We start from the raw sequence: 57,671 nt of genomic DNA on the forward strand, positions 1-57,671 counted from the left end.
CCGCGCACGACACCTTCTGGGACTTCGTTTCGCTGGTGCCCGAGTCCGCGCATATGGTGCTGTGGACCATGTCGGACCGCGCGATTCCGCGCAGCCTGCGCACCATGGAAGGCTTCGGCATTCACACCTTCCGTTTCGTGAATGCGCAAGGCAAGGGACGCTTCGTCAAATTCCACTGGCGCCCGGTGCTGGGCTCGTATTCGCTGCTGTGGGACGAAGCGCAGAAACTGGCCGGCAAGGATCCGGACTTTCATCGGCGCGACCTGTGGGAGTCGATCGAAGCGGGCAACTTCCCTGAGTTCGAACTGGGCGTGCAGATCATTGAAGAAGCCGACGAGCACAAATTCGATTTCGACTTGCTCGATCCGACCAAGCTGATTCCGGAAGAACTCGTGCCGGTCAAGATCATCGGCAAGATGACGCTCAATCGCAATCCGGATAACTTCTTCGCCGAGACCGAACAGGTGGCGTTCCATCCGGGTCATATCGTGCCGGGCATCGACTTCTCGAACGATCCCCTGTTGCAAGGTCGTTTGTTCTCGTACACGGATACGCAGATCAGCCGGCTGGGCGGCCCGAACTTTCATGAGATTCCGATCAACCGGCCGGTGTGCCCGTTCAATAACAACCAGCGCGACGCGATGCACCGCCAGGCGATCAATGTCGGCCAGGCTTCGTATGAGCCGAATTCGCTAAGCGGCGGCTGGCCGAAGGAAACCGATCCGGCGCCGTCCGACGGTGGCTTCGAAAGCTATCAGGAGCGCGTGGAAGGCACCAAGATCCGTGTGCGCAGCGAATCGTTCGCCGATCATTTCTCGCAGGCCGCGCTGTTCTATAACAGCATGTCGCAGCCTGAGAAAGACCACATCGCCGCGGCCTATCAATTCGAACTCGGCAAAGTGACGAAGCCGGAAATTCGTGCGCGCGTGGTGAATGAGATTCTCGCCAACTTCGACGCGGGACTCGCGGCGCAGGTGGCCGAAGGTCTCGGTTTGCCGGCACCGAAGAAAGGCACGGCGAAGCTGAGCGGGCCCAAGGAATCGCCGGCGCTGAGCCTGCTCAACCGGGTGCGGCCGGGCATCAAGACCCGCAAGATCGCGCTGCTGGCCGCGCCGGGTTCCGACGGCGCCGCCATCAAGGAGTTGCAGAAGGCGCTGCAGGGCGAAGGCGCGGTGCCCATGCTGATCGCGCCAACGCTTGCCGTGATCGACGGCATGGCGCCGGACGCCACCATTGCCGGCTTGCCGTCGATCATGTTCGACGCGGTGATCGTGGTGGGCGGCGACAAGGGTGCGAAGACGCTGGCCGGATCGGGCGATGCGCGGCATTTCGTGCTCGAGGCGTTCAAGCATCTGAAGGCGATCGCGGCGATCGGCGCGGGCCGTGACGTGCTCGCTGCCGCGCACTTGCCCGACCATGCCGACGGCGTCGCAACCGGCGACGACAAGCAGGCCGCCGACGTGCTGAAGGCCTTCATCAAGGCGGCCGAGCAGCATCGCGTGTGGTCGCGGGCGAAGCAGGCCGAGACCGTGCCGGCTTGAGCGTTCGGTGAGCCGTCAAAAGACCTGGCTGGTTCGCACTGGCCAGGTCTTTTTTTTGCAGCGTAAAGAGCGCGCTAAGGATTCGCCCGCGCGCCATGCAGCCGATGCGTATTCTTCGGCGCGGCGGCAGCGGAAGCCGCGGCCGCCGACACGCCCGCCGGACCTTCGGGGATATCGTTTGGACGCGACGCCTGCACCGTTTGCGGATAGAGCACGAGCAACGCGCGCAGCACGCCGTTGGTCCAGCCGAAACCATCCTGCAGCGGATACTCGCCACCGCCGGCCGAGACGCCTGGCGTGGCTGCGCCGATATCGTATTTTTCGACGAGCTTGCCCGTGTGCTGGTAGTACGACACATTGGTCCTGATCCAGCGACTCGCGATGGTTTGCGCGAGCGCCATTTCGCTATAGCGCCGCAGGCCGATCACCGCCAGATACTGCAACGGCGCCCAGCCGTTCGGCGCGTCCCACTGCTGGCCCGTCGCCGTTTGCGTGGTGGCGAGCCCGCCCGGGCGCAGCAATTCGCGCTGCAATGTCGCGGCGACAGTCTTCGCCTGCTGACGGGTCGCGATCCCCGTATACAGCGGATAGACCGTCGCGGCCGTGAGCCGGTGCGTGAGCGTGTGATGCACGAAGTCGTAGTCGCCGAATGCCTGCAATTGCGGGTCCCACAGCACGCGGCGAATTGCTTCGGCGCGCGCGGCGGCGCGCTGTTCCATATTCTCCGCATGCGTGACGTCGCCGCGCAGACGATAAGCCCTGGCGAGCGTGCGTTCCAGATCCGCCAGCAGGCAATTCAGATCGACGGGCACGAGCGAGGTCACATCCACGGTGCCGAGCGTCTTGCCGTCCGCAAACCAGCGCGAACTGAAATCCCAGCCGGTTTCGCCGCCCGCTCGCAGATTGCGCCACAGATCCGCGGAATCGCGTTGCGGCGTTTGCTGCGCGGTGAGGACGTCTTCGCGATACGACTCGTCGCGCGGCGTGGCGCGTTCGTCCCAATGGCGGTTGAGCAGCGTGCCGTCCGGCAGGCGCACTACGTGCCGGTTGGCGTGGCCGGCGGGCAGGCCGTCGGCGCCGTCCATCCAGTAGGCGTACTCTCGCTGCAGCTCGGGCAGATACTGCGCGTAGACAGCGTCGCCATCTTTTTCGGCGACGAGCTGCACCATCTGCGCGAAGAACGGCGGTTGCGAGCGGCTCAAGTAATAGGTGCGGTTGCCGTTTGGAATATGGCCGTACCGGTCGATCAGGGTTGCGAAGTTTTTTAGTTCATCGACTACCAGCGCATGTTGTCCGCTCTGTTCGAGTCCGAGCATGATGAAGTACGAGTCCCAGTAGTAGATCTCGTCGAAGCGGTCGCCCGGCACGATATACGCGTATGGCAGCGGCAGCAGCGAGGACCATGGGCTCGCGGTCGCATCCGGCTCGCGGCGCAGCACGTTCCAGAGCGTATCGATATGGCTCACCACATCCTGATTCGGATCGGACACGTAGGCCTTGGCGGTGCGCGTGGGCAGCGTGAAGTTCCGCTTCACGAAGTCGGCGAGATTGAAGTTGGGCTGTTGCTTCGCGGCGTTGTACGCCGCCACGATCCGCGCGGGCGCTGAAAGCGGCACCATGTCCGCAAAGGTTTTGCTGTCGGGATAGAGATGCGCGAGCTGCACGTCGCGATAGAGCGCCGCGTATTGCTCGGACGGCGGCACGGGTACGACCGGCGAAGCCTGCGTGGGCGCCTCGACGTGCACGGTGGCGGCGACAATGCCGCCGTGCGCCGCGGGCGCCTCGGCAAGCTGCGCCGCGCCGCCCAACGAGGCATGCCACATGAAGGCGGCGGCGAGGGCGATACGCCAGGGCGCTCGGGAGAAATCGGTGAAGGCGTGAGAAGGCATCGGCTACCGGAAGAAAGTGGACGGCGATCGGATGATCGAAGAGCGGATTTGCATTCCTCGCACGATTGACCCACGCCGGTCGCGCAAAGTTGCGTGAGTCCGTATCCGCCCCGTCCAGTAAGCCTAAACCCCCGCGCGCACCTCTCAAAAACAAGCCCATCCTGTATGATTACGCGCGTCGCTTCGCGAGAGAAGGAATCACGCGAAATACCCGAAAAATATTCCGAATCGACTCGATTCGCCCCGCCGAAGACAGAAAAAATGACCGCATCCCAGGCCGTCGACCAGAATCGTTTTCGCAGCATTATTCGTCGCAATATCGCCTTGCCTCTGGGTGTCGGCCTGGTCACGATAGCCGTCTTCGTCGGACTGATCGCTTATCTGGTCTCGACCATGAACTGGGCCGAGCATTCCGAGCGCGTGATCGGCCGGGCCAATGAAATGCTGCGTCTCGCGGTCGATCGTGAGTCGTCGATGCGAGGCTTTCTGATCACGGGCGACGAAGCTTTCCTCACGCCGTACGAAACCGGTGGCCCGCGCTTCAAGACGCAGATCGAGGCCTTGCAGGCGATGGTCGCCGACAACCCGCCGCAAGTCGAAAAGCTCAAGCAGATCCAGGCGATCCAGCAACGCTGGAGTCGTTTTGCCGAAGAGATGATCGACGCGCGCCGTCGCAATCAGAACGTCGAGGGCGCTGTGGCGAGCGGGCGCGGCAAAATCGAATTCGACGAAACGCGCCGTGAATTCGGCGATTTTCTCGACGTCGAGTTGCGCCTGCGTCAGGAGCGCAGCGACGCCACGCGCCGCGTCACCACCACGCTGGTGGGCGTGTTCCTGCTCTTCAGCCTGGGCGTGAGCGGCCTGCTCGCATGGATGGGCCGCCGCGAATTGATGAGCCTGTCTACCACCTATGACGGCGTGCTGCGCCAGCAGGCCGAACAGACCGACATGCTGCAGGAGCAGGTGTGGTTGCGCTCCGGGCAACGCCTCCTCGCTGAAAAGGTGGTCGGGCAGACTACCTCGCCGCTGGTCGGCCGCGCGATGCTCGACTTTCTCGCGCAATATCTCGACGCTGTCGTGGCCGCGCTCTATGTACGCGATAAACAACACGGCACGCTGCGGCGGATCGCGACCTACGGTTTTAGCCGCGACAACGAGCAGGCCGCCGCGCGCAATTTCGCCGAAGGCGAGACGCTGATCGGTCAGGCAGCTTTGGCGCGCCGCACGCTGGTCTTGCGCGACGTGCCGGCGGATTACGTGCAGGTGATGTCCGCGACCGGCAAGAGCGCGCCGAAGAACCTGCTCATCATGCCGATCGAAAACGACGGCCAGGTCAACGGCGTCGTCGAACTGGGCTTCATTCGCGAGCTGGGCGTGCGCGATCAGGAGTTCATGGAACTGATCGCGAAGAGCATGGGCGATTTCGTCGAAGCCGCGTTGTATCGCGAGCGTCTGCAGGACGCGTTGGCCGAAACGCAGCAGTTGAACGAAGAACTGCAGGTGCAACAGGAAGAATTGCGCGTCTCCAATGAAGGACTCGAAGAGCGCGGCCGCGCGCTGATGGAATCGCAGACGCGTCTGGAAGCGCAGCAGGCCGAGCTCGAACAGACCAATGTGCAGCTCGAAGAATACGCGCAGCGTCTCGAGCGGCAGAAGTCCGATCTTTTGCGCGCGCAGGACGATCTCGCGGCCAATGCGGCGCGCCTCGAACAGTCGAGCCGCTACAAGTCGGAGTTTCTCGCCAACATGTCGCACGAACTGCGCACGCCGCTCAACAGTTCGCTGATTCTCGCCAAGCTGTTGCAACAGAACCGTACCGGCAATCTGACGGAAGAGCAGGTGCGCTACGCGGACACGATCCATGCGTCGAACAGCGACCTGCTGGTGCTGATCAACGACATTCTCGATCTGTCGAAGGTCGAAGCCGGGCAGGTGACGGTCGAACTCGAAACCGTATCGATCGACGCGACCCTGCAGGCGCTCGAGGAAACGTTCAAGCCATTGGCCGGCGCCAGGCATTTGAGCCTGGCATTCGAGCGCTTGCCGGGCACGCCCGATACCTTCATCACCGACGGCCAGCGTCTCACGCAGATTCTGCGCAACCTGCTTTCGAACGCGGTGAAATTCACGGAACGCGGCGAGGTGGCGCTGTCCGTCGCGCCGGCCGAAGGCGGCATGCTGCGCATCGACGTGCGCGACTCCGGCATCGGCATCGCCGCCGACAAGCTGGACATGATCTTCGAGGCGTTCCAGCAGGCCGACGGCTCCACCAGCCGTCAATACGGCGGCAGCGGTCTCGGTCTGTCGATTTCGCGCGAGTTTTCGCGCTTGCTGGGCGGCCGGATCACCGTCGCCAGCGAAGTCGGCAAGGGCAGTGTGTTCACGCTGTGGTTGCCGCTCGATGCGGAGGCGGCGCTGAACGCGAGCCAGGACGCGCACCACGCAACGGCGCCGGCGTTTGCATCGGCACAGACATCGGCACATACGTCGGCACAGACAGCGGCCGGCGCGCCGGCTGTGGCCGAGCCGCTGCTGGCACGCCCATCTGCGGGCGGCAGCCAGCCCAGCGTGATCACGCCGGCCAACGGCCTGATCAACGGCTCAACCAATGCATCAACCAACGGCTTAACCAACGGCTTAACCAGCAGCAACTCGTCCGAAACCACACACAACCCGATCGCCGACGACCGCGACAACCGCATGCGTGCCGGCCGTCTGATCGTCGCCGTGGAAGACGATCTCGCCTTCGCCGAAATCCTGCGCGATCTGACCCACGAACTCGACTTCGACTTCGTCCATGCGAGCAGTGCGGCCAGCGGTCTCGCCCTCGTGCGCGACATGCGCCCGGCCGCTGTGCTACTCGACGTCGGCTTGCCGGACCGTTCCGGCCTGACCGTGCTGGAGTGGCTGAAGAACGATCCGCTCACGCGTCACATTCCAATCCATATCGTCTCGGCCACCGATCACGCCGACAAGGCGCTGCACCTCGGCGCGATCGGCTACACGCTCAAGCCGACCGCGCGCAGCACGATGGAAGCCGCGATCCGCCGCCTCGAAGCGCGTCTGCAACAGCGCCTCAAACGCGTGCTCGTGATCGAGGATGACACGCCGATGCGCGAAAGCATCCGCGCATTGCTGCAAAGCGAAAACACCGAGATCGTTGCAGTCGCAACCTTGGCCGAGGCATTGGAATATCTGGCGAAGTTCAGCTTCGACTGCGTGGTGACCGATCTCGCGCTGCCCGACGGCACCGGCTACGATCTGCTCGAACGGCTCGCCGCGAACACCGCGCATGCCGCGCTGCCGGTGATCGTCTACACGGGCCGCATGCTGTCCGACGAGGAAGAGCATCGTCTGCGCCGCTATTCGAAATCGATCATCATCAAGGGCGCGAAGTCGCCCGAGCGCCTGCTCGACGAAGTGACGCTGTTCCTGCACAGCGTGGAGTCGTCGCTCGCGCCCGAGCAGCAGCGCATGCTGCGCACGGTGCGTCAGCGCGACAATGCCTTCGAGGGCCGCACGATCCTGCTGGCCGAAGACGACGTCCGTAATATTTTCGCGCTCTCGCACGTGCTGGAGCCGCTGGGTGCGAAACTGCAGATTGCGCGCAACGGCCGTGAAGCGCTCGAAGCGCTGGACAACGGCCCCGAAGTGCATCTGATCCTGATGGACATCATGATGCCGGAGATGGACGGGCTGACCGCGATGGGCGAGATTCGGCGCAATCCGCGCTTTGCGCATCTGCCGATCATCGCGCTGACGGCGAAGGCCATGGCGAACGACCGCACGCGCTGCCTCGAAGCCGGCGCGGACGACTACGTGTCGAAGCCGATCGACGTGGACAAGCTGGTCGCGTTGTGCCGTGTCTGGTTGCGCCAACGGTAGAAGGAACACAGGAACACGATGAGTCAGTCCGAATTCGACGCACCGCAACGCATGAGCGACTTCGACATCGAGTTGAAGCTGCTGCTGGAGGCGGTCTACCTCAAGTATCAGCACGACTTCCGCCACTACGCGATGTCGTCGCTGCGCCGCCGGCTGTCGCAGGCGCTCGAGGAATTCGGACTGAAGACGCTGTCGCAGCTGCAGGACCGCATCATGCGCAACGGCGACGAGTTCTCGCGGCTGTTCCAGTACCTCACGGTGCAGGTCAGCGAGATGTTTCGCGACCCGGCGTATTTTCTCGCGCTGCGCGAACACGTGCTGCCGCGTCTGCGCACCTATCCGTCGATCAAGGTGTGGGTGGCGGGGTGCAGCACGGGCGAGGAACTCTGGTCGCTGAAAATTCTCTTCGACGAGGAAGGGCTGACTGAACGCACGCTGTTCTACGCGACCGACATCAACCCGGACGCGCTCGCGCGCGCCGAGTCCGGCATCTACGCGCTGGACCGGATTCAGGGCTTCACGCAAAACTATCTGGCGGCCGGCGGCAAGCGTTCGCTGTCCGACTACTATCATGCGGCGTATGGCGGCGCGCGCTTTGCGGGCTCGCTGAAAGAGCGCGTGGTGTTCGCCGACCACAGCCTGTCCACCGACGAAGTCTTTCTCGAAGCGCACCTGGTGTCGTGCCGCAACGTGCTGATCTATTTCGACCGCGGCTTGCAGGATCGCGCGCTCGGTCTGTTCGAAAACGCGCTGGTGCGGCGCGGATTTCTCGGTTTGGGCAGCAAGGAAAGTTTGCGGTTTTCCAGCCACTACGAAGCGTTCGACGAATTCCGTCCGAGCGAACGCATTTACCAGAAGCGCTAGCACGCTCACCATGCCACGCTCAACTGTCCAGCCAGATGTCGATGCCGAAGCGGCGCGCGGCTATGAGCTCGTCGTGATCGGCGGCTCGGCGGGCGGCATCGAAGTGCTGAACGTGCTGCTCAGCGCACTGCCCGCGGGCTTTGCGCCGGCCGTGATGATCGTCACGCACCTGCCGCCCGATCCGCGCAGCTATCTGGTGGATGCGTTCGCGCATCGCTGCGCGTTGCCGGTGCTCGAGCCCGATGCGGGCGAGCGCATCATGCCGGGGCGCGTGCACATCGCGCCGCCGGGCTATCACATGCTGGTGGAGGTGGACCGCACCGTCGCGCTATCGACCGACGCCGCCGTGCGCTTTTCGCGTCCCTCGATCGACGTGCTGTTCGAATCGGCGGCCGCCGTATATGGCGAACGCCTGCTGGCGCTCCTGCTGTCCGGCGCCAACGACGACGGCGCGCAAGGCCTGAAGCGCGTGCGCGCGTTGGGCGGCACGAGCTGGGTGCAGGCACCCGACACCGCTGTTTCCCCCGAAATGCCACGCGCCGCGATTGAACGCGGCGCGGCGGATTTTATCTACACTCCCGAAACCATGGCCCGGCGGCTTGCTGCATTGCCGGCCTCTTTCTGACGCGATGCCATGACGAACTCACCCGTGAACATTCTGATCGTCGACGACATCGTTCACAACATCACGGCGCTCGAAGCTTTGCTGGCCCGGCCGGATCTCGCCGTGCTGGTGGCCGACTCGGGCACGGCGGCGCTCGACCTGCTGCTCAAGCACGAAGTCGCGCTGGCGATTCTCGACGTCAACATGCCCGGCATGAACGGCTTCGAACTGGCTGCGCTGATGCGTGGCAGCCCGCGCACCTCGCACGTGCCGATCATCTTTCTGACGGCAACCGCGCAGGACGCGTCGCGCACGTTCCGCGGCTATGAGGCGGGGGCGGTCGACTTTCTCTACAAGCCATTCGATCCGCGGATTCTGCAATCCAAGGTCGACGTGTTCGTGCAGCTCGAACAGCAGAAGCGTCAACTCGCGGCGCAACTCGTCGCCACGCGGCAAATGCTCGAAGCCAACGAAATGCTGATGGCCGTGCTCAGTCACGATCTGCGCACGCCGCTAGGCGCGGTGCTGGCGTCGGCGGAGTATCTGATGCGCACGGCGGCCGACGAACAGTCGGCGACGGTGGCCGCGCGCGTGAAGAACAGTTCGCTGCGGATGGCGCGCATGGTCGACCAGTTGCTCAATCTCGCGCGTTTGCAAGGCGGGCGCCTGCCGCTGCAGCCGCGTTCGATCGAACTCGCGACGCTGTGCCGCTCGGTGATCGATGAATTCGCTTCGCGCGAGAACGGCAAGCAGATCGTGTTCGCGAGCCGCGGCAATACGTCGGGCGCGTGGGACACCGATCTCGTCTGGCAAGCCGTGTCGAATCTGGTGAGCAATGCGCTGCATCATGGCGCGCCGGGCGGCGATATCGGCGTCGAGGTGGATGGCGAGGCGGTCGAGTGCGTGCGTCTGAAAGTCGCCAATCGCGGCACGATTCCGGCCGAGGTGTTTCCGCATCTGTTCAAGGCGTTCGGCCCGAACAACAGCGGAGCGCGCTCGCGCGAAGGGTTGGGCTTGGGCCTGCATATCGTGCAGGAAATCGCGCGCATGCACGGCGGCAACGTCAGCGTGAATTCCGACGAAGCCGTGGGCACCGTCTTTACGATCGAGTTGCCGAGAATGGTGACGTTCCAGCGCGGATCGTTTACGGGGAAGTAACGGCGCGGCGTTGCGCCGTTAGTGAAGAACGTGCCGCATGTGCCGCTGTGCTACGCTTGCCGAACCGAACTACAGCACGGCGACCGGACTTCCATCATGCGTTCATGGCGCATTTCTCCACCGCATCGCAGCGAACAGATCAGCACTTCGCGCGCGACCGAGCTGGTCATGTCGATTTCGCATGCGGATGCCGACGCGCTCGCAGCCAGCATTTTAAAGACCGTCGGCGATACGCTGCCGGTTTCGCAGTGCACCATCTTCGCCTATGAATTCGACGCGAGGCCGCGCACGGTTTCCGCCGCCGATCATCGCGGCGGCCGCTTTCTGCGCGACGTCGCCGATCGCTACGCCACGCATTTCTATGCGCTCGACGGCAATCGCGCGATCATCGGGCAGCCGCACGACAAACCGGCGCGCGACGCGCTGGTGCTGCATCAGCAGCAAAGCGAAGAGATCGAAAACGAAGCGTATCGCGCGGCCTGTTATGCGCAGCCGAACGTGTCCGACCGGCTGTCGCTGCTCGTGCAGCCCATGGAAAGCGTCTGGCTGTCGATCAATCTGTATCGCGACCGCGCCTATGGCGTGTTTCAGCCGGGCGAACTGGAACGCGTGGAAAGTCTCGCGCCCTTGTTCGCGCACGCGGCGAAGGGCCATTACGCGTTGAATGGACAACATCAGCAGGGCTCGGCGGCGGCGATGCTGGCGCGGGTCAGGCGCGCTTGCCCTGCGCTCACGTCGCGCGAACTCGACGTGCTGCGTGGCACGCTAGAAGGCGCCAGCGCTGTTGAAATCGCGGTGCAGATGGGCGTCAAGCCAGCGAGCGTGATTACCTATCAGAAGCGCGCTTACGCGCGGCTCGGCATCTCGAGCCAGAGACAGTTGTTCACGTTGTGCATGACGCCCGAACTGGCTTGATCCTGAAACGGAGCGTGGCCGGCTTGCGCGTTTTACGTTAAGCCGGTGGGGCGGACACTGTCTCTTGAGCGCAACCACCTCGCAGCGCAGCTACCAATTACGCACGCTTGCCGCGTGCCTCCGCCTGCGTCTCGCGCTCCCAGCGCTTTAACCACGGCATGATGAAGTCCGCGAAACCGTCGGCGGGCGGCGACAGCGCGCGTTCCGTCGAGCGATACACGCATACCTCGCGGATCGTTTCGGGATCGACGATACGCTTCATCACCAGCCCGAAGGTGCGCGCCAACGGCGCGACGTAGGCGGGCGCGAGCGTGATGGCCAGTCCTTGCGAGGCGAGCCCGAACGCCGTGGTGACGTTATCCACCACGTCCACGGGAATGATGCGGGCTTCCGCCGGCAGATTGGCCAGCATTTGCCCGACCGCGCGTTCGTGATCGCGGCCGGTGGCGACGATCGGCACGCCGCGCAAATGCGGCCACTGCACACGGCGGCGCGCGTTCAACGGATGAGTCGGCGCGCACCACATGACCCACGGACTCGCGAACGCCGGATCGCAACGCACGCGCGTGCCGCTCTGCCGGTCGGGTCCGATCGCGAGATCCACGTCGCCGCTTTCCACGCGCTCGACCAGCTGCTCGACCACGGTATCGCAAATGCGCACGACCACCTTCGGCTTGTCGCGCGCATATTCGGCGATGGCCGCGGGCAACGCCGTCGCCGCCAGCACCAGCGGCGCGCCGATCCGCACGATGCCGGCGGCGCGGTTGCGGATATCGTCGGCGGATTGCGCGGCGGCGCGCACGTGGCGCAGCACCGATTCCGCCGACGACAGAAAATCCTGCCCGGCGCTCGACAGATTCACGCGCCGCGTGGTGCGGTCGAACAGGCGGAAGCCGAGTTCCGTTTCGAGGTCGCCGAGCAACTGGCTGACCGCGGACGAAGTCAGGCCGAGCCGGTCCGCCGCCGCGCCGATGCTATGCAGATCGACGATGGCGAGAAACGCTTCAAACTGACGGAGGGTGACGCGCGTGAGTGGCATATGACGATTCTAAAGAAAAACTAACGAATCGTGAAAAATCGATTGATTGTGCCGCGTGCCGCATGCGCGGAAACTTGTGTCAATCGACGAACCCGGCCAAACCCGCTTAGACTCCCGTCTCGCCAGTTTGAGTCAGGCCGGTTCACGCGGGCTGTCGTTTTGCCACACGCGCGCCACGCGCCCGCCATACCAAGCGCCACACCGGGACCGCGCTGCGGCCACATTCAAGGAATTGCCATGTTCGACCACATTCCCGCTTATCCAGGCGACCCGATTCTGAGCCTGAACGAAGACTTCCAACTCGACCCGCGCGCCAACAAAGTCAATCTGAGCATCGGCATCTATTTCGACGACGCCGGCAAGCTGCCGGTCATGAGCGCCGTGCGCCGCGCCGAAACCGCGCTGCTCGATTCGATCGGCCCACGCTCCTATCTGCCGATGGCCGGCCTGCCGCTCTATCGCGATACGGCTCAGGCACTTGTATTCGGCGCGGACAGCGAGGCGCGCAAGGCGGGGCGGATCGCGACGCTGCAAACCATCGGCGGCTCGGGCGCGCTCAAGGTGGGCGCCGATTTCCTGAAACGTTATTTCCCCGGCTCACAGATCTGGATCAGCGACCCGAGTTGGGAAAACCATCGCGTCGTGTTCGAAGGCGCGGGGCTCACGGTCAACACTTATCCGTATTACGACGAACACACCGGCGGCTTGCGTTTCGCCGACATGATCGAAACGATCGGCCGCTTGCCGGAACAGAGCGTCGTGCTGCTGCACGCGTGCTGCCACAACCCGACCGGCGTGGATCTGAGCCCGGCGCAATGGGCCGAGCTGGTGCCGGTCTTGCAGCGCCGCAAGCTGATCGCGTTTGTCGATATGGCTTATCAGGGTTTCGGCGCCGGTCTCGAAGAAGACGCCGCTTGCGTGCGTTTGCTGGCCGACGCGGGCATACCGTTGATCGCCGCCAATTCGTTCTCGAAGAATTTCTCGCTGTATGGCGAGCGGGTCGGTGCGCTGAGCGTGGTCTGCAAGAGCGCGGAAGAGGCCGGCCGCGTGCTCGGTCAATTGATGTCGACGGTGCGCGCGAACTACAGCAATCCGCCGACGCACGGCGCGCGGCTCGTCGCCAACGTACTCGCGGATGCCTCGTTGCGCGCTTCGTGGGAAGCGGAACTCGCCACCATGCGCGAGCGGATTCTCGCCATGCGCGGCACGATACACGCCGGACTCGCGGGCCGTGTGGATGAAGTGATGCGCGCGCGCTACGTCGCGCAGCGCGGCATGTTCACCTACACGGGCTTGAGCGAAAGCCAGGTGGAGCGTCTGCGCAGCGAATACGCGGTGTATGTGCTGCGCTCGGGGCGCATGTGCGTGGCCGGTCTGAACGAACGCAACGCGGAGTATGTGGCGGCGTCGATCGCGGCCGTGGTGTCGGGCGCGTAAGCACGGCTTTTCGAGCAACAGAACGATAACAGCGGTCGACAAGGGAGACCCATATGACCACCCTCGATATACCAGCGCCGACGGCGCCGAAGGCCCACGCGATGCATCCGGACGAATGGCATGCGCGCGTGCAGCTTGCAGCGTGTTACCGGATCTTCGACATGCTCGGCTGGACCGAGATGATCTACAACCACATCACGCTGCGCATTCCCGCCAGCGTGAGCGGCGGCGAGCGGCAGTTCCTGATCAATCCGTTCGGGCTGCACTATAGCGAAGTGACCGCGAGCAATCTCGTGAAGATCGATGCGCAGGGTCGCGTGCTCGATCACTCGCCGTATCCGGTGAATCCGGCCGGCTTCGTCGTGCATGCGGCGATTCATGAAGGCTTGCCCGACGCCCACTGCGTGATGCATACGCACACCACCGCGGGCGTCGCCGTGGCCTGTCTGGAAGACGGTCTGCAGCAGACCAACTTCTACAGCGCGCAATTGCACGACCGCATTGCGTATCACGACTTCGAGGGCATCACCGTGCACGCGGAAGAAGGTCCGCGTCTTCTGGAACATATCGGCAACCGGCAGGCGGTGATCTTGCGCAACCATGGGCTGCTTGCGTGGGGCCACACCTTGCCGCAAACTTTCGCGGTTCTGTGGACGCTCAACCGCGCCTGCGAAATCCAGATGGCGACCTTTGCGATGGGTCGCGCGCGGCCGGTGCCGGAAGAGGTCGCGATTCGCTGCTCGCGCGACGCGCTGCAGTTCGATCCGCGTCACGGCGCGGGCCAGGATGTGTTCGACGCGTTGGTGCGGCGAGTGGACCGCATCGACGCCAGTTATAAGGATTGAAACGATGAAAGTAGCAATCTACGGCGCTGGGGCGATCGGCGGCTGGATGGGCGTGAAGCTCGCGCGGGCCGGCCACGACGTGAGCGTGGTGGCGCGCGGCGAGACGCTGAACGCGCTGCGCGAGCATGGCTTGCGTTTGATCGAAGGCGGCGCGACGCATGCCGTGAAAGTGAACGCGAGCGAGAAGCCCGCGGACCTCGGCGTGCAGGATCTCGTCGTGGTCGCCGTCAAGGGCCCGGCGATGGCATCGGTGGCCGCGCGGATCGCGCCGTTGCTTGGCGCGCAAACCATCGTCTTGACCGCGATGAACGGCGTGCCCTGGTGGTTCTGCGACGGACTCGGCGCGGACTTCGCCGGCAAGCGCCTGAAGTCGATCGATCCGGACGGCGCGATTGCCGCCGCGATTCCGTCTGCGCAGACGGTGGGCTGCGTGGTGCACGCCAGTTGCCTCGTCGAAGCGCCGGGCGTCATCCGGCATCATCAGGGTAACGGGCTGATTATCGGCGAGGCGTCGGGACAGGCGAGCGAGCGTGTCGCGGCGCTCACGGCCAAGCTCGCGGCGGCCGGCTTCAATGCGTCGGCGTCTGCGCAGATTCAACGCGACGTCTGGTACAAGCTGTGGGGCAATATGACGATGAATCCGATCAGCGCGATCACCGGCGCGACCACGGACCGGATTCTCAGCGACGAGCTGGCGCGCAACTTCGTCACGAGCATCATGCTGGAGGCCAAGGAAATCGGCGTGCGCTTCGGCATTCCGATCGATCAGGAGCCGGCGGATCGCCACGAGGTCACACTGAAACTCGGCGCGATGAAAACCTCGATGCTGCAGGACGTGCAGGCCGGTAAAGCAGTCGAACTCGACGCGCTGGTGGCCGCGGTGCGCGAACTGGGACAGCTGACAGGCGTCGCTACGCCGTATACGGATGCGTTGCTCGGTCTCGCGCGCCTGCATGCGAGCACACTGGGTTTGTATCCGAAGCAGTAACACTTTCGTCGAGGAAAAGCCGCCGCGCCCTGTCAGGCGCGGCGGCTTTTTTACGCTTTATGCCGTCACCGCAGTCGAAACCGGCAGCCGTGCCGCTTCGATCAGCGACAACGCGCGCTGCGGGTTGTCGAGTTCGGTCAGGCACAGCATCGCGAGGCGGGCCAGATATAGCAGCGCCTGCGCTTCGCCTTCGTTCGTGAGGGTCTTGCAGAGCGTCGTGTAGACGAGGTCGAGATCGCTATCGGTCATGATGTTGTCTCCTTGTATCAGATCGTCAGCGCCGCGCCGATGACGCGCTGCGTGGCCGCTGCGCTGCCGTCGCGCCAGCGGGCGAGTACATGGCCATCGGGCCGAACCAGATAGACCGTGCCGGGCGTGGCGTCGAGCATGTCGTGCAGACGGCCGGAGTGATCGATCACGTTTGAGCTCGCGACGTTTTGCGTGCCGTTCCTGATCAGCTTGACGGTTTTGAACGGGATATGTTGTTCGGCCAACGTGCTTTGCAACTGCTGCCACGCTGTGTCTTGCGCGGAGTCGTCGTTCGCGTTCGCACCGAAGCGCAGCGCGGTGAAGCAAGCTCCGAGCAGATCGGTCAGATGGATATCGACAAAGACGCCTTTATCCTCACGTTTGAGTCTGCATTCCGGAAGCACCGTACCGGGCGCCGGCCCTTGCGCGAAAGCGTCGCTCGCGTCACCCGCGGTTTCGTTCAGCGGCGACTGCGCGTAAGCAATCGCATGCGTCTGCCGCGGGTTGATCAACGGACGCACCGCCGCATGATCCTCGGCGAGACCGAGCACGGCCTGGCGCATCAGGTCGAAGGCGAACGAGGGCGGCGCCATGAACTCCGTGCTCTTCATGCCGTAGCTCAGGTTCTCGCGCGCGGCGAACACGCGCTCGTCGCTGTAGCTGTTCAGCAGACGCGGCGACGCTGCGCCGTTCACCACGCAGGCCAGTTTCCAGCCGAGGTTGTCGGCGTCGTCGATACCGGAATTGGCGCCGCGCACGCCGAAAATCGGCACGAGATGCGCGGCGTCGCCCGCGAACAGCACCGCGCCATGCCGGTAGCGTTCGAGCGTCAAGGCGTTGGCCTTATAAACGGTGATCCAGATCGGCGACCACGCGCCGGTTTCGCCCATCGAATCGAGCACGCTCTGCACGCGCGGCATGACGTTCTCGGGCTGCACGGCGGCTTCCGGGTCTTCGTCGTCGCGAAGCTGGTAGTCGATGCGCCAGACGTTGTCGGGCTGCTTGTGCACCAGCACCGTCGAGCCGGGATTGGACGGCGGATCGAAATAGGCGAGGCGTTCGGTGGCGCGCGCGCTGGCCAGTTCGATGTCCACGATCACGTAGCGGCCTTCGTACGTGGTGCCGGTGAGCTTGAGGCCGAGCGCCTCGCGAATCGTGCTGCGGCCGCCGTCGCAGGCCACCACCCAGTCAGCGTCCATCTGCCATGCGGTGTCGCCGGTGCGCAGGGCGAGCGTCGCGCCGGCCGTGCCTTCCAGATTCTCGCGGCCGCCTTCGGCCGCGTGTTGCTCAATGCCGGTCACGCGCGTCTGCCAGCGGATCTCGATCAGATCCGCATGCCGTTCTATCTCGTCGAGCAGCAGCTGCTCGATCTGATATTGCGCGATGTTGATCATCGGCGGCAGCGATTGCTCGTCGTCCTGATGCATGGTGAAGCGGAACACTTCGGTGTCGCGATAGAAGCTGCGGCCGCCGGTCCACGGCAGGCCTTTTTGCAGGAAGCCTTGCACGACGCCGAGTCGCTTGAAGATTTCCAGACTGCGCCGCGAGATGCAGATCGCGCGGCTGCCGGTGCAGACGCCGTCGTCGGCTTCGATCAGCACCGAGCGCACGCCCTGGCGAGCCAGCGCGAGCGCCAGCGTCATGCCGACCGGCCCGCCGCCGACAATCGCCACGGGCCGCCTGACCGGATCGCGCCCGTCGACGAGCGGTGGCGCCACGCCTTCATAGTGACGCGGCGAAAATGGATAGGGTTTGAAGGGGCGGCTCATGCGTGTCTCCTGGAGCTTCGATGCCGGGGATCGACCGCCGTGGCTGGTTAGCTCTTCAAGGCGGTGCGAATCGATAGCGAAGTATGAAGGAGGGTGCGCGCGTGGCTGTCCTCATTTTGGGTACAGCGGCGCCGGGCGGCTGTACCCACAGCGAAAGCGCCTAGTCCGCGCCGCCCACATGCGAAGCGTGGCGCGCGTGCTGCAAGCTCGACGCCGCCAGGCATTCTTCGATCATCGCGCGGAAGGTGGGCGCCGCGTGCGAAGCGCCGGTCGCGCCCATCTCCGCGCCGCCCTCCGGCGCGCCGCCGACGCCGACCACCAGCGTCGCGCGCGGCCGCCATTCGCGCGTGCGCCGCAGCATGTTGCGCAGATACGGCGGCGATTCGGGCGCATCGAGCGAGACGATGCAGATGATCGGCGCGTCCTTGAAGCTCGGTTCGTCGGCGCGTGCGCTGCGATAGCCCGAGTGCGTCGCCATCATCGGCGCGAGGCCCTGGCGGCCGAGCAGTTGCACGGCGATCGCGGTGGTGACTTCGTCGAACGAACCGCGGCCGGGTACGCACAGCACGGACGTTTTTGCCGCTTCGGAGCGCATCTGCGGGTGCGCTGAAACGTGGCTGTCGTGCCGGTCGGACAGATCGGCCGAGGCCGAAGCGAGCAGCGCGCTTGCGGTATCGGCGGGTTCGCTGCGTGCGAGGCGGTCAGGCAAACCGTCCGCGATTTCGAGGTTTTCGACGATGTCCACCAGCGCGTCGTTGATGCGCTGCAACTGGTCCGGCATCAGCACGCCGCGCATTGCATCGTTGCGGGCGAGCTTGAGACCTTCGAGCGCGACCTTGTCGTAATAGTCGATCAGCGACATCTCGCGCAACAGCCGCTCCGCCTGCACGATCGCCTCGTGCGGATCGTCCGCGAGCAGCCGCTGATAAAAGTTCTGCGCGGGCGTGAGCGCGGGCTGATCGCCCAGCAAAACGGTGAGAAAGTTCAGTCGGTCAGCGTAGCGGCCCAGCGTGACCACGCACAACGTGAGCGGCGTCGACAGCACGAGACCGATCGGCCCCCACAGCCAGCTCCAGAAAATCGCCGCCACCACGACCGCGAGCGGCGAAAGGCCGGAACGGTGACCATACAGCAGCGGCTCGGCGATCTGCCCGGCCACCACGTCGACGACAATGAACAGGATCAGCGTATAAACCGCCATGGTCCATTGCGGTTGGATCGCGGCCGCGAGAAACACGGCGAGAATCGCGGCGATCCAGATGCCGATATACGGCACGAAGCGCAGCAATGCGGCGATCACGCCGAACAGCAGCGCCCCCGGCACGCCGATGATCGCGAGCCCGATGGCGATCACGCCGCCCGCGCTCAGATTCACGCCGAGTTGCGCGACGAAGTAGCGCGACAGCCGCACGGCGGCGTCGTTGATCGCGGTGGTGGTGCGGTGCAGATCGCGCGAGCCGAACAGGCTGATCAAACGGTCGCGCAAATCCTCACGTTGCAGCAGGATGAAGATCGTCACGACCAGCACGATAAAGGTCGTTTCGATCGGCGCAATGGCCGGCGACAACGCGCGTTGCGCGAGCTGCATCGGCGTGGGCGAGGGTTCGTGTACTTCCACTGGCTGCGGCACGGCGGGCGCATTGCGCGCGGCGCGTCCGGTGGGACGCGGCGGGTTCGGCTTGGGCGGGGACACGCGCTGCAACGCGACGGCGGCGCGGCTCATCAGCGAATCGGCGCGGCCGACGGTTTTTTCCTGCACCGTTTCGATCTTCTGCTCGATCGCCTCCTGATACTGCGGCAGGTCGGCCGCGAGCTGCACCAGTTGCGCGGTGATCAGCGCACCGACGGCGAGTAAGCTGGCCAACGCGAACAACACGGCGATAAAAATCGACGGCAATTGCCCCATATGGAAACGCCGCAACATCTGTACGAGCGGAGCGAGCAGGAAGCTGAGCAACACCGACAGCGTGATCGGGATCAACACCGCGCGGCCGAAGTACAAGCCGCACACCACCACCACGCCGGTAATCACCGACGCAAGCCCGTGCAGACTCGGCGTGCCCGGCGGGTAAACGCGGTTCGGCCGCTCAGTTGGCGGTAACGAGATTTTCATGAGCACACTTTCCGATTGAGACGCGCTGTCGTTTTTATAAGGGCTGCTCGCGGACCGGGAGAGGGTGTCCGGGCCAAACGCATGAGCAATTCGTATGCCCGGATTGTAGGCGCTTTGACGCAGGGCGGCCTGCTCATCCCATGTGCAGACGCAGCAAGCCCAGCAATTGCGAGCTCGCGTACAGCAGCAGGCCGATAAAGCCGCCCACGATCGTCCCGTTGATGCGGATGTATTGCAGATCCTTACCAATGTTCAACTCGATCTGCCGCGACATCTCATGCGAGTCCCAGTTCTTCACGGTGTCGCTGATATGGCGCGTCAGGAACCGCGCGAATTCCGGCGCCATTGTGCGCGCGGCTTCTTCGAGGTGATCGTTGAGCGACTGGCGCAACGCCGGATCGTGCGCGAGTTCGCGGCCGACCCATTGGCCCATTGCCACCACGCGCGCGTGCAGGGCCGAGTCGCTGCTTTGCAGATCGCGCTTGAGCCACGCGCGCAATTCGCCCCACATGTCTTTCACATACGAACTGAGCGCGTCGCCTTCCACCAGATAGCGTTTCAGTTCCTCGCCTTTTTGCAGGAACGCGGGATCGGTTTTGAGCTTGACGATCAGCTTGTGCGCCGCGTCGTCGAACTTCTGACGCAGTTCATGCGTAGGATTCTCGCTGATCTGTTCGAGCATGCGATTCACCGCGTTGGCGATGGCTTCGGCGCCTTTCTCTCCGAGCCATGCCGAAGGCAGGATCTTCTCCATCTTCGGGTACTCGCCTTTCACCCATTCGACGATCCGCTCGGCGATGAACTCGCGCGCGTGCGGTTCGCGCAGCAGCGCCACCACCTGTTCGATGCCGGCGTCGAGCAGTTCCTGATGGCGGCCGTCCTTGGTGAGCGTGTCGAGAATCGAGCCCATCGATTGCGACAGATCCACCTTGGCCAGCACGTCGCGCAGCGCGTCCTTGATGAAAACCTGAATGCGCACGTCGTCGGTCAATTCGAGAATGCCGCTGGTGAGCTTGACGACGTAGTCGCCCAGACGGGCGGTGTTTTCCGGCTGCGTCAGCCACGCGGTGATGGTGCGCGCGGGGTCGTGCTTCTGGATCAGACCGACCAGCGAGGGCACATCCAGGAACTTGTCCTGCACGAACACCGCGAGGTTATCGGCGATCTTGTGCTTGTTCCTCGGAATGATCGCGGTGTGCGCGGAGACGACCGGAATCGGCACGCGGCGAAACAGGGCGGCGACCGCGAACCAGTCGGCGAGCGCGCCCACCATCGCGGCCTCGGCCACCGCCTTGATGCCGTCCACCCAGATGCCGCGCGGCATGAACGCAGTCACCACGAAAACGCAGGCGGCGGCGATCAACAGCAGGAGCGGGGTGCGCTTGGCCTTCTTCAGTTCGATAGCTTTGTTCATCGGCGGCGGGCAGCGGGTCCAGGTCGATTGAAATCAGGCGGCGCGCTCCACGCGCGCGTCCGGAATCGCGAGTGTAGCGCCGCTCGGCGGCGCCGGGCCAGGGCGCGCTGGTCGTCGAGGACTAGCTTTGCCGCGCGGGCACGGTAACATCTGCGGTTAGACTGCGCCGGCTCGCCTGGCGAGACAGCTTGCAATTGAACGGAATGAAACGGAAGGGGGCACAGTGATCAGGTTTCTGCACACCGCGGACTGGCAGATCGGAACGCAATTCGGCCAGTTCGAGCCGCACGAGGCGGCGCATCTCGCTGAGGCACGCTTCGAGACCGTGCGCCGGATCGCGGCAGAAGCCGCCGCGCGCAACGTCGATGCGGTGCTCGTGGCCGGCGACGTGTTCGATCTGCAAACCGTCTCCGACACGGTGATCCGCCGTCTGTTCGGCGCGCTGCAAGCGTTCGCCGGGCCGTGGATCATGTTGCCGGGCAATCACGATGCCGCGCTCGTCGAGAGCGTATGGACGCGCGCGCAGCGCCTGAACTGCATCGCGCCGAATGTGCGCGTGGTGCTCGAACCTGGCGTGGTGCTGCTGGACGAGTGCCGGTGCGCATTGCTGTGCGCGCCGCTCACGCAACGCATCACGTATGACGACACCACCGGTTTCTTCGATACCGCGGAGACACCGCCGGGCTATCACCGCGTCGGACTCGCGCACGGCAGCGTAAGCGGGATTCTGCAGGAAGGCATCGACTCGTCGAATCCAATCGCGCCGACGCGTGCCGCGAGCGCGCGTCTCGACTATCTGGCGCTCGGCGACTGGCACGGACATCTGCGTGTCGATGAGTGCATCTGGTACGCGGGCACGCACGAGCAGGACCGCTTCCGCGCCAACGATCCGGGCTTCATGCTCGACGTCACGTTGAGCGAACCGGGCGCCTCGCCGGTGGTCGAGCCGGTGCGGGTCGGTCAATATCAGTGGCATCGCTGGGAGGAGACCATTGCCGTGCCGACCGATGTGGATTCGCTCAAGGCGCGCCTCGCCGCGCTGGGCAGCCACGACGTGCTGCGCGTGTCGGTCGGTGGCACGGCCGCGCTGGCCGACGCCGAAGCGCTTCACATCGCCGTGGAAGAAGCCCGCGCGCGCGTGCGAGCCTTGCGCGTCGACCTGAGCGGCCTGCAAGTGCTGCCCACCGACGACGATCTCGCCGAACTCGGCGCGCAGAGCGGCTACCTCGCGAAAGTGGTGGCGCGTCTGCGCGGCTTGCAGGAGGACCCACAGTCCGACCCGCAAGAGATCAAGCGCGCGGCCGAGGCATTGCTGCTGCTGGCGCGTTTTCAACGTGAACTGCCGCGCGAAGCGAGGTCCGCATGAAGCTGCAAAGTATTGCGATTCAGGAGTTCAAGCAGTTCACCGGGAAGCTCGTCATCGACGATCTGCAGCCCGGTCTGAATCTGTTCGTCGGTCCGAACGAAGCCGGCAAGAGCACCATTGCCGAAGCCGTGCGCGCGGTGTTTCTGGAGCGCTACAAGGCCTCGCATCTGAAAGACCTGTTGCCGTGGGGCAAGGCGAGCGGGCAGCCGTCGGTCGAAGTGAGCTTCGAACTGGACGGCATGGCGTGCCGCTTGTCGAAGCAGTTCGTCACGCGGCAGCGTTGCGAGTTGAGGATCGGCCAGAGCGCGTTCGGTGAAGATGAAGCCGAAGACAAGCTCGCCGCCTTGCTCGGTTTTTCACGCCCGGCGCGTGGGCCGTTGAAGGCAGAGAACGCAGGGGTTCCTGGCTTGCTATGGGTGCAGCAAGGCGGCACCCAGGAGATGCGCGATTCCACCGGCCACGCCGCGCAGTATCTGCGCGATGCGTTATCGCAGCTGTCGGGCGGCCGCGAATCGGCGGGCGAGGATGCGTTGATCGCCGCCGTGCAACGCGAGCTTCGGCAACTGCTCACCGCGCGCACGCAGAAGTCCACTGGTCCGCTCGCCGAGGCCGAACAGACCCTCACGCGGCTGATCGAGGAGCGCGCTGATCTCGAACAGCAGCGTCAACAGTTCGAGGCGAACATTGCAAGTCTCGCCACACAGCAACAAACCTTCGACGATACGCAGCGCAAACGCCCGTGGGAGGTTCACGAGCAGAAGGCGTTGCAGGCGCAATTGCGCGCCGACGCCGTCGTGCAACTCGAAGGCAGCCTCAAAGGACTTGAGCAGTCGCTGAAAGCGAGTGAAGCCGAACTCGCTTTGCCATTGCAGCAGGAGCAGAACGCGCTCGACCTGGAAGCGGCCGTCGCGCGCGAGCGCCAGCAACTCGACGCGCTGCGGGCAAGCGTGGCGGCGGTTCAGGCCGAACACGCGGATGCCGCGGCCAGCGTGACGCAATTCGAGCAGGCGTCTGCCGACGCCAACCGCGCGCTCGAACTGGCCAACGCAGCCGTGACCGCGGCCGATCTGCGCAGCCAGATCGGACTCTTTCGCGCGGAAAGCGAGCGGCTCGACGCGTCGATTGCCGCCGCCAGCAAGGCGAACGATGCCGTGCTCGAAGCCGCGCGCGAAGCGGCCATGTTCGAAATCGACGAGGCGAAGCTGAAGCGGCTCGCCGCGCTCGGCAGCGAGCTGAGCGTGTTACGTGCTCGCACCGAAGCCGCGATGACGCGCATCGAATATCGCCTGAACGGTGCGATCACCGTCAACGACCACCCAGTGAGCAACGAGGGCGTGCTGCGTGTGGACGAGGAGAAGCGGATCGGCCTCGGCGCGCTCGGCGAATTGCGGGTGATTCCCGGTGTCTCCGATCTGCCGGCGCGTTTGTCCGAACTCGCGTCGCTCGAAGCCCAGCATGCGCAGTTGTTGCAGGCGCTCGGCGTCGCCTCGCTCGGCGAGGGCGAAGCGCGGCATGAGCGCTGGAAGACGGCGCTCGCGCAGCAGAAAAGCCAGGCGGAGATTCTCGACTTGTATGCGCCGCAGGGCATCGACGCGTTGCGCGCGGCGTCGGCAACGGCCGCGGCGCGCATGCAGGCCGCCAACGAGCGGCTCGCGGGTCTGCCCGACGTTTCCTCTGCACCGCCGCTCGATGACGCACGCCGCAACGCCGAGATCGCGCGCGACGCGTTGGAAGCCGCACGAAAAGTGCTGACGCAAGCGGCCGATAAAAAATCGACCGGCATGGCGAACGCGGAATCGCTCGCTGATCAATTGCAACGCAAGCAGGCGCAACTGGACGACGAAGCGTTCCGCCGCAACCGTGCGCAGTGGCAGGCGAAGATCGTCGAACAGCGCGTGCAGGTCGAGGCATTGCGCAAGCAGCGCGAGGGGCGCGAGCGCGAACTGGAAGCGGCGCGTCTCGACGACCCGGCGGCTGAGGCGAAGCGCTATCGCGCGTCGGCGGAACTTGCGCGCGGCGAGCAGAACGAGCGGCAGGTGAAGATCGCGGCGTTGCGCAGTCAACTGGAGACGGTCGGCGCGTCCGGTCTCGGCGAGCGTCTGGCGGCGGTGGAAGCCAAGGTCGAGCAGGCGACGCGGCGCAAAGACGAACTGAGCTTGCGCGCGAGCGCGTTGAGCCTGCTCGACGAAGTGCTGGTCGACGAACGCGATGCCGCGGTCGCGCAATTGCGCGCGCCGCTGACCGAGCGGCTCGGGCATTATCTGAAACGGATTTTCCCGCAATCCACGATCGCGCTCGGCGACGATCTCAGTCCCGCGACCCTGGACCGCTTTGGCCGCGCGGACACGCTCGATGCGCTGAGCTTCGGCACGCGCGAACAACTCGGCATTCTGACGCGGCTCGCTTACGCGGATCTGTTGAAGGCATCGGGCCGGCCGACCTTGCTCATGCTCGACGACGCGGCGGTGCATACCGACGCCGCGCGGCGCGACGCGATCAAGCGCGCGCTGATCGACGCGGCCACGCGGCATCAGATTCTGGTGTTCACTTGCCACCCGGAGTTGTGGGATGACCTGGGCGTGAGGCAGCGGGCGATTGAGGATTTGAAGGTGGCGGCCTAAGCAGAGGGCAAGGCAAGCCCGGCGCCAGGGGCGAACGAGTCAGGCCGCATGAATCGCCGCATGCGGCCGCTGAAAGCGCAATTCCTCACGAATTTGCAGAAAGTTCGCAACTCCGCAGGTCGGCATTCCCCCGACACTGCTGATTCGAGTCTTCGCTGCGGTCTGATCCTTTCGCCAACAGTATTTCAATCTGCGTGTGCCGAATGTTTCTGCATGTCCGCGTGACGACCATTTGAACAGTCGCACATGTCACGGGGATGCTCAATGGCACAGGATACGTTCATCAAGATTAACGGCATCGACGGCGAATCGCAGGACGCCTCGCATCTGAACGAAATCGACGTAATCGGTTGGCGCTGGAAGGTTTCACAGGACTCGACCATGATGTCGGGCTCCGGCGGCGGAGCCGGCAAGGCCACCGTTTCCGATCTGGAATTCACGCACAAGCTGGATCGCGCAAGTCCGAATCTGGCCAAATACTGCTTCACCGGCAAGCATGTGGATCAGGTGAAGCTGACTGTGCGAAAGGCCGGGGGAATGCCGTTCGAATACCTGAAGATCACGATGTACGACGTGATCATTACCCAGGTGGAACCGATCGGCGGCGGTGACGAGTGCCATGAAGATGTGCACCTGTCTTTCTCGACGATGAAGCATGAGTACTTCGTGCAAAACGCACTGGGAGGAAGCGGCGGTGCGGTGACTGCCACTCTGTATATCAAGAACAACACGACGAATTGACCGGGCGGGGGGAGGGAGTATGCCGGTTAAATGTACTTTTGTTCTTAATGGGCAGACGGACTCGGTTTTATCGTGCGAGGGGACAGCGTCCGTTGCTGCATTCTCGGGAACTGGTCATGGCCGGGACAATCCTGACGACACGGCCATGGAAAATGTCGGACCCATTCCGAAAGGGACCTACTACCTTGTCGATCGCCAGTCAGGTGGGTACATGGGCTTCCTTTACGACTGGTGGGATGCGCACGGCTTCGGATCCACCGACCGTCAAAAATGGTTCATGCTCTGGAATCCAACAACCGGGGACATGACCAACATCAATGGCATCAAGCGCGGCAACTTCCGATTGCATCCAGTCGGGCGCCTCGGGCTGAGTCACGGATGTATCACGGTCGAGCGGCCGTACGAATTTGATCGACTTCAGAAATTTATACGTGCGCGAGGAAAGACCGTACCTGTACCAGGAACAGTTTTGCGAGCCTACGGAACCGTCGACGTGAAATGAACCAGCGATTCGCAATCAATTTTTCGATTTACATCGCCTTAATATTGATATCGGCGGTGGAAGGGTGGCGATCAACGTATCTTGTTGACTTCGTTCTTACCGAGACGCCGGACAGTGTGGAAGCTTTTATCCTGTTCTGGTTGCGCCACACCGGCGGTGAATATCTCGCAAATCCTGTCGATATGGAAGTGCTCGCGTTGCTGCTCTACTGGCTGATCGCTACGTTGCTGTTTGCGTGGGGACTGGCGGGACTTAAAAGGTGGGCATCTCGCTATTTCATCGCGAAGAAAAACGGCGAAGCGATTCCCAGGCTGCCTTTTCTTGTCATGCTTGTCATGTCTTTACTTGCGTTCGTCGTCAGTTGCGATCTTGGCTGGTATCTTTCGCTCTTGTTCGGCAGGTACACCGTCGACATTCCCCTTCCTGTGAAGGCGCTTATCAAAGCCTTTCAATCAGTCACGGGGCAGGGCGGTGGCGCAGATGCCGACGACTATCTGGCGTATTTCGCCGTCAACCTTTATTGGGCGATAGCAACGCTATGCGTCGGCGTGCTTCTTATTTCCTGCTGTCTCGCGATGCGCCGGTTCATTCGCAGGAAAACATCGTAACCACCGACTGCCCAGTCACTCATACCACCGCGGCGTATAAACCCATTCGGCGCCGCCGGCGCCAACGCCAAACCGCCGCGTCGTCGACGACCCCACGATCACCATCGTCCGCATATCCACATCGGACGAACGCAATTCGCCCAACGTGAGCGTGCGCAGCGTGCCGCCGGGGCGGCCAATATCACGACCCAGCACCACCTGAGTCTGCGCCGCGCGATATTCCCGCACGATATCCAGCGCTTTATCCAACTGCCACGGCCGTGCGCGCGAAATTGGGTTATAGAACGCCATCACCAGATCCGCTTCGGCGGCATGCCTTAGACGCTTTTCGATAATCGTCCAAGGCTTCAAATTATCGGACAGCGACAACATGCAGAAGTCGTGACCCAACGGCGCACCCGCCTGCGCCGCCGTTGCCATCGCCGCTGATACACCCGGCACGATTGCCAGATCGACCGCAGCCCACTCCGCGTTGTCGGACGACTCTAACGCTTCGAGCACCGCCGCCGCCATCGCGAACACGCCCGGATCGCCCGACGACACCATCACCACGGAACGTCCCTCGCTCGCCAGTTCGAACGCATGTCGCGCGCGTTGCATTTCCTCGCGATTGTCCGTGCCGTGCACGCGCTGGTCGGCGCGCAATGGGCCGGCCATTTTCACGTAGGTGTCGTAGCCGAGAATATCGGTGGCTTCGTTGAGCGCCGTGCGCGCGGCCGGCACCATCAGATCGGCGCTGCCGGGGCCGAGGCCGATCACGGTCAGACGGCCGCGCGCGCGGCCGATCGTGTCGGGATCGATGGCGAGCGGCGCCAACGCGAGCGCGACGCCTGCCGCCGCATCGTTGTGCAGCGTTTCGTAGGGGATGCGCAGCGCGGCATGCAGCAGGTTGGCCGGCGGCGCGCCATCGTCGGGACGTGTCAGCGCGAAACGCAACGGCACGTTCAGGTTCGCTGCAGCCTCGATCAGCGTCGGGTCGGCCATGCGCTCAGAAGACGCCAGCAATGTCGCGAGCGACAGCGGCGCGAGACCCTGCGCGTCCAGTGCCTCGCGCACGCGTGTCGCGATCTCGCCATCCACGGCCGTGACCGCTGCGACCACGCTGCGTGGATGAATCACCAGTTCGTCTTCGCGCCCATCCCATGCACGCGGCGTCACGCGAATCGCAAGACGCGCCGAGCCGGAGCGGGGCAGTTGCGCGTCGTCGAGCCACGGCGCTTCGCCTTCGATGCGCGTGCTCTCGCCAGCCAGCAGGTCCGACACGAAGCGCTTGCCCTGGCCGAGATCGGCGAGCGTATAGCCCTCGGGCGGATTCAGCACGCAAGTGCCGAAACGCAATTCGCCGCTCGTCGTGATGGCCGGCGGCACAGCCAGCAACGAGGCAATGTCGCGCGCCATTACATTGACGCCGGCGAGGCCGCCGAGCAGCGGTACGACCGCGCTGCCGTCTTCGGCGACGGCCAGCACCGGCGGCTCGACGCCCTTGTTCGACAACGACGGAGCCAGACAGCGAATCACGATACCCGCCGCGCACAATGCGACGATCGGCGTGCCGCGCGCATACAGTTCCCGCAGATGTGCGCCGAGTTCGCTGTACGGCACGTCCGCCTCGACGCGTCCCTGCAAAGCATGCACCTGGCTGTGCGCGTACAGCGCCTGGATGCGCCGCGCCGTTGCCAACGCGCCCGCGCCGAGAATCACGATCGCGGGTGCGCTCATCCTTGCCATTTTTCCCCCGGCACCACGAGCAGCGAAAAATACGGCGATGCCATGGGATCGACTTCGGCGAGCGGCACGATGCGCTGATTGCCCATCGTCGCGCGTTCGACGTAAAGCGCGCGGTCCGCGAGACCGAGTTCGCCGAGCACGCGCCGCACCTTGTCGAAGTTGCGGCCGAGTTTCATCACGACGGCGGCGTCGGCATCGGCGAGACGGCGGCGCAACTCGTCTTCGGGCAATACGCCCGAGAGCACCGACAAGCTCTGATTGCGATACACCAACGGCGCGCCGAGCACGGCGGCGCCGCCGAGCATCGAGCACACGCCCGGCACGACTTCGCTTTCGTAGCGCGCGGCGAGCCGGTCGTGCAGGTACATGTAGGAGCCGTAGAAGAACGGGTCGCCTTCGCAGATCACGGCGACGTCGCGGCCCGCGTCGAGGTGCATGGCGACGACTTGCGCGGCGGTGTCGTAGAAGTCGGCGATGATCGCTTCATAGGAAAGCGGCGGTTCGAGCGCTTCGGTGGTCATGGGATAAACGAGCGGCAGATGCTGCTGGGCATCGTGCAAATGCGCTTCGATGATGCTGAACGCGTTGCCTTTCTTGCCCTTCGCGACAAAGTACGCGACCACCGGCGACGCCTTCAGCAAGCGCAGCGCCTTCAGCGTGATGAGTTCCGGGTCGCCGGGGCCGACGCCGAGGCCGAACAAACGTCCTTGCGCCGTCATTTATTCGACCTCCGTGGCGAGCGCGTTCACGGCGGCCGCCGCCATCGCGCTGCCGCCGCGCCGGCCATGTACCACCACGTAGGGCACGCCGCGGCTGTCGTCCGCGAGCATGGCTTTCGATTCGGCCGCGCCGACAAAACCCACTGGAAAGCCGAGAATCAGCGCGGGTTTGGGCGCACCGGCGTCGAGCATATCGAGCAGATGAAACAGGGCGGTCGGCGCATTGCCGATCACGACCACGCCGCCCGCCAGCTGCGGCCGCCACAATTCGAGCGCCGCCGCCGAGCGCGTATTGCCGAGTTCACGTGCGAGCGACGGCACGTCTGGATGCGTCAGCGTGCAGATGACCTCGTTGTTCGCCGGCAGCCGCGCGCGCGTGATGCCTTGCGCGACCATGCCGGCATCGCACAGGATCGGCGCGCCTTGCGCGAGCGCCGCGCGGCCCGCCGCGTCCGCGCCCGCGGAAAATTGCAGATCGTCGATCACATCCACCATGCCGCATGCGTGGATCACGCGCACCGCGAGTTTTTCAAGGTCGGCGGGAATGCGCGACAAGTCGGCCTCCGCACGGATCGTCGCGAAGGATTGGCGATAGATCTCCTGACCGTCGCGAATGTAATCAAGCATCGGTGTCACTCCGGGCGAGGCGTTCGAGCATGTCGGCGGCCTCGCCGATCGTCAGTTGGCGCGCGACGCACTGGCCGAAGCCGGGCCGGCCGTCGCGCCGATAAAGGTCGTAGAGGCCGGGCGCGGCGGCGAGCAGCGTGAACGGCGCGCAATGCGCGGCGGCGCACGAGCGCGAGCAGCCGCTCAGATGCACGTCCACGCCGGCGGGCAGCCGAGCCGCGAGGCGCAACGCGTCGTTCTTGGTGTCGGCGAGGCCCTTCACGCAGCCGCCCGATCCGGCGCACGCGATCAGGTGCGTAATCGCGTGTGCGGGATCGCAGGCGAGACCGAGGGCGTTCAGGCCGGACAACACGGTCGGAACGGCATGCGTGGCGATGTCGGGTAACAGCACGCTTTGCCAGGGTGTGAGGTGAAGCGTGGCGTTGCCGTGCTGTTGCGACAGCGTGGCGAGTCCCGTTAGCGTGTCTGCGTCGAGACGTCCCAGCGGTGGCTGGCCGCCGACGTGCCACGCTCCGGGCTCGCGTTGGGCGTGGGCGCCGAGGCGAAGGTTGGCGTCGGCTGGTGTAGCGCGATGCCAGTTCGCGAGCTTCGCGTTTCGCGTCAGTGGGAAGTCGAGGTATTGCTCGGCGTGATGCAGCACCGCGTCGACGGAATGCGCGGTTAGCAGGTGGCGCATGCGTGTGGCGTCGGCGGCGGCGAGGTCGAGGAATGTCAGGAGTAGCGCGCGTACTAGGGCCGCGACTTGTGCAGGCATGATTGCGGCTAGAGCCCCTGTGTTGTTCACGCCCGGTTTTGCAAGCGCGGTGCTTTGGCTTTGCGTAAGCGCGCCGGCGTAGGCGCTCACAGGCGGACAACCCGCCAACCCGAACACGAACCGCACGCCGTCCACCTCCTGCGACGCCGCGAGCCACACGTCGTGCGGATGGTCCACTCTCGCGAGCCGTTCGCCGCCGTCCAGCAACAGTGCGAATTTTGGCGACAGCGCCGCGAAACGCGCTTCGCTTTGCAGCATCATGAGCAATTCGGCGCACAGCGGGCGCGTGTCGAATAGCGCGAACGGATCGCGTCCGGCAGCGGGGCTGATCATGACGTTGCGGACGTCGTCGGCGGCGGTCGCGGCGGAGAGTGCGTGGGCAGTGCCCAATCGCTGCGCTGCTGCGGCCGGGGCTTTCGAGGCCCGTTCATTCATTGCGTTCGCGGGTTCGGTATCTGTAGCGCTCTGCGCCGTCGCGTTCGCCGTTTCGACGTCCGCAGGGCTCTCTGCCTTTATGTTCGCGGCTCCGGCATCTGTAGCGCTCTCCGCCTCTGCGTTCACGGCGCTGGCGGCAACTGCATTCACAGCGTTGACAGCCGCCGTCGTGTCCGCACGGCCCGCCACGCCGTTCGCCGGCATCGGCCCAAGACCCGCGTCGATCAAAGCCGCGATCAACGCCGCCTCTTCACCGCGCCTCACGCCGCGCACCTGCACATTCGCGCGATTGGTCAACTCGATCACCCCGGCCGCGTGCCGCGCGCTAGCCTCCGCGATCGCCCGAGCCTGCGCCGCGCTCAATTCGCCGCCGGGCAGTTTGATCCGGCAAATCCCGCCGTCGCGCGCGGCGACGATGCGCAGCAGCCCCGGACACGCCGAGGGCCGCAGCGTGCCGGCTGCGTCGGATAAAACGGTGGAGGGCGTTGCTTGATTCAAGACGGACACCGGGTTTAGCGTCGCGCGACAGCCCGAGCATGCCGTGAGGCGGGCATGGCTGCGGCATCGGTACACCCCGCCCGATGTTGGCTGGCACGAACAGTCTCGCCGGCAGGTCTCCTGGCTGGCAGGTCATGGTCCGCCGCGGCCTTCCCGGTCGAACCAGTGGCGTGGAGCGCAGGCGGACTCGCTGCATACAGTTGCGGGGGCAGCCACAGTGGCACTGTGTTCCCTCTTCGGCCCCGAAGGGCACCGGCGGCTGTATTATGCCTTTTTTCGAACAGCACAACGAGGCTGGACGCTTTGATCGGCGTGGCACAGCGCATTATTTGAAGACACAGAATGAGGATGGATGCATGCCCGCGTGGCTGACGGTGGTGGGCATAGGCGACGACGGCTTCGCCGGTTTGGGGCGGCCCGCGCGGCGTGCCTTGCTGGAAGCGTCGGTGGTGTACGGCGGCGAACGTCATCTGGCGATGCTGCCCGCGCGTCTCGCCGCGCGCCGTGCCGCCTGGCCGCGTCCGTTCGATCTCGCACCCTTGCTGGCCGAGCGCGGCGCAGCCGTGTGCGTGCTGGCGAGCGGCGATCCGATGCTGTTCGGCGTCGGCGCGACACTCGCGCGGCAATTGCCGGCGGGAGAATTGCGGGTGCTGCCGGCGCCGTCGTCGTTGTCGCTGGCGGCCGCGCGGCTCGGCTGGCCGTTGCAGGACGTCGCGACGGTGTCGCTGGTGGGGCGGCCGTTGCCCGCACTGAACGCGCATCTGCATGACGGCGCGCGCATGTTCGTGCTCAGCGCGGACGGGCGCACGCCCGCGGCGCTCGCGGCATTGCTGAACGCACGAGGTTACGGGGCGACCCGCATGAGTGTGCTGGAACACCTGGGCGGCGAGCTGGAGCGGCGCATCGACGGCCGCGCGGATCAGTGGTCCGCGGGCGAGGTGGCCGCGCTGAACCTGATCGCGCTCGACTGCCGTGCCACTGAAGGCGCGCCGCGTCTGCCGCTGAGCTGCGGTTTGCCCGACGACGCGTTTCGTCACGACGGCCAGTTGACCAAGCGGGACGTGCGCGCGATCACGCTCGCGCGCCTCGCGCCGACGCCCGGCGAATTGCTGTGGGATGTAGGCGCGGGCAGCGGCTCGATCGGCATCGAATGGATGCGCGCGCATGCCACCTGCCGCGCGATTGCGATCGAAGGGCACGCGGAACGGCAACGTTTCATCGAACACAATCGCGATACGTTGGGTGTGCCGGGGCTGCAACTCGTCGCGGGGCGCGCGCCTGAGGCGCTGCAGGGGTTGCCGGTGCCGGATGCCGTGTTCGTCGGCGGCGGCGTGACCGTGCCGGGCGTGCTGGAGGCATGCTGGGCTGGTCTGCGCGAAGGCGGGCGGCTGGTCGCCAATGCGGTCACGTTGCAAGGCGAGGCGGCGTTAATGGCGTGGCGCGAGCGGCATGGCGGGACGTTGACACGGATCGCATTGGCGGACGCGCAACCGCTTGGCGGGTTCGACACGTGGCGGCGGGCGTTGCCGATCACGCTGCTGGAGGTGACGAAGCCGGTGAGCGGCGAGGGCGTGAGCCTCGTGGGAACCGAAACCGTGGCTAACGCGACGAATGCGACGGATGTGCCGAATGCCAGGCGTGCTGCAAGTGCCGGAAGCGGTATGAGCGCCACGAATGTCACCAACACGACCAACTCGACGAAAGCGACGAACACCGGCGCCACCCCCACCGACCCATCGCCCGAACCCTGATGCGCGAAGAATCCCCCGAACAACCCGCGCCGCTGCGTAGCGGCTACACGACCGGCAGTTGCGCCACCGCGACGTCGCTGGCGGCGGCGCGTCTGTTGCTCGCGGGTGTCGTCAGCGAAGTGGCGGAGATCGTGTTGCCGAAGGGGCAGCATGTGCCGATGCCGCTGGTGTTCTGCCGCCTGATCGGCAATGGCGATGAAGGCGCGGAAGCCGGCACGATCAAGGACGCCGGCGACGATCCCGACGTCACGCACGGCGCCGTCGTTTTCGCGCGCGTGCGCCTCGTCGCCGAAGCGGGCGTGATATTTCGCGCGGGGCCGGGCGTCGGCACGGTGACGCGCGCGGGGCTGACGCTGCCGGTCGGCGAACCCGCCATCAACCCGGTGCCGCGCAGAATGATGACCGAGCATCTGGCCGAACTCGCGGCGGAGCATGCGTACGGCGGCGGCTTCGAAGTGACGATCGGCGTGGAAGGCGGCGAAGCGCTCGCGCTGAAAACGATGAACCCGCGTCTCGGCATTCTTGGCGGGTTGTCGATCCTCGGCACCACCGGCATCGTGCGTCCATTTTCGTGTTCGGCGTATATCGCGTCGATTCATCAGGGGATCGACGTCGCGCGCGCCAACGGCTATACCCATCTCGCCGCCTGCACCGGCAACGCGAGCGAGGACGCGATGCGCGCGCACTACGGCCTGCCGGATATCGCGTTGATCGAGATGGGCGACTTCGTCGGCGCGGTGCTCAAGCATATGAAGCGCGCGCCGGTCGAGCGCCTGAGCGTGTGCGGCGGCTTCGGCAAGCTCAGCAAGCTGGCGGCGGGTCATCTCGATCTGCATAGCCGCAATTCGAGCATCGACCTCGAGCGGCTCGCGCAATGGGCCGCCGAACAGGGCGCCGACGACGCGCTTCAGGCGGCGATCCGCGCAGCCAACACGAGTCAGCAGGCGGTCGCGTTGGCGCACGCGCGGCAGGTGCCGCTCGGCGATATCGTCTGCCGGCACGCACTGGCGGTGGCGCGCGAGATCGTGCCGCCGCAGGTCAACGTCGAAATGTTCGCGATCGATCGCCAGGGCAAGCTGATCGGAGCCGCGCAATGAAAATGAAGCGGATTCTGCTGCTCGGCGGCACCGGCGACGCGTTGCGGATCGCGCGGCAACTCGCGCCCGAGCACGTGTATAGTCTCGCCGGCCTCGGCAAGCTGCCGGAGGATCTGGCGTGCACGGTGCGAGTCGGCGGCTTTGGCGGCAGCGAAGGTATGGCGCGCTACATCGCCGGTGAAGGTATCGATCTCGTGATCGACGCGACGCACCCGTATGCCGCGCGAATCAGCGCGAACGCGGCGCAGGCAAGCCGCGCCGCGCGCGTGCCGAATTGGGCACTGCGCCGCCCGGCATGGCAGCCGCAAGCCGGCGACGATTGGCGCATGGTCGGCGACTGGAACGAACTCACGGATACGCTCGCGCCGTTCGGAAAACCGCTCTTCACGCTCGGCCGCGAACCGCTCGCGCATCTCGACGAAATCCCGCCTCATCAGTTCTGGGTCGTGCGTTGTCTCGAAGCGCACGTCGACACGCCGCGTGCGCGGATCCTCGCGGCGCGCGGTCCATTCACGCTCGAAGGTGAACGCGCGCTATTCGCCCTGCAAGCCTTCGACGTGGTGGTCAGCAAAAATAGCGGCGGCCAGGCGACTGAAGCAAAACTCGAAGTCGCGCGTGAACGCGGTTTGCCGGTCGTGATGCTGCGCCGACCTGAATTGCCGGCAGCAGAGAGGGAATTCGAAAGCGTTTCGGATTTGCTCGACGCACTGCAACGCGCCGTCTGAATCGCGCATGCATGCCACGCCGCCTCAACGAATCAGGGAGTAGTGAATGACGGTGTTTTTTATCGGCGCGGGTCCTGGCGACCCCGAACTGATCACGGTGAAAGGGCAGCGCCTCGTGCGCAGTTGTCCGGTGATCCTGTATGCGGGTTCGCTCGTGCCGGCCGCGGTGCTCGAAGGTCATGCGGCGCTGCAGGTGGTTAATACCGCCGAACTCGACCTCGATCAGATCGTCGCGTTGCTCGCGGCCGCGCACGACAAAGGCCAGGACGTGGCGCGCGTGCATTCCGGCGATCCGTCGCTGTACGGCGCGATCGGCGAACAGATCCGCAGACTGCGCGAACTGAAGATACCCTATGAGATCGTGCCGGGCGTCACCGCCACGGCGGCATGCGCGGCGACGCTGGGTTGCGAACTCACTTTGCCCGATATTTCGCAGACGCTGATCCTCACGCGCTTCGCGAGCAAAACCAGCATGCCCGAAGGCGAACAGCTCGCCGACCTCGCCCGTCATCGTGCGACGATGGCGATTCATCTCGGCGTGCGGCATCTCGCGCGGATCGTCGATGAATTGCGACCGCATTACGGCGGCACGTGTCCGATCGCGGTGATCTATCGCGCGAGTTGGCCCGACGAGGAGAAAATCACCGGCACGCTCGACGATATTGTCGGCAAGGTGCAATCGACCTCCATCGAGCGGACCGCGTTGATCCTGGTCGGCGAGGTGCTTGCCGCCGAAGGCTTCGCCGACTCGACGCTGTATGCGAAAGACTGAAACCGTCTGCGTGAAAAAGCCCATCCGCGCACCGTCGCACAGTGCGCGGATTAGCTCGCAACGCCAGATCCTCTTACGCCGTCACTTCATCCGGCTGCCTCGCCGCCAGCTTCACACGCAATGCCTTGGCGGCCCGAACCATATTCGTCAGCGCTGCTTCGGTCTCCGGCCAGCCGCGCGTCTTCAGCCCGCAATCCGGATTGACCCACAAGCGTTCAGCGGGAATCACTTCGCACGCGCGTTCCAGCAGACGTTCCATGGCTTGCGCATCCGGCACGCGTGGCGAGTGGATATCGTAGACGCCCGGGCCGATTTCGTTCGGATACGCGAAAGCGCCGAAGCCGTCGAGCAGTTCCATCGCCGAGCGTGAGGTCTCGATTGTGATCACGTCGGCATCCATCGCGGCGATCGACGGCAGAATGTCGTTGAACTCCGAATAGCACATATGCGTATGAATCTGCGTTTGATCGGCCACGCCCGCGGCTGAAATGCGGAACACGCGCGTGGCCCATTCCAGATACGCGGCCCAATCGGCGCGACGCAACGGCAAGCCTTCGCGGAAAGCCGGTTCGTCGATCTGGATGATGCGAATGCCGGCCTTTTCCAGATCCACCACCTCTTCACGGATCGCGAGCGCGAGTTGCAGCGCGGTAGTCGAGCGCGGCTGGTCGTCACGCACGAACGACCATTGCAGCATCGTCACCGGGCCGGTCAGCATGCCCTTCATCAGACGCTGCGTGAGAGACTGCGCGTAACGAGTGGTCTCGACCGTCATCGGTTCGGGACGGTAGACGTCGCCGTAAATGATCGGCGGTTTCACGCAGCGCGACCCGTAGCTCTGCACCCAGCCGTTTTCCGTGAACGCATAGCCCCACAACTGTTCGCCGAAATATTCGACCATGTCGTTGCGTTCGGCTTCGCCATGCACCAGCACGTCGAGTCCCAACTCTTCCTGTTTGCGTACGGCGATCTCGATCTCGGCACGCATGCGCTGCAGATAGTCGAGTGCGCGCAGTTCGCCGCGCTTGTAGGCGGCACGCGCCTGGCGGATCGCCGGCGTTTGCGGGAACGAGCCGATCGTCGTGGTCGGCAGGAGCGGCAGGCCGAGCGCCTCGCGCTGCAGGCGATTGCGTTCGGCGAACGGGCTTTGCCGGTCGGCCATTGCGCTGCTCACCGCGGCCACGCGTTTTTGCACGAGCGCGTTGACTACCGCGCTGGAACCGCGGCGCGCTTCGAGCGCGCGGTCAGCGGCAGCGAGTGTCGCTTCGGCCGCCGCAGGATCGCGCAAGGCGAGGGCGAGCGTGGCGACTTCGTCCAGTTTTTCCGTGGCGAAGGCTAGCCAGGATTTCAGATCGGCGTCGAGTTTCTTTTCAGAGCCGAGCGAGACCGGCACATGCAGCAGCGAGCACGACGACGAAATCCACAAGCGTTCGCCGAATTCGGCATGCAAGGCCTGCAACGATTCGACGATCTCGCCGAGATCCGCGCGCCAGATATTGCGGCCATCGATCACGCCGGCCGACAACACCGCATGCGCCGGCAAGGCCGCGCGCCATGCGTCGAGTTGCTGCGGGGCGCGCACCAGGTCGAGATGCACACCGGCGACGGGCAACGCGGCCACTCGCGGCGCGTGCTCGGCGGCGCTTTCGAAGTACGTGGCCAGCAGCACTTTCACGCCCGATGCGCCGAGCACGTCATACGCGGCGGAAAACGCGTCGAGCCATTCCGCGGGTAGATCGACGCACAAGGCCGGCTCGTCGAGTTGCACCCATTCGATGCCGCGCTGCCTGAGCTTGTCCAGCAGACGGCTGTAGCGGATCACGAGCTTCGGCAACAATGACAAGCGGTCGAAGCCGGGGACGTGGCTCTTCGACAGCCACAGATAAGTGATCGGCCCGATCAGCACCGGCTTGACCGGCAGGTTCAGCGCGAGCGCTTCATCGATCTCGTCGAACAGCCACTCGACGCCGCCGTCGAAGCTCGTCTGCGGTCCCAGTTCGGGGACGAGGTAGTGGTAGTTCGTGTCGAACCACTTGGTCATTTCCATGGCGGGTTGTGCAGCGTTGCCGCGCGCGAGCTGGTAGTACTGGGCAAGCGTTAGCGCCTTCGCATCGAAGCCGAAACGCTGCGGCAAAGCGCCGAGCAGCGCGCTCAGATTGAGCATCTGGTCGTAGTACGCAAAATCGCCGACGGTGACGAAATCCAGTTTTGCATCCTGCTGCAATCGCCAATGACGGGCGCGCAGTTCGCGCGCGACGCCACGCAGATACTGTTCGTCGGATTCGCCTCGCCAGAACGATTCCTGCGCGAATTTCAGTTCGCGCTGCGCGCCGATGCGCGGGAAGCCGGGGATATGCGTGCGGGCCATGTGAAGTCCTGTGGTTCGTTGTGTGAATTGGCGTCCAGTGTGAAAGTCACGCTATGATTCATCAAGCGACATGTTTTCACCAATGTATGAACCAGATTCATATCCAACCCGGTTCGTCTAAAGCGGAGCCATCCCATGCTTGAGCTTCGCCACTTGCGTTCGCTGATTGCCATTGCCGAGTCGGGCAAGCTGGTAGCGGCTGCCGAACGCGTGCATCTGAGCCAGTCCGCGCTGTCGCATCAGATTCGCGATATCGAGGCGCATTACGAGGTGTCGCTATTCGAGCGCACCAAGCAGGGCTTGCGCTTCACTGCCGCCGGCGAGCGGCTGCTTGCGCTCGGCCGCGAAACGATCGCGGCGGTGAGCGCGGCGGAGCGCGATCTTGTTCGACTGAAAGGCGACACGCGCGGCGAGTTGCGCATCGTGCTCGAATGCCATACCTGCTTCGACTGGCTGATGCCGGTCATGGACGAATTCCGCCGGCGCTGGCCGGAGGTCGAGGTGGACCTCGTCGCCGGGTTCCACGCAGATCCGTTGCGTCTGCTGAGCGACGGCAAGGCCGATGTGGTGATCGGCTCGAAACCGGCCACGCGGCGCAACCTGCATATCGCGCCGCTGTTCCGCTTCGAGATTCTGGTGGTGATGGCCAACGAACACCGGTTGCGCAACAAGCGTCGCGTGGTGTCGGACGATCTGCGCAACGAGACGTTGATTACCTATCCAGTGCCGGCAGCGCGCATCGACCTGATTCGCGAGGTGCTGGAGCCCGCGGGTATCAAACTCGAACGGCGCACGGCGGAACTGACCATCGCCATCATGCAACTGGTGGCGAGCCGCCGCGGGATCGCGGCGCTGCCGAACTGGGGCGTGAAAAACTACGTCGATCACGATTACGTGCTGGCCAAGCGCGTCGGCAGCCAGGGGCTGTGGAGCGAACTGTACGCGGTGGCCGCGAAAGGCTTCGCGAACCGGCCTTATTTCGATGATTTCGTCAGGATCGTACGGGATACCTGTGCGGCGCAACTCGACGGCATCGAGTTGCTGACGGAAGAGGGCCACACGTAACGACCCTCGCCCGCCTCAGTCGACAGTACTTCACGAACCCGATTTCAACTGCGCCCACAAGCGGCCTTCCAGACGCTTGATCTGCGCGGGCAAAGGCTTGAGCAGGAACAGCGTCTTCAGCACGGCCTCGGGCGGATACACGGTCGGGTCGTTGAGAATTTCCGGCCGCACGAATTTGCGGGCGGCGGCATCCGCATTCGGATAGAACACGGTGTTGGTAATGTCCGCGTGCACTTCGGGGCGCTCGATATAGTTGATCCAGTAGAGCGCCGCTTCGGGATGCGGCGCATCTTTCGGGATCGCCATCATGTCGAACCAGACCGGCGCGCCGCCTTGCGGAATGAAGTACTTGACCTCATAGCGCTTGCCGGCTTCACGCGCGCGATGGCTTGCCATCGAAACATCGCCCGACCAGCTCAGCGCGAAGCAGATATCGTCGCCCGCCAGATCGTTGATGTAACTCGTCGCGTTGAACTGCGTGATATACGGGCGGATCTTTTTCAGCGTTTCGTACGCGGCCTGATAGTCGGCGGGATTCTCGCTGTTGGGGTCGCGGCCGAGATAGTGCAATGTGACCGCGAACACATCGGACGGCGCGTCGAGCACGGAAACGCCGCAGCTCTTCAACTTGCTCAGGTACTCGGGCTTGAACAGGATGTCCCAGTTATCGAGCGGCGCCTCGTTGCCGAGAATCCGCTTCACGCGGGTGAGGTTGTAGCCGAGCCCCGTCGTGCCCCATGCCCACGGCACCGCGTACTGATTGCCGGGGTCCGCGTCGGCAACCAGCTTCAGCAGATTGCGGTCGAGGTTCGCGAGATTCGGCAGCTTCGATTTGTCGAGCTTTTGATAAATGCCGGCTTCGATCTGTTTGGCCAGAAAGTTCGAGGTCGGCACCACGACGTCGTAGCCGGGCGAACCGGTCAAAAGTTTGGCCTGCAAGGTTTCGTCGCCGTCGTACACGTCGTAGCGCACGTGAATGCCGGACTCTTTTTCGAAGTTCGGCACGGTGTCTTTCGCGATGTAGTCAGCCCAGTTGTACAGGTTGAGCTGTTTTTCGTCGGCGTGCGAGGCGGCACTGAATGCGCCGAGCAGCAGGGCGGCCAGAAGCGGTTTCATCGTGGTGCGGGGCATGGTGGGTCATCTCGTCGGGAAAGGATTCAACGGGTCGCGGACTTATAGATTCGTGAGGCGTTGCAGCTTCTGGTTGCGCATCAGGCACAGCATGTCCGACGCGAGATGCGCGGCGGCGAGGGCGGTCACGTCGCTGTGGTCGTAGGGCGGCGACACTTCCACTACGTCTGCGCCCACCAGATTCACGGCGCCCAATGCACGCACGATCTCCAACGCTTGCGCCGAACTCAGGCCGCCCGCGACCGGCGTGCCCGTGCCGGGCGCGAATGCCGGGTCGAGGCAGTCGATGTCGAAGGTCAGGTAAGTGGGCGCGCTGCCGACAATGGTCAGCACTTCGTCGATCGTGGCTTGCGTGCCGTTGCGATGGACCCACGGCGCATCGAGAATGCGCACGCCCATAAAGTCGTCGTTCCATGTGCGAATGCCGATCTGCACCGAATGCGCGGGATCGATGAGCCCTTCACGGATTGCCTTGTAGAACATCGTGCCGTGGTTCAGCGAATCGGGGTTGTCGTCCGGCCAGGTGTCGCAATGCGCGTCGAAGTGGATCAGGCTGAGCGGCTTGCCATATTTCTCGACGTGCGCGATCAGCAGCGGGTACGTGATGTAGTGGTCGCCGCCGAACGTCAGCATGCGCGCCCCGGTGGCAAGAATGCCGCGGGCGTGCGCGATGATCGCATCGCGAATGCCTGACGGGTTATGCGCATCGAACCAGCAGTCGCCGTAGTCGACTACGTTCAGATGATCGAATGGATCGACGCCCCACGGAAATGCGCCGAGTTCCGCCAGTTGTACCGAGGCGGCGCGCACGCCCGCCGGGCCGAAGCGCGTGCCGGGGCGGAAGGTCGTGGCGAGATCGAGCGGGATGCCGGATACGGCGACGTCCACGCCGGTGAGGTCGCGCAAGTAGGGGCGGCGCATGAATGACAGCACGCCAGCATAGGTCGGCGCGGCAGGCTGGCCGCCGTCCTGGGCGGGGCTTTTCAAGTACTGATGCGGCGCGTTCAGATTCAGGGTCATACGGAGGTATCCAGTCGGTTGAATGACGCGCCCGTCACACAAATATTGCTCATGTCTGCCGCAAGGCGAATTAGCGGCGAGTTACGCGTGACGGGCAACTGGGTCTATGATTGCGGGGAAAAATTCCGGCGAAAAGCGAATAATTTTGCTGGAAGTATCGATATTTCTAATATCTCGTCCGAGCTGACAATGCGCAGACTTCCACCCTTGCAAGCCTTGCTCGCCTTCGACGCCGCCGCGCGTTTGGGCAGCTTCACGCGCGCCGCGCAGGAACTGGCGCTGACGCAGTCGGCGATCAGCCATCAGATCCAGCAGCTCGAGGAATGGACCGGGCAGCCGCTGTTCCGCCGCATCGGCCGTGGCGTGGCGCTGACGGCCGCCGGCACGCTGTACGCGCAAACCGTGACGACGGCGCTCGCCACGCTCGCCGACGGGCGCGATCGCATCGAGCCGTACGGCAATCCGGATTCGGTGATTCTCGTGTGCGCGCCGCAATTCGCTTCAGGCTGGTTGATGCCGCGCATGCGGGCGTTCGCCGAAGCGTTGCCGACGCTGGAGCTATGGCTCGTGACCGGCGAGGAAGTCAACGAGATCGACCGCGTGGATGTCGATCTGGTCGTCTCGTCGAAGGCGATCCGAACGCCGGAGGTGGTGTGCGAGCCATTGCTCGGCGAAGCGGCCGTGGCGATCTGCGGACCGGTGACGGCGCGCCGTCTGCGTGACGCGCCGTTTCCCGATGTAATGACGCAGGCGCCGTTGCTGGTGCACGAGGCGCGTCCCGAATGGGCGCCATGGCTGCCGGAATTAAAGCGCGGCGGCTTGCGCACGCGCCGGGCGATCACGGTCAGCGATCCGCGTTTTCTGGTCGCTGCTGCGGAACAGGATATGGGCATTGCGATGGTGTCGCGACTTGACGCGGGCGACGCGTTGACGAGCGGCCGCGTCGAAGTCCTGCCGCAAGTGCCGGGCTTCGCGCTCGCGCCGCTCTGGCTGATGCGCTCGGCGCAGCCGGCGCGCTCGGCCGCGGTGGATGCGGTGCACGCATGGATGATCGCGCTGTGCCGCGAGGAGCAAGGAGCGCAATGAGCACGCTCGCGATCGCCGGCGCGACAGGGAAAGAGCATGCTGCCTCTCTGGCGCGAGCGAGACAGAGCATGCTGCATTGCCGGCGCGACCAGGAAAGATCATGATGCCTCGCCGGCGCGAGCGACAAAGAGCATGCTGCATCGCGCGGCACACGCCGCCTGAAATTCGGCAAGCTCTGCACCGTCTTGCGGCCGCGACGCCGCTATCCTAGCGCCATGATGAAGCCCAGCACCGAACGTGATTACCGTCGGCGGATCGCCCGCGTGGTCGAGGCGATTCTGCTCGAACCCGGCGCGCACCATACGCTGGAAAGCCTCGCCGCGGTGGCGCTCCTGTCGCCGTTTCATTTTCATCGCGTGTACCGGGCGCTGACCGGCGAGAGCGTGGTGGAGACCGTGCAGCGCCTGCGGCTTGCGCAAGCGGCGCAACGGCTGACCGATGCCGCCGCGTCGGTCACCACGGTCGCGCACGATGCCGGCTACAACAGCCCGCAAGCCTTCGCGCGTGCGTTTCGCGGCTTCACCGGCGTCTCGCCGAGCGAGTTCAAGGCACGGCAGAAACGTCTGGCCGCGCCATGCACGGGCCGCGCGGCTGACGCACGACTCGACGCACCGAGGAACGACGTCGCGGCTCCGGCGCTGCCTGCCGTCGAACTCACTGAGATCGCGCCGTTCGATGTACTGAGTCTGCGGCACGACGGACCGGTCGCGACGATCGGCCAGACCTTTCGCTCGCTCATGACGATGCTGCGCTGCGACGAAAACGCGGTGATGGATCAGCGCGTGGGCATCTGCGTGCGCGATCCGGCGGCGAAGGATAGCTTCAGCTATCGTGCGGCCATCGTCGCGGGCCCACATGACGTGCCGCTCGAAGCCAGTGATGCAGTCGAACCGTTACGGCTCGACGGCGGGCTGTACGCGGTGCATCGGCTGATTGGTCCGTATGCGTTGATCTCGCCGACCTTTCGCGCACTTTACGGCGGCTGGCTGCCGCAAAGCGGTTATCTGCGCGACCGGCGTCCCGCACTCGAGCTGTATCGCAATCCACTGGTCGCCGGTCTGCAGCAGACGTGCGTGACCGACCTGATGATTCCTATCCGCAAGGACTGACCATGTTTCGTGCGAGCTGTGCCGTCATCGCCGGATTGGCGTGTGCGGCGGCGTTGTGCTGGGCGGGCGCCGTGTCGGCGGATCAGGCCGACCTGCATGTGGGCGAGACGACGCGCGTATTTCGTCCCGCCGTGGCTCGCCATTGGCGCGGAGCGAAAACCGAGGCGCTGGTGACGCGCATCTGGTATCCGGTCGATACGTCGGTGCCGCAGACGCCGCGCGAGATCGGCGCGCCCGCTCAGCCGATCTTCCACGGCCATGCCGCAGCCCACGATGCGCCGCTCTCGACCGCCCGCACGAGCTACCCGTTGCTGGTGCTCTCGCACGGCACGGGCGGCACCGCCGACAGTCTCGACTGGCTGGCCGCGGCGCTTGCCGCGCAGGGCTATATCGTGGCCGGCGCCAATCATCCGGGCAACAACGCGGCGGCGCCGATGACGCGCGACGGCTTCATGCTGTGGTGGGAGCGCGCCGCCGACGCGAGCGAAGTGCTCGACGGCGTGCTCGCCGATCCGCTGCTCGGGCCGCATGTGGACCGCGAGCGGATCGGCGCGGTGGGTTTTTCGCTGGGCGGTTATACCGTGCTCGAACTGGCGGGCGCGCGGACCAATCTGCCGGCGTTCGAGCGTTTCTGCGCATCGCCTGAGGCCGACGCGATCTGTCATCCACCGGAGGCGGCGCGCATTAGCGATGCATCGGGCGCGGCGCCCTCGGCGCTCGACGATCTATCACCGGCAACGAAGGCCTCGCGCGCGCGGTCCGGCGCGTCGTATCGCGATCCACGCGTCAAAGCCGTATTCGCCATTGCGCCCGCATTGGGCGAGGCCTTCGACGCCAACTCGTTTGCCGACGTGACGATTCCCGTCTCGCTGCTCGCGGGTGAGGCCGACGTCATCGCGCCGGTGGCCACCAACATTCACCGCATCGCGGGTTTGCTACGAAGCGCGCATGTGGAGATGGTGCCGGGCGCGTCGCATTACACGTTTCTGGATACCTGTCTCGCCGATGTCGTCGCGCGCCTCGCGGGCATTTGCCGGGATGGACCGGGTGTCGATCGTGATGCGGTGCATGCGCTGGCCGCTGACCGGGCGATCCGCTTTTTCGCGGCGACCTTGCCGGCGCGCTGACGCTGGCAGAATTGCGTCAGGCTTATCGAACAAAGCGCGGCAGCGGACCGTACGCCGCCGCGCCCGCCACGCATCTCAGTCCTCCAGCGGCGCCAATGCTTCGATCGGCATCTTCCTTTCGCCGCCGATCCTGATCGCGGGCACGAACATCAGCAGCACGACCACGAAGATCGCGATGACAAAGAGCGAAATGAACGTGAGGTGCAGCGATTGATGCAGGACAGTGCGGATCATGTCGCTGTCACCGAGACTGGCGGCCTGATTCTGCAACAGCGCCTTCAACTGGTCCGACGTGACCACGGCCACACCTTTCGAATGACTGAGGCCGAAGTTGAGCACCGCGCCGAACAGCGTCGCACCCAGGGTGCTGCCGAGATTGCGCGAAAACAGATTGGACGCGGTAGCGCTGCCGCGTTCGTCCATGCGAACGATCTCCTGAATGAGGATCAGGCAACTGACGCTCGACGTGCCCATGCCGAAGCCCATGATCAACGAGCCGAACGCCGCGACGAGCGGCGAGCCGCCGGGCGACAGAAACAGCAGCAACAGCGCGCCGAGCGGAATGGCCGCGCTGCCGCCGATCAGAATGCGCCGCAAGCCGAGGCGATGAAACGACTTCGCGGCGAGCGTCGCGCCGGCCGGCCAGCCCACCATCATCATCGTCAAGGCGAGGCCGGCGATCACCGGCGAGCGATGCAGCACGCCCTGCACGTACATCGGCAAAAACGTGGTCGCGCCCATCAGGATCATGCCGGACAGCAACGTGGCGCCGTTGGAGGCGGCAATCGGCCGGCGGCTCCAGAGCGCGAAGGAGATCATCGGTTCAGCCGCGCGGCGCTCCTGCCACACGAACAGCAGCACGCACAGCGCGAACGCGCCGCCCGCCATCGACGCTTGCGCGACCTGGTCGTCGCCGGCGTAGGTGAGCGCCATCATGAGCGCGGCGATCGCCGCCATGAACAGCGCCGCGCCGCCGAAATCGATCGAAGGGCGCGCATGCCGTTCCGACTCGCGCAGAAACGCGATAAAGCCCGCCGCGGAGGCAAGCCCGATCGGCACGTTCATCCAGAAGATCCAGGCCCACGACATGTTGTGAATGATGAAGCCGCCGACCATCGGGCCCACCACCGCCGAAATCGCCCACACGCTCGCGAGATAGCCTTGCACCTTGCCGCGTTCGCGCGCGGGATAGAGGTCGGCGACGATGGTCAGCGTGACCGGCTGGATCGCGCCGGCACCGACGCCCTGAATCAGCCGGAACGCGATCATGGCCGGCATCGACCAGGCGAAGCCGGCCAGCACCGAGCCAAGCAGAAAGATTGCGATGCCGGCCAGCATGACGGGCTTGCGGCCGTACAGATCGGCGAGTTTGCCGAATACCACGGTCATGGCGGTCTGGGTGAGCAGGAACGACGAGAAGACCCAGCTATACAGGTGCAGATCGCCGAGTTGCGCGACGATCTGAGGCATGGCGGTGGAGACGATGGTGGCTTCGATGGCGACCATCGCCATGGACGCCATCACGGCGGCAATGACGAGGGGACGCGACGATTGCGGGTTGCGGGACATGGGCCAGGAGTTAGTATTAGGATATAAGGCACGTCGGGCAGCGTGGCCATGGGCGGCCAGGCCGTGACGCATCGGCACGACCGTACGAGGACGGCCGGTGTCGAGTATGCACCCTGCTGAGAATGTGCGCTGACCCCGGCCGGTCTTGCGGACCACGCCGCCGTGGCACAGCGTTTGCGCACTCGAAGCTTTCTTTCGACAAATGGAGGGTCATCATGAGGATCGAATTCACCGGACGCCGTGAAGTGGTTGCGGCGGCGCGCGTCGCCTTCGAAGCCAATGTCGACGGGGCCGACGTCTGGTGCAGCGTGTCGCTGGATGCGCTGAACGAGCATTTCGGCAACGACGGCCCGTCGGCCCATGACCTCGTCAATACGTTCGAGGCGAATCGCGCGCGGATTGAAAACGCTACGCGCAAGGTCCTCGAAAAAAACGGCGGGCAGTCCGTGGAACTCGAAACCGGTGATTTCAACAGGGCCTGAGCGGCCCGGTTTCTGATTGACGACGAGCCCGGCGCGCGCGCCGGGCCTCGCAAACGACTCAACGGCTGTTGTTCACACACAACCCGTCCATTCCGCGCAGAGCCATCGCCGCGCGTCTCCTGCTTTCAAAACACCTCGTCGAAGCGCGGCACATCGCGATTGCTGCGTGCAGATGACGGATTCTTCCAGATTCCATAAAGGACTGCTCTAGGGTCCGGGCATTCGTTTTCAATGCCCGCGTTTCTATACTCGCGTCGCTGTTCAACCAGATATTCCAGCTACGCAGGAGCATTGACGTGAAAAAGATTACCGCCGCGGTCGCGGCGTTCGCAGGACTCGCCGCGGCGACGGCGCATGCGCAAAGTTCGGTCACGCTGTACGGCCTCATCGACGCCGGCGTGATGTACACCAACAACGTGAAGAAGGGCGGCTCGCAGGGCGCGCTGGTGCAGGCGACGAGCGGCAACATCAACGGCAGCCGCTTCGGCTTGCGCGGCGCGGAAGATCTCGGCGGCGGATTGCAGGCGATTTTCGTGCTGGAAAATGGCTACAACGTGCAGAACGGCAAGCTGGGCCAGAACAACCGGCTGTTCGGCCGTCAGGCGTTTGTCGGCTTGAGCAGCAAGCAGTACGGCACGCTCACACTGGGCCGCCAGTACGACTCGCTGGTCGATTTCGTCGCGCCGCTCTCGGGCACGGCGGGCACCTTCGGTGATACCGGCTTCGCACATCCGTTCGACAATGACAATCTGAATCACTCAGTGCGCATGAGCAACGCCGTGAAGTACACGAGCGCGAACTACGCCGGTCTGAAGTTCGGTGGGATGTACGCGTTCTCGAACAACACGGAATTCGCGCTGAATCGTGCCTATAGCGCCGGCGTGAGCTATGTCAACGGTCCGTTCAAGGCGGCTGCCGGCTATTTGCAGATCAACGGGTCGAACTCGACCGGCAATACGTCCGGCGCGGTCGATCTCGGCGAATCCGCGGCCAACGGCACGGGCGGCTTTCAGCTCGGCGCCGATGTGCAGCGCACGGCAGGCGCCGCGTTGAGCTATGGCTTCGGTCCCGTGACGGCCGGCTTCGTCTACACGCACAGCCAGTTCCAGAACACCGCGTCGTTCGGCGCCACGCATGGCTCGATGCGCTTCGACAACTACGAAGTGAACGGCAAGTACGCCGTGACGCCCGCGCTGAGCCTCGGGGCGGCCTATACCTATACGGACGCGCAGGTGGGCGGCACCTCGAGCTTCGGCTCGGATCCGAAGTGGAATCAGGTGAACCTGCAAGCCGTCTATGCGCTGTCGTTGCGCACCGACGTGTATGCCGAAGCGATGTACCAGCACGTGAGCGGCAAGGGCTACACCGCGTTTATCAACACGGCGGGCGGCGCGTCGTCGACGGCAAATCAGGTGGTCGGCACGGTGGGGATCCGCACGCGCTTCTGAGCGTGATTGCTCCGGATTCAGGAACAATCCCTTCGACGGCGGGCCGTTATTCTATGAGGAATCGGCACCTATATTGGTTTCAGCGGTTGCGCGGAGAGCGATTCGAAGCGCTGCTGACCATCAATTATTGGAGGTGTTTCCATCATGAATTCCCTGATCAAGGCTGTCGTTATCGTCGCTTCGCTGGCTGCTTCGGCCACCGTGTTCGCCCAATCGAATTCCGGCATTACGCGCGCGCAGGTGCGCGCGGAACTGGTTCAACTGCAGCAGGGCGGCTATCACGTCGGCGACGGCGACCAGGCGCATTACCCCGAAGCGATTCAGGCCGCAGAAGCGCGCGTCGCCGCGCGCAACGGCGAGACTAGCGGTTATGGCGGCAACGTGGCCGGTTCGTCGCAAAGCGGCCGCCCGGCTGTGTCCGCCGCCGACTGGAATGCGATGTATAGCCGTTGATCCGACGGGCGCGAGGTAGCGCGCGCCGCGTTGGAAGGGACTCTTCCAGCATGGCGTATATATCGGCTTCGGCGGTATCGGTAAAGTAGTCAGGCACGCACGGTTTCCGGTGTGCGAGCGAGAGAGTTGGCCCCGGCTGGTAACAGCCGGGGCTTTTTTTTGTTTCGCCGCGCACGGTGAAAATGTTCTCACGATGGCGCCTCGGCGACGTTCGCACTCGCATGTTTGGCCAGTGCGCGGCCACGCCTTTGGCTGCGGTATAGTCGCGCCAATGGATCGCATGTATGCTCGCGGGTTTCATATTGCCGCGAGCACTGCGGGCTCACGCTTCGATTTATGGAGAACAACCGTGCAGGAAATCATCGAGGGTCTCATCCGCTTTCAACGCGAAGTCTTTCCGCAGCAGAGCGCGTTGTTCAAGCGTCTGTCCATGGCGCAAAGTCCCAGTACGCTTTTCGTGACGTGCTCGGATAGCCGTGTCGTGCCGGAGCTGCTGACGCAGACCGAGCCGGGTTCGCTGTTCGTGATCCGCAATGCCGGCAATATCGTGCCGTCTTATGGTCCGGAACCGGGCGGCGTGTCGGCGACCGTCGAATACGCGGTGGCCGTGTTGGGCGTGCGCGATATCGTGATCTGCGGCCACTCGAACTGCGGTGCGATGACGGCGATCTCGACCTGCAAGAATCTCGATCATCTGCCGGCAGTGGCGGGCTGGCTGCGTCACGCGGATGCGGCCAAGGCCATCAACGCATCACGCACCTACCATTCGGACGCCGAGTGCCTCTCCGCGCTGGTCAAGGACAACGTGATTGCGCAACTGGCGAACATCCGCACGCATCCGTCGGTGGCAGTCGGGCTTGCGAATAAAACACTGCGGCTGCACGGCTGGATCTTCGATATCGAAAGCGGCACGATGCTCGCGCTCGACGGCACTAGCGGCAAATTTTTACCGCTAGTGGACAACCCGGACATCTACGCCGTCTAACTTGATGTTCGAACGTGGCAAGCGCACGATGAGGCGTCGCGCGCGCGGCCCCGCTTTCACGATTCATGCCGGTTCGAACGGCACCGCTGGGGCGCTGCTCATGACATAGGAGGCGAGCCATGTGCGGCCGTCATCTGTATTCACCCACGCGGCGCAATCTGCTGCTGGCCGGTGCGTCGTCGATCACGCTGGCGGGTTTGCCGCGGCGCGTAGCCGTGGCGGCGGAACCCGCGTCAGCCAATGCGCCGAATTCGATTCCACCTTCTGAAGCGCTCGACCGCCTGATGCAGGGCAACGCTCGTTACGCCGCGAATAACCCTTCAAACAAGGACTATTCCGCAGGCCGCGCGGCGCGTGTCTCGGCGCAGTATCCGATTGCCGCCGTCGTGGGGTGTGCGGATTCGCGGGTCGCACCGGAACTCGCCTTCGATCAGGGACCGGGCGATCTGTTCGTGGTGCGCGTGGCCGGCAATTTCGTCAACGACGATATTCTCGCGAGCCTCGAATACGGCGTCGAATTCCTCGGCGTGCCGCTCATCATGGTGCTCGGGCATACGCAGTGTGGTGCGGTGAGCGCCACGGTCAAGGCGCTCAAGGATGGCGTTCATTTGCCTGGCCATCTGCCGGAACTGGTTCGCGCGATCAAGCCCGCCATGCAGATGGCGAAAGTGGCGAAAGTGACGAAAGGAGATCAAGGCGAGGATCTCGTTACGCAAACCACGATTGAAAATGTCAGGTTGAATGTCAACCGGCTGATCGCGTCAAGACCGATGATCGGGCCGTATGTGACAAGCGGGAAGGTCAAGATTGCCGGCGGCATTTACGACCTGGCGACCGGCAAGGTCACGTTGCTCTGACGCACCATTCGCTAGTCAACCGCTGAAGCACCGAAACGCAAGGCTGATACGAGGCTCCGTCGCACCCGCGAGCTTGGGAATGCCGTGCTCGTGCGTGAATTGCGACGCATAGCTCATGACCAGACAACTGCCGGGTTCCAGTTCGACATGTACGATCCGTCCGGCGCCGGCGCCCGCTTTCGGCCGGATCGACATGCGGCGGCTCGCGCCGAGCGAAATGATGGCAATGGGCTGGGCGGGCACCAGCTTTTCGGTCTTGTCGCTGTGAAGCGCGACGCTGTCGCCGCCGTCGCGATAGAGATTGAGGCCGACGCGGTTGAACGGCGCGCCCACGAGCGCGCGCACGGCTTCGAATACCTCGCCCAAGGGCGCGGGCAGATCTTCGGCACCACGCGCGAAGGTGGCGAGCAGACGCGGCACGGCGACTTCGCGGTCGTACATCATTCGCTGCTGACTAAGCCAGCCGACATTGCGCAGCGCCGTCTCGAACCACGCTTGCGCCGTGGCAGCCGGGATCGACTCGGGCAGATAGCGGATTCCGCCTTCCTGGTCATGGAGAAGGGAGACGGGCTCGGGCGCGAATAGGGCTTGCTGGGACACCATGATTCCGACGTGGGCTGGGTGCCGCGCAATCAGACAATGAAGGGCGGCTCGGGCAACCATTATACTGTGTTTTTATACAGTATTCATGGCTTGCCGCGGCCGCGAGACCGCCCTCCGTGCGGACTCAATCGCCCGGGCTATACAGGTCGAGCAGCTTGAGCGTCACGCCATTGGTCCAGCCGAAGCCGTCCTGCAACGGATATTCGCCACCGCCGCCGCCGCCCGTTCCCGAGCCTTCCACCACGTATTTCTCGACCAGTTTCTGATCGGACGCGTAGACGCCTTTCACGTCGGTAAGAAAACGCGTGCCGATCTGTTGCGCGAGCGCGTCCTGCCCGTAGCGCTTCAAGCCCTGAATGGCGGCCCAATGCAGCGGCGCCCAGCCGTTCGGCGCATCCCATTGCTGCGTCGTGTTGTAGGTCGTGGTGACGAGGCCGCCCGGTTTCAACAAGGTCGACTGCACCTGTTTCGCCGTCTTGAGCGCACGTTCCGGCCACGCCGCGCCGACAAACAGCGGAAACACCATCGCGGCCGTCTTGTTGTCGCGCGGTTTGGCGAGCTGCCAGTCATAGTCGCCGTAATAGCCGTTGGGATTCCACAGATAGCGGTTGATGCCGAGCGCGCGTTTCGCGGCGCGTTGCGCGAATTCGCCGACGCAGCGGAAATCGCGCGTCTCGCCGCAACCCTTGGCGATGGTGATCTCGAGGTGGAACATCAGGCTGTTGAGGTCGACCGGAATGATCGACGTGGTGCGCACCGTCGCGAGTGTCATGTTGTCGCCGAACCAGCGCGAGCTGAAATCCCAGCCGCTTTCGGCGGTGGCGCGCAACTCGCGGTAGACGTCGTTCGGATTGCGGCCGCTTGCCTGTTGCGCGGTCTGGATGTCCTCCAGATACGACTCGTCGCGCGGCGTGTCGAGCTCATCCCAGTAGCGGTTGAGCACCGTGCGATCCGGCATCACGACCACATTGCGCGTGGCCGAGCCGGGTTGCGTGGTGGTCTCGCCCTGCATCCAGTACGCGTATTCCTTGCGCAGCGCCGGCAGGTACTTCTGGTAGACGCCGTGGCCTTCCGCCTTCGCGGCGAGTTCGACCATGTGCGAGAAAAACGGCGGCTGCGAACGGTCGAGGTAGTAGGTGCGATTGCCGTTCGGAATATGGCCGAAGGTATTGATCTCGTAGGCGAAGTTGTCGAGCATGTCGTCGACGAGATTTTCGTTGCCGGATTCCTGCAGCCCGAGCATCGTGAAATAGGTGTCCCAGTAGTAGCCTTCGCGGAAACGGCCGCCCGGCACCACATAGGGTTTCGGCAATGGAATCAGCGAGCTGTTGGGCGGCGCGCTCGTGGTGGTGCGGGTCAATGCGGGCCACAGCCAGTTGATGTGTTCACGCAGAGTCTGGTTGGCGGGCGGCGTGATGATCGGCTCACTCGGCGGCGTGAAGTATTTGCTGACGAACTTCGCCAGCGAAAAACGGGGGTTGTGCTTCTGCTGCTCGTACAGTTGGACGATCGCGGCGGGATCGGCGTTCGGCGTTGCGTCGACGAAGGTCTTCTGATCCGGGTAGATCTGCGCGGTTTGCACGGCTACGAAGAGATCGCCGTAGAGTATGTCGGGCGCGGGCGGAAGCGTGCCGCCGACCTGCGTGTCGGCATGGCAGACGCCGGCGAGATTGATCAGGAAAACGAAGCTTGAAGCGGCCGCTATGCGGTGCAGCCTGGTGGATTCGACGCTACGGAAAGCGGTGCGGGATACGCTGCCGGCGCGCGCGAAGTTGCGCAATTGCGATGACTCAATCATGTCTCCTCCGGAGGAATGGACAACAGGATTGGTCTGCCTCGCGCCCAATGCTTCTTCTAGGGATAACCAGGGCGTGGCTAGCATCGCACAAATTACGCGGCGTTACAAACGACTATGCGAGCGGCATGCGCAAGATACGCATGCCGCTGCGCTGCACCAACGAGCATGGCGATTCTGCTTTTTCACCGAGCCGATCATTGACGGCGCTGCAGGCATAATCCGTTTTCCACCGTTGCGAGCCGCGCAGCCGGCCCGCCAAACCGGGGCGACGTGTGGTTCCACGCGCTCCCAGGAAAATCCATGCCGCCTATCACCGCCGTCCGCACTAGCGCCGTGCCCCTACGCAGCGTTGTGCTGATCCTCGTGTCGATGTTCTGTTTCGCGCTGGTCGACGCGCTCGCCAAATCCGTGGCGCTCGCTTATCCGGCCAACGAAGTCACGTTCTTTCGCATGTTGTTCGGCTTGGTGCCGGCGGTGGCGGTATGCCTGCGCGGCAAGCCGATCGCCGAGCGGATCAGGCACATGGACGTGCGCGGGCAGACTCTTCGCGCGCTGACGCTGCTGGGCGCGTCGGGCCTCTTTTTCGCCGGTTTGCCGTACATGCCGCTTAGTGAAGCGGTGGCGATCGTCTACTCCGAGACCTTGCTGGTGATCGTGCTCGCGCCGCTGTTGCTGAAGGAGGCGTTGAAGCCGCGCGATGCGCTGGCCGCCGCGGTCGGCTTTGCCGGCGTACTGTTCGTGGTGCGTCCGGACGGCTCGCATTCGAGCTGGCTCGGTCCTGTCCTGCTGATGTCGAGCGCCTTCTTCGGCGCGCTATCGATCATTCAGATCAAGCGCATTCGCGCCTCCGACGATTCGGGGACGACGGTGCTGTATTTCACGACGATCGGCACGATCGTCACCGGCGCTTCACTGTTCTTCGCGTGGCGCACGCCCACGCTCCAGGCGCTCGCGGTGATGGCCTTGCTCGGCTGCTTCGCCACGGCCGGGCAATTGCTGATGACCATGGCGTTCCGCCAGGCCGACGCGGGCGCGCTCGCGCCGTACAACTACACGAGCATAGTGTGGGCGGCTTTGTTCGGTTATATGGCGTGGGGCGAGACGATCGGCGCGATGTCGCTGCTCGGCATTGCATTGATCGTCGGCAGTTCGATTGCCGTTGCGATGCGTGGGAAGCAGGAAGAAGGGCCGCTCGTATAGTTAAGCGTGATGTGTTGAGCACACATTTCGGCCTTGCCGGGTTACTTCGCAGTTCCAGGTAGCGTCGGGAAAAAATACGCGCCGAAGCTGGCTTTTTCGGCCAACGGACCATGCACAATCGGACGATTCGACGCCTCACGGATATAAATAGAAAATGAGCGCATCCAGGTTGCGTGCGCCTCCGTACGTGACTTGATCGGCCGAACCCGCGGCTAAAACCGGGGCCGCGAACTCGCGGTCATCGTAGCGGCGTCGAATGGACCCGTTCGTCGCAACCTTCTGATGAATCCGAGCATTTCCGTGCAACTGCGGACACGCATTCAACACGACTGAAAGGGCAGGCGCATGTATAGCGAACCCAGGAAGATCGTTCTCGCAGGTCTTGTCGTCAGCGCTGTTGCAATCGCTGCCTATGTGTCGCAGGCCGGCAAACCCTGGCAGTCGACGGACGAATTCGGTTCCGCGCGAGGTGAGACGCCGGCTTACCGCACGCGCGGCGACACGATCAGCGGCGCGGTCATATCCGGTCCGGTCGCCGCTCGCAACGATTCGAGCGGTGCTTCGGCCAGCGGCCTGCAGGCGGCGCGCAACAGTCTGCAACGCAACGATCTTGCCGCCGCGCAGGCGCAACTCGATGCAGTGCGTTCCGCGCATCAGGACGACGATCAGGTGCGCGCGTTGCAAAAGGAAGTGCAGGCGCGCGTGGATAACGAGCAGCGTGCCGTGAACACGCCGCAAGTCGAGAAGGCGCCGCAACGTGCTGCGAAGCCCGTGCGGATGTCTTCTTCATCAGCGAAACATGGGCGGTCGCGTGAAAGCCGCGCTGCGGTCCGGAAACAGACGAACCCCGAGACGAACCGCGAGACGAGTTATGCGAAGAACCAGGCCGCGTTGGACAGCCTGGTCGCCCGTGTCGACAGCCACAGCGCGCCGGACGCGAGAACGCCGGTCAACGGCGAACCGGCCGTGGCGAGGCAGCCTTCATCGGTCCAGGCCGGGCTGAAAGCGATGCAGAGCGCGAGCAGCGTGCCGGGCGTCGTGACGCCGCTAGTCCAGCAAGTGCCGCAGAAACCGCCGGTGGTTTCAACCGCGCCGACGGAGTCGCAAGCCGGCCTGGCCACGCAAGCCACGCTGCCGTCGCCGCCATTGGTGCAGGCTATACCGTCTGCCGGCACGGCGGCGAAAACGGACGACGGCCCGAAAACGCGCTCGCAGGTGCGCGCGGAAATCGCCCGCGCCCGGGAAAACGGCAGCCTCCCCGCGTTCGGCAATCCCGACCCCGCGGGGCCGGGCGGGGCGCCGAGTCTCACCGCGGCACCGCGTCCGTGACGCCGCGCAAACCGGCGATTGGCGGAAAGGCGAGCCGCAGGATCAACTCAGCGAAGCCGCGAGCCGCGCGAAGGTGGGCTCGTCGGTGCGATCGAAAGCGAGCGGTGTGACCGACACGCGCCCCGACGCCACCACGGCCGTTTCGCTGTCGGGATCGTTCGCGCGCGTGCCGCGTTGAAAGCGCAACCAGTGATAAGCCATGCCGCGCGGATCGACTTGCGGCAACACGTCGATATCTTCCACCAGTCCAACGCCCTGGCGAGTCGGCGTGAGCGGACCGGCACGCGCCGCGTCGACATCGGGAAAGTTGATGTTCAGGCAGGTGGGCGCCGCGTGCTCGATTGCAAGCAATTGGCGGATCACACCGGGCGCGAGCGCACGCGCGGTGTCCCAGCGCACGTTGTCGCGATTGCTGAAAGTCTGGCTCAGCGCGAACGACGGCAAACCGAGCAACAGGCCCGTCATGGCGGCGCCGACGGTGCCTGAAAACATCGTTTCGACACCGAGGTTGCCGCCGCGATTGATGCCGGAAAGAATCAGCGTGGGCGGCGTGTCGCGCATCAGATGACGCACGCCCATCACGACGCAATCGCCGGGTGTGCCGGCCACGCCGAAACGCCGCTCGCCCTGGCGGCTCACGCGCAGCGGCGAATGCAGGCTGATCGAATGCGACGTGCCGCTCTGATCGTGCTCGGGCGCGACCACCCAGACTTCGTGCGCGAGCTCGGCGGCCACGGCTTCGAGTACGGCGAGGCCGGGCGCGTCGATACCGTCGTCGTTCGTCAACAGTACCCGCGGCACTTTGGATTCATAGGCAGACATCGCGGCAAACTCCTTTGGGTGGGTAAGGGAAGGGAAGCCTCATTATCCGACCATCGGGCTTTTCTGTTGCTGCGATGACGCCGCTCAGCCCGTCAGCCAGCGCGAGGCGAGCGGCATCAACACCGGCACGACAAACGCGGTGAACACACCATTCAGGCCCATGCCGAGACCGGCGAACGCGCCCATTTCCTCGCTCACCTGAAAAGCGCGCGCCGTGCCGATGCCGTGCGATGCGATCCCGAGCGCGAAACCGCGCACCTCGGGTTCGGCAATGCGCAGCGCGTTGAGTATCGCGCGCGCGAACACGGCACCGAATACGCCGGTCGAAATGACGAGGACGGCGGTCAGGGACGGAATGCCGCCGATCTCGGAAGCGACCGCCATCGCGATCGGCGTGGTCGCGGATTTAGGTGCGAGCGAGGCGAGCGTTTGATGCGACGCGCCGAACAGCGCCGCCACGCCGACCGACGAAACGATGGCCGTCAACGATCCCGCGACGAGGCCGCCGATCAGCGGCAACGCGGAGCGGCGCAGCTTCGGCCATTGCCGGTAGAGCGGCAGCGCGAGCGCCACGGTTGCAGGGCCCAGCAGAAAGTGAACGAATTGCGCGCCTTCAAAATATGTCGCGTACGGCGTGCCGGTGATTTCGAGCAACACCACCAGCAGCGCTACCGCGATCAGCACGGGATTGGCAAGCGGATTGAAGCGCGCCTTCGCGTAGATTCTCTGGGCGATGAGGTAGGCGATCAGCGTGATCGTCAGCCCGAGCAAGGGACTCGCGGCGAGATACACCCAGATGGCACCGAGCTTCGGAAGGGCGGTCATGATGCGGACTCCGGCGCGGAGGGCTCGTGATGCTGGCGGCGCATCAACGCCCGTGTGACGAGCGCGGCCACCGCAATCGCGAGCGTCGTGCTGACCGCAATGGAGACGATCACCGCGACAGCGTCGCCGCGAATCCGGCTCGCGGACACCATGATGCCGACGCCCGCTGGAACGAACAGCAAGGACAGATGGCGCAGCAGTTCGAGCGCGGTCGGCTCGATCGCATCGGCGGTTTGCGGGCGCAGCATGATGAAGCCGAACAACAGCAGCATGCCGATCACCGGACCCGGCACCGGCAAATGGAACACGTACGACACACCTTCGCCGAGGCACTGAAAAGTGAGCAGGGCGGCGATCGCTTGAAGCATGGCAGTCTCCGGAATGCGAAAACGGAAAAATGCGCCATTGTGTACCATGCAGATTGCCTCGTGCTGGCTCGCTGCCTGAACGGGGCGTGGCTCCGCTATTTGAGCCGGTTGCGCACGTCGACCCATACACCGTCCCGGACGAGTTGCCATGCAGATACAAGCGTTTCAGATTGCAATCGCCGATCACGAGATCGACGAGCTTCGCCGGCGTATTCGCGCGACACGTTGGGCGCCCGCCACGCCGTCGCCGGCCTGGCAGCAGGGCGCCGATGCCACATGGCTGCGCGAACTGGCCGAGTATTGGGCCGAGCGTTTCGATTGGCGCGCGGCCGAGCGCGGCTTGAATCAGCAGCCGCAATTTCTCGCCGATGT

49 protein-coding genes and 1 riboswitch (2 of these 50 cut by a window edge) are annotated in these 57,671 nt (G+C 64.5%); of the genes, 30 read left to right on the forward strand and 19 right to left on the reverse strand.

The window, feature by feature from the left end; translation table 11 throughout:
* Positions 1–1,541, forward strand: the 3' portion of a protein-coding gene (gene katE, locus B0G81_RS09275; RefSeq protein ID WP_279590530.1) for a catalase HPII. 589 nt of this gene lie to the left of the window's left edge; only the last 1,541 of its 2,130 coding nucleotides appear in the window; its start codon lies beyond the left edge, outside the window; it ends in the stop codon at positions 1,539–1,541.
* 74 nt (positions 1,542–1,615) lie between these two features.
* Here the strand turns inward: katE and treF are convergent, their stop codons facing one another.
* Positions 1,616–3,430: an alpha,alpha-trehalase TreF gene (gene treF / locus B0G81_RS09280; RefSeq protein WP_134134709.1), complete on the reverse strand. Its 1,815-nt coding sequence runs from the start codon at positions 3,428–3,430 to the stop codon at positions 1,616–1,618.
* 261 nt (positions 3,431–3,691) lie between these two features.
* Here treF and B0G81_RS09285 point away from each other — a divergent pair, with 261 nt between their 5' ends.
* The 5 genes from B0G81_RS09285 (at position 3,692) to B0G81_RS09305 (ending at position 10,856) form a co-directional block, all read left to right on the forward strand.
* Positions 3,692–7,315, forward strand: a complete 3,624-nt coding sequence (locus B0G81_RS09285) for a response regulator (protein WP_134134713.1) — start codon at positions 3,692–3,694, stop codon at positions 7,313–7,315.
* Between the two features lie 18 nt (positions 7,316–7,333).
* On the forward strand, positions 7,334–8,179 hold the full coding sequence (locus tag B0G81_RS09290; protein WP_106278236.1) for a CheR family methyltransferase: 846 nt from the start codon (positions 7,334–7,336) through the stop codon (positions 8,177–8,179).
* A 10-nt stretch (positions 8,180–8,189) separates the two neighbouring features.
* Positions 8,190–8,804, forward strand: a complete 615-nt coding sequence (locus tag B0G81_RS09295) for a chemotaxis protein CheB (RefSeq protein ID WP_134134718.1) — start codon at positions 8,190–8,192, stop codon at positions 8,802–8,804.
* Between the two features lie 9 nt (positions 8,805–8,813).
* On the forward strand, positions 8,814–9,941 hold the full coding sequence (locus B0G81_RS09300; RefSeq protein WP_134134720.1) for a hybrid sensor histidine kinase/response regulator: 1,128 nt from the start codon (positions 8,814–8,816) through the stop codon (positions 9,939–9,941).
* A 96-nt stretch (positions 9,942–10,037) separates the two neighbouring features.
* Positions 10,038–10,856 (forward strand): helix-turn-helix transcriptional regulator, encoded by an 819-nt coding sequence (locus tag B0G81_RS09305; RefSeq protein ID WP_134134724.1) that lies wholly within the window; start codon positions 10,038–10,040, stop codon positions 10,854–10,856.
* Positions 10,857–10,953: 97 nt separating this feature from the next.
* On the opposite strand, the gene B0G81_RS09310 is transcribed toward B0G81_RS09305, so the two are convergent.
* Entirely contained in the window at positions 10,954–11,895 is a 942-nt protein-coding gene (locus B0G81_RS09310; protein ID WP_134134728.1) for a LysR family transcriptional regulator, read from the reverse strand.
* 237 nt (positions 11,896–12,132) lie between these two features.
* On the opposite strand from B0G81_RS09310, the gene B0G81_RS09315 reads away from it, so the two are divergent.
* Genes B0G81_RS09315 through B0G81_RS09325 form a run of 3 tightly spaced genes read left to right on the forward strand, consistent with a single transcriptional unit; the run spans position 12,133 to position 15,165 of the window.
* Positions 12,133–13,332, forward strand: coding sequence for an amino acid aminotransferase (locus B0G81_RS09315; RefSeq protein WP_134134730.1), 1,200 nt, complete (start codon positions 12,133–12,135; stop codon positions 13,330–13,332).
* A gap of 53 nt (positions 13,333–13,385) precedes the next feature.
* Entirely contained in the window at positions 13,386–14,177 is a 792-nt protein-coding gene (locus B0G81_RS09320) for a class II aldolase/adducin family protein (RefSeq protein ID WP_106278226.1), read from the forward strand.
* Positions 14,178–14,181: 4 nt separating this feature from the next.
* Positions 14,182–15,165, forward strand: a complete 984-nt coding sequence (locus tag B0G81_RS09325; RefSeq protein ID WP_134134732.1) for a 2-dehydropantoate 2-reductase — start codon at positions 14,182–14,184, stop codon at positions 15,163–15,165.
* Between the two features lie 57 nt (positions 15,166–15,222).
* Here B0G81_RS09325 and B0G81_RS09330 read toward each other — a convergent pair whose 3' ends face one another.
* The 4 genes from B0G81_RS09330 to B0G81_RS09345 form a co-directional block, all read right to left on the reverse strand.
* Positions 15,223–15,414: a hypothetical protein gene (locus tag B0G81_RS09330; protein ID WP_134134734.1), complete on the reverse strand. Its 192-nt coding sequence runs from the start codon at positions 15,412–15,414 to the stop codon at positions 15,223–15,225.
* A 17-nt stretch (positions 15,415–15,431) separates the two neighbouring features.
* A complete protein-coding gene (locus tag B0G81_RS09335) occupies positions 15,432–17,183 on the reverse strand; it encodes an FAD-dependent oxidoreductase (RefSeq protein ID WP_134134736.1) in 1,752 nt (583 codons plus the stop codon).
* Between the two features lie 160 nt (positions 17,184–17,343).
* On the reverse strand, positions 17,344–19,296 hold the full coding sequence (locus tag B0G81_RS09340; RefSeq protein ID WP_134134738.1) for an AI-2E family transporter: 1,953 nt from the start codon (positions 19,294–19,296) through the stop codon (positions 17,344–17,346).
* A gap of 133 nt (positions 19,297–19,429) precedes the next feature.
* Positions 19,430–20,710 (reverse strand): DUF445 family protein, encoded by a 1,281-nt coding sequence (locus B0G81_RS09345; RefSeq protein WP_134134740.1) that lies wholly within the window; start codon positions 20,708–20,710, stop codon positions 19,430–19,432.
* 223 nt (positions 20,711–20,933) lie between these two features.
* Between B0G81_RS09345 and B0G81_RS09350 the strand changes: the two genes are divergently transcribed.
* The 5 genes from B0G81_RS09350 to B0G81_RS09370 all read left to right on the forward strand — a co-directional run bounded on the left by B0G81_RS09350 (position 20,934) and on the right by B0G81_RS09370 (position 26,548).
* A complete protein-coding gene (locus B0G81_RS09350; protein WP_134134742.1) occupies positions 20,934–22,076 on the forward strand; it encodes a metallophosphoesterase in 1,143 nt (380 codons plus the stop codon).
* Complete coding sequence (locus B0G81_RS09355; protein WP_134134746.1) at positions 22,073–24,697, forward strand: AAA family ATPase; 2,625 nt, start codon at positions 22,073–22,075, stop codon at positions 24,695–24,697. Before B0G81_RS09350 ends, B0G81_RS09355 begins: the two co-directional genes overlap by 4 nt.
* A 264-nt stretch (positions 24,698–24,961) precedes the next feature.
* Positions 24,962–25,438: a type VI secretion system tube protein Hcp gene (locus B0G81_RS09360; RefSeq protein ID WP_134134749.1), complete on the forward strand. Its 477-nt coding sequence runs from the start codon at positions 24,962–24,964 to the stop codon at positions 25,436–25,438.
* A 19-nt stretch (positions 25,439–25,457) separates the two neighbouring features.
* Positions 25,458–25,940 carry a DUF2778 domain-containing protein gene (locus tag B0G81_RS09365; RefSeq protein ID WP_116121788.1) on the forward strand — a complete coding sequence of 161 codons (483 nt, stop codon included), beginning with the start codon at positions 25,458–25,460 and terminating at the stop codon, positions 25,938–25,940.
* Positions 25,937–26,548: a hypothetical protein gene (locus B0G81_RS09370; RefSeq protein ID WP_134134752.1), complete on the forward strand. Its 612-nt coding sequence runs from the start codon at positions 25,937–25,939 to the stop codon at positions 26,546–26,548. The genes B0G81_RS09365 and B0G81_RS09370 overlap by 4 nt, the downstream gene beginning before the upstream one ends.
* Positions 26,549–26,563: 15 nt before the next feature.
* On the opposite strand, the gene cobJ is transcribed toward B0G81_RS09370, so the two are convergent.
* The 4 genes from cobJ to cobG are packed head-to-tail and all read right to left on the reverse strand — an operon-like array spanning position 26,564 to position 31,318.
* Positions 26,564–28,267, reverse strand: coding sequence for a precorrin-3B C(17)-methyltransferase (gene cobJ / locus B0G81_RS09375; protein ID WP_134134756.1), 1,704 nt, complete (start codon positions 28,265–28,267; stop codon positions 26,564–26,566).
* A complete protein-coding gene (locus B0G81_RS09380) occupies positions 28,264–28,995 on the reverse strand; it encodes a precorrin-2 C(20)-methyltransferase (RefSeq protein ID WP_134134758.1) in 732 nt (243 codons plus the stop codon). The genes cobJ and B0G81_RS09380 overlap by 4 nt, the downstream gene beginning before the upstream one ends.
* Positions 28,996–29,622: a precorrin-8X methylmutase gene (locus B0G81_RS09385; RefSeq protein WP_134134760.1), complete on the reverse strand. Its 627-nt coding sequence runs from the start codon at positions 29,620–29,622 to the stop codon at positions 28,996–28,998.
* Positions 29,615–31,318 carry a precorrin-3B synthase gene (gene cobG / locus B0G81_RS09390; RefSeq protein WP_134134762.1) on the reverse strand — a complete coding sequence of 568 codons (1,704 nt, stop codon included), beginning with the start codon at positions 31,316–31,318 and terminating at the stop codon, positions 29,615–29,617. Before cobG ends, B0G81_RS09385 begins: the two co-directional genes overlap by 8 nt.
* An 83-nt stretch (positions 31,319–31,401) precedes the next feature.
* Positions 31,402–31,581, reverse strand: a riboswitch (cobalamin riboswitch).
* An 84-nt stretch (positions 31,582–31,665) separates the two neighbouring features.
* Between cobG and cbiE the strand changes: the two genes are divergently transcribed.
* The 4 genes from cbiE to cobM are packed head-to-tail and all read left to right on the forward strand — an operon-like array spanning position 31,666 to position 35,654.
* The gene (cbiE, locus tag B0G81_RS09395) at positions 31,666–33,060 is read left to right on the forward strand and encodes a precorrin-6y C5,15-methyltransferase (decarboxylating) subunit CbiE (RefSeq protein WP_134134764.1); all 1,395 of its coding nucleotides are present in this window, start codon (positions 31,666–31,668) and stop codon (positions 33,058–33,060) included.
* Positions 33,060–34,157, forward strand: coding sequence for a cobalt-precorrin-5B (C(1))-methyltransferase (locus tag B0G81_RS09400; protein WP_134134766.1), 1,098 nt, complete (start codon positions 33,060–33,062; stop codon positions 34,155–34,157). Before cbiE ends, B0G81_RS09400 begins: the two co-directional genes overlap by 1 nt.
* Positions 34,158–34,159: 2 nt before the next feature.
* Positions 34,160–34,882, forward strand: coding sequence for a cobalt-precorrin-6A reductase (locus B0G81_RS09405; protein WP_208328603.1), 723 nt, complete (start codon positions 34,160–34,162; stop codon positions 34,880–34,882).
* Positions 34,883–34,928: 46 nt separating this feature from the next.
* Positions 34,929–35,654 carry a precorrin-4 C(11)-methyltransferase gene (gene cobM, locus B0G81_RS09410; RefSeq protein WP_134134770.1) on the forward strand — a complete coding sequence of 242 codons (726 nt, stop codon included), beginning with the start codon at positions 34,929–34,931 and terminating at the stop codon, positions 35,652–35,654.
* 73 nt (positions 35,655–35,727) lie between these two features.
* On the opposite strand, the gene metE is transcribed toward cobM, so the two are convergent.
* A complete protein-coding gene (metE, locus tag B0G81_RS09415; protein WP_134134772.1) occupies positions 35,728–38,022 on the reverse strand; it encodes a 5-methyltetrahydropteroyltriglutamate--homocysteine S-methyltransferase in 2,295 nt (764 codons plus the stop codon).
* A gap of 135 nt (positions 38,023–38,157) precedes the next feature.
* Here metE and B0G81_RS09420 point away from each other — a divergent pair, with 135 nt between their 5' ends.
* Positions 38,158–39,087, forward strand: coding sequence for a LysR family transcriptional regulator (locus B0G81_RS09420; RefSeq protein ID WP_134134774.1), 930 nt, complete (start codon positions 38,158–38,160; stop codon positions 39,085–39,087).
* Between the two features lie 30 nt (positions 39,088–39,117).
* Here the strand turns inward: B0G81_RS09420 and B0G81_RS09425 are convergent, their stop codons facing one another.
* Together B0G81_RS09425 and speB are read right to left on the reverse strand one after the other, a co-directional pair.
* A complete protein-coding gene (locus B0G81_RS09425) occupies positions 39,118–40,218 on the reverse strand; it encodes a polyamine ABC transporter substrate-binding protein (protein WP_134134776.1) in 1,101 nt (366 codons plus the stop codon).
* Between the two features lie 42 nt (positions 40,219–40,260).
* Complete coding sequence (gene speB / locus B0G81_RS09430; RefSeq protein WP_134134780.1) at positions 40,261–41,238, reverse strand: agmatinase; 978 nt, start codon at positions 41,236–41,238, stop codon at positions 40,261–40,263.
* Between the two features lie 189 nt (positions 41,239–41,427).
* On the opposite strand from speB, the gene B0G81_RS09435 reads away from it, so the two are divergent.
* The 3 genes from B0G81_RS09435 (at position 41,428) to B0G81_RS09445 (ending at position 44,560) form a co-directional block, all read left to right on the forward strand.
* The gene (locus B0G81_RS09435) at positions 41,428–42,324 is read left to right on the forward strand and encodes a LysR family transcriptional regulator (protein ID WP_166678944.1); all 897 of its coding nucleotides are present in this window, start codon (positions 41,428–41,430) and stop codon (positions 42,322–42,324) included.
* Positions 42,325–42,539: 215 nt separating this feature from the next.
* Positions 42,540–43,433: a GyrI-like domain-containing protein gene (locus B0G81_RS09440; protein WP_134134786.1), complete on the forward strand. Its 894-nt coding sequence runs from the start codon at positions 42,540–42,542 to the stop codon at positions 43,431–43,433.
* Positions 43,434–43,435: 2 nt separating this feature from the next.
* Positions 43,436–44,560, forward strand: coding sequence for a peptidase (locus B0G81_RS09445; protein WP_134134788.1), 1,125 nt, complete (start codon positions 43,436–43,438; stop codon positions 44,558–44,560).
* Between the two features lie 75 nt (positions 44,561–44,635).
* On the opposite strand, the gene B0G81_RS09450 is transcribed toward B0G81_RS09445, so the two are convergent.
* Positions 44,636–46,129, reverse strand: a complete 1,494-nt coding sequence (locus B0G81_RS09450) for an MDR family MFS transporter (RefSeq protein ID WP_106278180.1) — start codon at positions 46,127–46,129, stop codon at positions 44,636–44,638.
* Positions 46,130–46,344: 215 nt separating this feature from the next.
* On the opposite strand from B0G81_RS09450, the gene B0G81_RS09455 reads away from it, so the two are divergent.
* The 5 genes from B0G81_RS09455 (at position 46,345) to B0G81_RS09475 (ending at position 50,354) form a co-directional block, all read left to right on the forward strand.
* Entirely contained in the window at positions 46,345–46,611 is a 267-nt protein-coding gene (locus tag B0G81_RS09455) for a DUF1488 domain-containing protein (protein WP_106278178.1), read from the forward strand.
* A 296-nt stretch (positions 46,612–46,907) separates the two neighbouring features.
* Positions 46,908–48,059: a porin gene (locus tag B0G81_RS09460; protein WP_134134790.1), complete on the forward strand. Its 1,152-nt coding sequence runs from the start codon at positions 46,908–46,910 to the stop codon at positions 48,057–48,059.
* A 144-nt stretch (positions 48,060–48,203) separates the two neighbouring features.
* Entirely contained in the window at positions 48,204–48,512 is a 309-nt protein-coding gene (locus tag B0G81_RS09465) for a DUF4148 domain-containing protein (protein WP_106278174.1), read from the forward strand.
* A gap of 349 nt (positions 48,513–48,861) precedes the next feature.
* A complete protein-coding gene (locus tag B0G81_RS09470; RefSeq protein WP_106278172.1) occupies positions 48,862–49,497 on the forward strand; it encodes a carbonic anhydrase in 636 nt (211 codons plus the stop codon).
* Between the two features lie 119 nt (positions 49,498–49,616).
* Complete coding sequence (locus B0G81_RS09475; RefSeq protein ID WP_134134792.1) at positions 49,617–50,354, forward strand: carbonic anhydrase; 738 nt, start codon at positions 49,617–49,619, stop codon at positions 50,352–50,354.
* A gap of 15 nt (positions 50,355–50,369) precedes the next feature.
* Here the strand turns inward: B0G81_RS09475 and B0G81_RS09480 are convergent, their stop codons facing one another.
* The gene (locus tag B0G81_RS09480) at positions 50,370–50,957 is read right to left on the reverse strand and encodes an alpha-ketoglutarate-dependent dioxygenase AlkB (protein ID WP_134134795.1); all 588 of its coding nucleotides are present in this window, start codon (positions 50,955–50,957) and stop codon (positions 50,370–50,372) included.
* Between the two features lie 124 nt (positions 50,958–51,081).
* Positions 51,082–52,755, reverse strand: a complete 1,674-nt coding sequence (gene treA, locus B0G81_RS09485) for an alpha,alpha-trehalase TreA (protein WP_134134799.1) — start codon at positions 52,753–52,755, stop codon at positions 51,082–51,084.
* Positions 52,756–53,055: 300 nt separating this feature from the next.
* Between treA and B0G81_RS09490 the strand changes: the two genes are divergently transcribed.
* Together B0G81_RS09490 and B0G81_RS44530 are read left to right on the forward strand one after the other, a co-directional pair.
* Positions 53,056–53,955 carry a DMT family transporter gene (locus B0G81_RS09490; RefSeq protein ID WP_134134804.1) on the forward strand — a complete coding sequence of 300 codons (900 nt, stop codon included), beginning with the start codon at positions 53,056–53,058 and terminating at the stop codon, positions 53,953–53,955.
* Positions 53,956–54,300: 345 nt separating this feature from the next.
* Positions 54,301–55,284, forward strand: coding sequence for a DUF4148 domain-containing protein (locus tag B0G81_RS44530; protein WP_243856403.1), 984 nt, complete (start codon positions 54,301–54,303; stop codon positions 55,282–55,284).
* A gap of 42 nt (positions 55,285–55,326) precedes the next feature.
* Here B0G81_RS44530 and surE read toward each other — a convergent pair whose 3' ends face one another.
* From surE to B0G81_RS09510, 3 genes are all read right to left on the reverse strand, one after another.
* A complete protein-coding gene (gene surE / locus B0G81_RS09500) occupies positions 55,327–56,106 on the reverse strand; it encodes a 5'/3'-nucleotidase SurE (RefSeq protein WP_134134806.1) in 780 nt (259 codons plus the stop codon).
* 84 nt (positions 56,107–56,190) lie between these two features.
* A complete protein-coding gene (locus B0G81_RS09505) occupies positions 56,191–56,931 on the reverse strand; it encodes an LrgB family protein (protein ID WP_134134808.1) in 741 nt (246 codons plus the stop codon).
* Positions 56,928–57,299 (reverse strand): CidA/LrgA family protein, encoded by a 372-nt coding sequence (locus B0G81_RS09510; protein ID WP_134134810.1) that lies wholly within the window; start codon positions 57,297–57,299, stop codon positions 56,928–56,930. The genes B0G81_RS09505 and B0G81_RS09510 overlap by 4 nt, the downstream gene beginning before the upstream one ends.
* A 148-nt stretch (positions 57,300–57,447) precedes the next feature.
* Between B0G81_RS09510 and B0G81_RS09515 the strand changes: the two genes are divergently transcribed.
* A protein-coding gene (locus B0G81_RS09515) for an epoxide hydrolase family protein (RefSeq protein ID WP_134134812.1) crosses the window boundary here: on the forward strand, positions 57,448–57,671 show its 5' portion. The gene runs 940 nt beyond the window's last position; 224 of the gene's 1,164 nt are visible here — the first part of the coding sequence; its start codon is at positions 57,448–57,450; the stop codon falls past the right edge of the window.

This window comes from Paraburkholderia sp. BL6665CI2N2, assembly GCF_004366535.1.
In the GTDB taxonomy this organism is placed as follows: domain Bacteria; phylum Pseudomonadota; class Gammaproteobacteria; order Burkholderiales; family Burkholderiaceae; genus Paraburkholderia.

Bases quoted from the DNA above. Each gene is read 5' to 3' on its own strand.
- treF (WP_134134709.1), bottom strand. From the start codon at position 3,430: ATGCCTTCTCACGCCTTCACCGATTTCTCCCGAGCGCCCTGGCGTATC.
- B0G81_RS09285 (WP_134134713.1), top strand. From the start codon at position 3,692: ATGACCGCATCCCAGGCCGTCGACCAGAATCGTTTTCGCAGCATTATT.
- B0G81_RS09290 (WP_106278236.1), top strand. From the start codon at position 7,334: ATGAGTCAGTCCGAATTCGACGCACCGCAACGCATGAGCGACTTCGAC.
- B0G81_RS09295 (WP_134134718.1), top strand. From the start codon at position 8,190: ATGCCACGCTCAACTGTCCAGCCAGATGTCGATGCCGAAGCGGCGCGC.
- B0G81_RS09300 (WP_134134720.1), top strand. From the start codon at position 8,814: ATGACGAACTCACCCGTGAACATTCTGATCGTCGACGACATCGTTCAC.
- B0G81_RS09305 (WP_134134724.1), top strand. From the start codon at position 10,038: ATGCGTTCATGGCGCATTTCTCCACCGCATCGCAGCGAACAGATCAGC.
- B0G81_RS09310 (WP_134134728.1), bottom strand. From the start codon at position 11,895: ATGCCACTCACGCGCGTCACCCTCCGTCAGTTTGAAGCGTTTCTCGCC.
- B0G81_RS09315 (WP_134134730.1), top strand. From the start codon at position 12,133: ATGTTCGACCACATTCCCGCTTATCCAGGCGACCCGATTCTGAGCCTG.
- B0G81_RS09320 (WP_106278226.1), top strand. From the start codon at position 13,386: ATGACCACCCTCGATATACCAGCGCCGACGGCGCCGAAGGCCCACGCG.
- B0G81_RS09325 (WP_134134732.1), top strand. From the start codon at position 14,182: ATGAAAGTAGCAATCTACGGCGCTGGGGCGATCGGCGGCTGGATGGGC.
- B0G81_RS09330 (WP_134134734.1), bottom strand. From the start codon at position 15,414: ATGACCGATAGCGATCTCGACCTCGTCTACACGACGCTCTGCAAGACC.
- B0G81_RS09335 (WP_134134736.1), bottom strand. From the start codon at position 17,183: ATGAGCCGCCCCTTCAAACCCTATCCATTTTCGCCGCGTCACTATGAA.
- B0G81_RS09340 (WP_134134738.1), bottom strand. From the start codon at position 19,296: ATGAAAATCTCGTTACCGCCAACTGAGCGGCCGAACCGCGTTTACCCG.
- B0G81_RS09345 (WP_134134740.1), bottom strand. From the start codon at position 20,710: ATGAACAAAGCTATCGAACTGAAGAAGGCCAAGCGCACCCCGCTCCTG.
- B0G81_RS09355 (WP_134134746.1), top strand. From the start codon at position 22,073: ATGAAGCTGCAAAGTATTGCGATTCAGGAGTTCAAGCAGTTCACCGGG.
- B0G81_RS09360 (WP_134134749.1), top strand. From the start codon at position 24,962: ATGGCACAGGATACGTTCATCAAGATTAACGGCATCGACGGCGAATCG.
- B0G81_RS09365 (WP_116121788.1), top strand. From the start codon at position 25,458: ATGCCGGTTAAATGTACTTTTGTTCTTAATGGGCAGACGGACTCGGTT.
- B0G81_RS09370 (WP_134134752.1), top strand. From the start codon at position 25,937: ATGAACCAGCGATTCGCAATCAATTTTTCGATTTACATCGCCTTAATA.
- cobJ (WP_134134756.1), bottom strand. From the start codon at position 28,267: ATGAGCGCACCCGCGATCGTGATTCTCGGCGCGGGCGCGTTGGCAACG.
- B0G81_RS09380 (WP_134134758.1), bottom strand. From the start codon at position 28,995: ATGACGGCGCAAGGACGTTTGTTCGGCCTCGGCGTCGGCCCCGGCGAC.
- B0G81_RS09385 (WP_134134760.1), bottom strand. From the start codon at position 29,622: ATGCTTGATTACATTCGCGACGGTCAGGAGATCTATCGCCAATCCTTC.
- cbiE (WP_134134764.1), top strand. From the start codon at position 31,666: ATGCCCGCGTGGCTGACGGTGGTGGGCATAGGCGACGACGGCTTCGCC.
- B0G81_RS09400 (WP_134134766.1), top strand. From the start codon at position 33,060: ATGCGCGAAGAATCCCCCGAACAACCCGCGCCGCTGCGTAGCGGCTAC.
- B0G81_RS09405 (WP_208328603.1), top strand. From the start codon at position 34,160: ATGAAGCGGATTCTGCTGCTCGGCGGCACCGGCGACGCGTTGCGGATC.
- cobM (WP_134134770.1), top strand. From the start codon at position 34,929: ATGACGGTGTTTTTTATCGGCGCGGGTCCTGGCGACCCCGAACTGATC.
- metE (WP_134134772.1), bottom strand. From the start codon at position 38,022: ATGGCCCGCACGCATATCCCCGGCTTCCCGCGCATCGGCGCGCAGCGC.
- B0G81_RS09420 (WP_134134774.1), top strand. From the start codon at position 38,158: ATGCTTGAGCTTCGCCACTTGCGTTCGCTGATTGCCATTGCCGAGTCG.
- B0G81_RS09425 (WP_134134776.1), bottom strand. From the start codon at position 40,218: ATGCCCCGCACCACGATGAAACCGCTTCTGGCCGCCCTGCTGCTCGGC.
- speB (WP_134134780.1), bottom strand. From the start codon at position 41,238: ATGACCCTGAATCTGAACGCGCCGCATCAGTACTTGAAAAGCCCCGCC.
- B0G81_RS09435 (WP_166678944.1), top strand. From the start codon at position 41,428: ATGCGCAGACTTCCACCCTTGCAAGCCTTGCTCGCCTTCGACGCCGCC.
- B0G81_RS09440 (WP_134134786.1), top strand. From the start codon at position 42,540: ATGATGAAGCCCAGCACCGAACGTGATTACCGTCGGCGGATCGCCCGC.
- B0G81_RS09445 (WP_134134788.1), top strand. From the start codon at position 43,436: ATGTTTCGTGCGAGCTGTGCCGTCATCGCCGGATTGGCGTGTGCGGCG.
- B0G81_RS09450 (WP_106278180.1), bottom strand. From the start codon at position 46,129: ATGTCCCGCAACCCGCAATCGTCGCGTCCCCTCGTCATTGCCGCCGTG.
- B0G81_RS09455 (WP_106278178.1), top strand. From the start codon at position 46,345: ATGAGGATCGAATTCACCGGACGCCGTGAAGTGGTTGCGGCGGCGCGC.
- B0G81_RS09465 (WP_106278174.1), top strand. From the start codon at position 48,204: ATGAATTCCCTGATCAAGGCTGTCGTTATCGTCGCTTCGCTGGCTGCT.
- B0G81_RS09475 (WP_134134792.1), top strand. From the start codon at position 49,617: ATGTGCGGCCGTCATCTGTATTCACCCACGCGGCGCAATCTGCTGCTG.
- B0G81_RS09480 (WP_134134795.1), bottom strand. From the start codon at position 50,957: ATGGTGTCCCAGCAAGCCCTATTCGCGCCCGAGCCCGTCTCCCTTCTC.
- treA (WP_134134799.1), bottom strand. From the start codon at position 52,755: ATGATTGAGTCATCGCAATTGCGCAACTTCGCGCGCGCCGGCAGCGTA.
- B0G81_RS09490 (WP_134134804.1), top strand. From the start codon at position 53,056: ATGCCGCCTATCACCGCCGTCCGCACTAGCGCCGTGCCCCTACGCAGC.
- B0G81_RS44530 (WP_243856403.1), top strand. From the start codon at position 54,301: ATGTATAGCGAACCCAGGAAGATCGTTCTCGCAGGTCTTGTCGTCAGC.
- surE (WP_134134806.1), bottom strand. From the start codon at position 56,106: ATGTCTGCCTATGAATCCAAAGTGCCGCGGGTACTGTTGACGAACGAC.
- B0G81_RS09505 (WP_134134808.1), bottom strand. From the start codon at position 56,931: ATGACCGCCCTTCCGAAGCTCGGTGCCATCTGGGTGTATCTCGCCGCG.
- B0G81_RS09510 (WP_134134810.1), bottom strand. From the start codon at position 57,299: ATGCTTCAAGCGATCGCCGCCCTGCTCACTTTTCAGTGCCTCGGCGAA.